Source organism: Brevundimonas sp., from assembly GCF_013912065.1.
In the GTDB taxonomy this organism is placed as follows: domain Bacteria; phylum Pseudomonadota; class Alphaproteobacteria; order Caulobacterales; family Caulobacteraceae; genus Brevundimonas.
Genome location: NZ_JACESA010000001.1, coordinates 57,672 through 114,186 on the forward strand (window position 1 = coordinate 57,672; position 56,515 = coordinate 114,186).

Annotated in this window: 53 protein-coding genes and 4 tRNA genes (2 of these 57 only partly in view); 41 read left to right on the forward strand and 16 right to left on the reverse strand. The window is 66.7% G+C overall.

Annotated features, from left to right (window positions below):
* Positions 1-753: the 5' portion of an MFS transporter gene (locus tag H2037_RS00225; protein ID WP_292116122.1), read on the reverse strand. Its footprint begins 600 nt before the window's first position; the window shows 753 of its 1,353 coding nt (coding positions 1-753); its start codon is at positions 751-753; its stop codon lies beyond the left edge, outside the window.
* Positions 754-965: 212 nt separating this feature from the next.
* Here H2037_RS00225 and cyoA point away from each other — a divergent pair, with 212 nt between their 5' ends.
* The 7 genes from cyoA (at position 966) to H2037_RS00260 (ending at position 7,844) form a co-directional block, all read left to right on the forward strand.
* The gene (gene cyoA / locus H2037_RS00230; protein ID WP_292116125.1) at positions 966-2,177 is read left to right on the forward strand and encodes a ubiquinol oxidase subunit II; all 1,212 of its coding nucleotides are present in this window, start codon (positions 966-968) and stop codon (positions 2,175-2,177) included.
* A gap of 13 nt (positions 2,178-2,190) precedes the next feature.
* The gene (cyoB, locus tag H2037_RS00235; protein WP_292116127.1) at positions 2,191-4,194 is read left to right on the forward strand and encodes a cytochrome o ubiquinol oxidase subunit I; all 2,004 of its coding nucleotides are present in this window, start codon (positions 2,191-2,193) and stop codon (positions 4,192-4,194) included.
* Positions 4,195-4,197: 3 nt separating this feature from the next.
* Positions 4,198-4,824: a cytochrome o ubiquinol oxidase subunit III gene (cyoC, locus tag H2037_RS00240; protein WP_292116130.1), complete on the forward strand. Its 627-nt coding sequence runs from the start codon at positions 4,198-4,200 to the stop codon at positions 4,822-4,824.
* On the forward strand, positions 4,821-5,216 hold the full coding sequence (gene cyoD, locus H2037_RS00245) for a cytochrome o ubiquinol oxidase subunit IV (RefSeq protein WP_292116134.1): 396 nt from the start codon (positions 4,821-4,823) through the stop codon (positions 5,214-5,216). The genes cyoC and cyoD overlap by 4 nt, the downstream gene beginning before the upstream one ends.
* Before the next feature lie 93 nt (positions 5,217-5,309).
* Positions 5,310-5,987: an SURF1 family protein gene (locus H2037_RS00250; protein ID WP_365832785.1), complete on the forward strand. Its 678-nt coding sequence runs from the start codon at positions 5,310-5,312 to the stop codon at positions 5,985-5,987.
* Entirely contained in the window at positions 5,984-7,318 is a 1,335-nt protein-coding gene (locus H2037_RS00255) for an ATP-binding protein (protein ID WP_292116137.1), read from the forward strand. Before H2037_RS00250 ends, H2037_RS00255 begins: the two co-directional genes overlap by 4 nt.
* Entirely contained in the window at positions 7,308-7,844 is a 537-nt protein-coding gene (locus tag H2037_RS00260; protein WP_292116139.1) for a response regulator transcription factor, read from the forward strand. The genes H2037_RS00255 and H2037_RS00260 overlap by 11 nt, the downstream gene beginning before the upstream one ends.
* A gap of 9 nt (positions 7,845-7,853) precedes the next feature.
* On the opposite strand, the gene H2037_RS00265 is transcribed toward H2037_RS00260, so the two are convergent.
* Together H2037_RS00265 and H2037_RS00270 are read right to left on the reverse strand one after the other, a co-directional pair.
* Complete coding sequence (locus H2037_RS00265; protein WP_292116141.1) at positions 7,854-8,054, reverse strand: DUF2842 domain-containing protein; 201 nt, start codon at positions 8,052-8,054, stop codon at positions 7,854-7,856.
* Positions 8,054-8,305 carry a transglycosylase gene (locus tag H2037_RS00270; protein ID WP_292116144.1) on the reverse strand — a complete coding sequence of 84 codons (252 nt, stop codon included), beginning with the start codon at positions 8,303-8,305 and terminating at the stop codon, positions 8,054-8,056. The genes H2037_RS00265 and H2037_RS00270 overlap by 1 nt, the downstream gene beginning before the upstream one ends.
* 161 nt (positions 8,306-8,466) lie before the next feature.
* On the opposite strand from H2037_RS00270, the gene H2037_RS00275 reads away from it, so the two are divergent.
* The gene (locus H2037_RS00275) at positions 8,467-9,567 is read left to right on the forward strand and encodes a COX15/CtaA family protein (RefSeq protein ID WP_292116146.1); all 1,101 of its coding nucleotides are present in this window, start codon (positions 8,467-8,469) and stop codon (positions 9,565-9,567) included.
* Here the strand turns inward: H2037_RS00275 and H2037_RS00280 are convergent.
* Complete coding sequence (locus H2037_RS00280) at positions 9,536-10,921, reverse strand: alkaline phosphatase PhoX (RefSeq protein WP_292116149.1); 1,386 nt, start codon at positions 10,919-10,921, stop codon at positions 9,536-9,538. The genes H2037_RS00275 and H2037_RS00280 overlap by 32 nt on opposite strands.
* A gap of 264 nt (positions 10,922-11,185) precedes the next feature.
* Here H2037_RS00280 and rplM point away from each other — a divergent pair, with 264 nt between their 5' ends.
* The 4 genes from rplM to msrB all read left to right on the forward strand — a co-directional run bounded on the left by rplM (position 11,186) and on the right by msrB (position 13,745).
* Complete coding sequence (gene rplM / locus H2037_RS00285) at positions 11,186-11,659, forward strand: 50S ribosomal protein L13 (protein WP_183196355.1); 474 nt, start codon at positions 11,186-11,188, stop codon at positions 11,657-11,659.
* Between the two features lie 2 nt (positions 11,660-11,661).
* Positions 11,662-12,153: a 30S ribosomal protein S9 gene (rpsI, locus tag H2037_RS00290; RefSeq protein ID WP_292116151.1), complete on the forward strand. Its 492-nt coding sequence runs from the start codon at positions 11,662-11,664 to the stop codon at positions 12,151-12,153.
* 101 nt (positions 12,154-12,254) lie between these two features.
* Positions 12,255-13,190 carry an N-acetyl-gamma-glutamyl-phosphate reductase gene (gene argC, locus H2037_RS00295; protein ID WP_292116153.1) on the forward strand — a complete coding sequence of 312 codons (936 nt, stop codon included), beginning with the start codon at positions 12,255-12,257 and terminating at the stop codon, positions 13,188-13,190.
* A gap of 51 nt (positions 13,191-13,241) precedes the next feature.
* Positions 13,242-13,745 (forward strand): peptide-methionine (R)-S-oxide reductase MsrB, encoded by a 504-nt coding sequence (gene msrB / locus H2037_RS00300; protein WP_292116156.1) that lies wholly within the window; start codon positions 13,242-13,244, stop codon positions 13,743-13,745.
* Here msrB and H2037_RS00305 read toward each other — a convergent pair.
* Entirely contained in the window at positions 13,742-14,119 is a 378-nt protein-coding gene (locus H2037_RS00305) for a hypothetical protein (protein WP_292116158.1), read from the reverse strand. The genes msrB and H2037_RS00305 overlap by 4 nt on opposite strands.
* On the reverse strand, positions 14,116-16,104 hold the full coding sequence (phaC, locus tag H2037_RS00310; protein ID WP_292116160.1) for a class I poly(R)-hydroxyalkanoic acid synthase: 1,989 nt from the start codon (positions 16,102-16,104) through the stop codon (positions 14,116-14,118). Before phaC ends, H2037_RS00305 begins: the two co-directional genes overlap by 4 nt.
* 89 nt (positions 16,105-16,193) lie before the next feature.
* On the opposite strand from phaC, the gene H2037_RS00315 reads away from it, so the two are divergent.
* The 9 genes from H2037_RS00315 (at position 16,194) to H2037_RS00355 (ending at position 21,542) form a co-directional block, all read left to right on the forward strand.
* On the forward strand, positions 16,194-16,655 hold the full coding sequence (locus tag H2037_RS00315; RefSeq protein ID WP_292116163.1) for a hypothetical protein: 462 nt from the start codon (positions 16,194-16,196) through the stop codon (positions 16,653-16,655).
* Between the two features lie 40 nt (positions 16,656-16,695).
* Positions 16,696-18,507 (forward strand): single-stranded-DNA-specific exonuclease RecJ, encoded by a 1,812-nt coding sequence (recJ, locus tag H2037_RS00320; RefSeq protein ID WP_292116165.1) that lies wholly within the window; start codon positions 16,696-16,698, stop codon positions 18,505-18,507.
* A gap of 97 nt (positions 18,508-18,604) precedes the next feature.
* Positions 18,605-18,679, forward strand: a tRNA-Glu gene (locus tag H2037_RS00325).
* A 249-nt stretch (positions 18,680-18,928) separates the two neighbouring features.
* Positions 18,929-19,453 carry a cold shock protein gene (locus tag H2037_RS00330; protein ID WP_292116946.1) on the forward strand — a complete coding sequence of 175 codons (525 nt, stop codon included), beginning with the start codon at positions 18,929-18,931 and terminating at the stop codon, positions 19,451-19,453.
* Positions 19,454-19,477: 24 nt separating this feature from the next.
* Positions 19,478-19,957, forward strand: a complete 480-nt coding sequence (locus tag H2037_RS00335; RefSeq protein ID WP_292116167.1) for a DUF192 domain-containing protein — start codon at positions 19,478-19,480, stop codon at positions 19,955-19,957.
* Positions 19,958-20,002: 45 nt separating this feature from the next.
* Positions 20,003-20,079: transfer RNA gene (locus tag H2037_RS00340), tRNA-Pro, on the forward strand.
* 77 nt (positions 20,080-20,156) lie between these two features.
* Positions 20,157-20,462, forward strand: coding sequence for an ETC complex I subunit (locus H2037_RS00345; RefSeq protein ID WP_292116170.1), 306 nt, complete (start codon positions 20,157-20,159; stop codon positions 20,460-20,462).
* An 18-nt stretch (positions 20,463-20,480) separates the two neighbouring features.
* A tRNA-Arg gene (locus tag H2037_RS00350) sits at positions 20,481-20,557 on the forward strand.
* A 28-nt stretch (positions 20,558-20,585) separates the two neighbouring features.
* Positions 20,586-21,542, forward strand: a complete 957-nt coding sequence (locus tag H2037_RS00355; RefSeq protein WP_292116171.1) for a rhodanese-related sulfurtransferase — start codon at positions 20,586-20,588, stop codon at positions 21,540-21,542.
* 11 nt (positions 21,543-21,553) lie between these two features.
* On the opposite strand, the gene H2037_RS00360 is transcribed toward H2037_RS00355, so the two are convergent.
* Positions 21,554-21,640: transfer RNA gene (locus tag H2037_RS00360), tRNA-Ser, on the reverse strand.
* A 128-nt stretch (positions 21,641-21,768) separates the two neighbouring features.
* Between H2037_RS00360 and H2037_RS00365 the strand changes: the two genes are divergently transcribed.
* Genes H2037_RS00365 through H2037_RS00385 form a run of 5 tightly spaced genes read left to right on the forward strand, consistent with a single transcriptional unit; the run spans position 21,769 to position 25,792 of the window.
* Positions 21,769-22,560, forward strand: coding sequence for a septal ring lytic transglycosylase RlpA family protein (locus H2037_RS00365; protein WP_292116175.1), 792 nt, complete (start codon positions 21,769-21,771; stop codon positions 22,558-22,560).
* Positions 22,561-22,597: 37 nt separating this feature from the next.
* The gene (tmk, locus tag H2037_RS00370) at positions 22,598-23,230 is read left to right on the forward strand and encodes a dTMP kinase (protein ID WP_292116177.1); all 633 of its coding nucleotides are present in this window, start codon (positions 22,598-22,600) and stop codon (positions 23,228-23,230) included.
* The gene (locus tag H2037_RS00375) at positions 23,227-24,219 is read left to right on the forward strand and encodes a DNA polymerase III subunit delta' (protein WP_292116178.1); all 993 of its coding nucleotides are present in this window, start codon (positions 23,227-23,229) and stop codon (positions 24,217-24,219) included. The genes tmk and H2037_RS00375 overlap by 4 nt, the downstream gene beginning before the upstream one ends.
* A complete protein-coding gene (locus H2037_RS00380; RefSeq protein ID WP_292116181.1) occupies positions 24,219-25,001 on the forward strand; it encodes a TatD family hydrolase in 783 nt (260 codons plus the stop codon). The genes H2037_RS00375 and H2037_RS00380 overlap by 1 nt, the downstream gene beginning before the upstream one ends.
* Entirely contained in the window at positions 24,998-25,792 is a 795-nt protein-coding gene (locus tag H2037_RS00385) for an MBL fold metallo-hydrolase (protein WP_292116184.1), read from the forward strand. Before H2037_RS00380 ends, H2037_RS00385 begins: the two co-directional genes overlap by 4 nt.
* A gap of 1,081 nt (positions 25,793-26,873) precedes the next feature.
* Here H2037_RS00385 and H2037_RS00390 read toward each other — a convergent pair.
* Together H2037_RS00390 and recG are read right to left on the reverse strand one after the other, a co-directional pair.
* Positions 26,874-27,908: a serine hydrolase domain-containing protein gene (locus H2037_RS00390; protein WP_365832624.1), complete on the reverse strand. Its 1,035-nt coding sequence runs from the start codon at positions 27,906-27,908 to the stop codon at positions 26,874-26,876.
* A gap of 453 nt (positions 27,909-28,361) precedes the next feature.
* Positions 28,362-30,449, reverse strand: coding sequence for an ATP-dependent DNA helicase RecG (recG, locus tag H2037_RS00395; protein WP_292116189.1), 2,088 nt, complete (start codon positions 30,447-30,449; stop codon positions 28,362-28,364).
* A gap of 131 nt (positions 30,450-30,580) precedes the next feature.
* On the opposite strand from recG, the gene H2037_RS00400 reads away from it, so the two are divergent.
* The 3 genes from H2037_RS00400 to H2037_RS00410 all read left to right on the forward strand — a co-directional run bounded on the left by H2037_RS00400 (position 30,581) and on the right by H2037_RS00410 (position 35,633).
* A complete protein-coding gene (locus H2037_RS00400) occupies positions 30,581-30,874 on the forward strand; it encodes a succinate dehydrogenase assembly factor 2 (RefSeq protein ID WP_292116191.1) in 294 nt (97 codons plus the stop codon).
* On the forward strand, positions 30,874-34,329 hold the full coding sequence (gene mfd, locus H2037_RS00405; RefSeq protein WP_292116193.1) for a transcription-repair coupling factor: 3,456 nt from the start codon (positions 30,874-30,876) through the stop codon (positions 34,327-34,329). The genes H2037_RS00400 and mfd overlap by 1 nt, the downstream gene beginning before the upstream one ends.
* 668 nt (positions 34,330-34,997) lie before the next feature.
* A complete protein-coding gene (locus H2037_RS00410) occupies positions 34,998-35,633 on the forward strand; it encodes a hypothetical protein (RefSeq protein WP_292116194.1) in 636 nt (211 codons plus the stop codon).
* A gap of 115 nt (positions 35,634-35,748) precedes the next feature.
* On the opposite strand, the gene H2037_RS00415 is transcribed toward H2037_RS00410, so the two are convergent.
* Complete coding sequence (locus tag H2037_RS00415) at positions 35,749-37,056, reverse strand: diguanylate cyclase (protein WP_292116197.1); 1,308 nt, start codon at positions 37,054-37,056, stop codon at positions 35,749-35,751.
* Between the two features lie 193 nt (positions 37,057-37,249).
* Here H2037_RS00415 and H2037_RS00420 point away from each other — a divergent pair, with 193 nt between their 5' ends.
* The gene (locus H2037_RS00420) at positions 37,250-38,203 is read left to right on the forward strand and encodes a YihY/virulence factor BrkB family protein (RefSeq protein ID WP_292116201.1); all 954 of its coding nucleotides are present in this window, start codon (positions 37,250-37,252) and stop codon (positions 38,201-38,203) included.
* Positions 38,204-38,226: 23 nt separating this feature from the next.
* Here H2037_RS00420 and H2037_RS00425 read toward each other — a convergent pair whose 3' ends face one another.
* Entirely contained in the window at positions 38,227-38,454 is a 228-nt protein-coding gene (locus tag H2037_RS00425; protein WP_292116205.1) for a sulfurtransferase TusA family protein, read from the reverse strand.
* Positions 38,451-38,942: a CinA family protein gene (locus tag H2037_RS00430; protein WP_292116208.1), complete on the reverse strand. Its 492-nt coding sequence runs from the start codon at positions 38,940-38,942 to the stop codon at positions 38,451-38,453. The genes H2037_RS00425 and H2037_RS00430 overlap by 4 nt, the downstream gene beginning before the upstream one ends.
* Positions 38,943-38,981: 39 nt before the next feature.
* Between H2037_RS00430 and H2037_RS00435 the strand changes: the two genes are divergently transcribed.
* Complete coding sequence (locus H2037_RS00435) at positions 38,982-41,270, forward strand: fused MFS/spermidine synthase (protein WP_292116210.1); 2,289 nt, start codon at positions 38,982-38,984, stop codon at positions 41,268-41,270.
* 18 nt (positions 41,271-41,288) lie between these two features.
* On the opposite strand, the gene H2037_RS00440 is transcribed toward H2037_RS00435, so the two are convergent.
* On the reverse strand, positions 41,289-42,443 hold the full coding sequence (locus H2037_RS00440; RefSeq protein WP_292116214.1) for a bifunctional 2-C-methyl-D-erythritol 4-phosphate cytidylyltransferase/2-C-methyl-D-erythritol 2,4-cyclodiphosphate synthase: 1,155 nt from the start codon (positions 42,441-42,443) through the stop codon (positions 41,289-41,291).
* Between the two features lie 94 nt (positions 42,444-42,537).
* Between H2037_RS00440 and dusB the strand changes: the two genes are divergently transcribed.
* The 7 genes from dusB to H2037_RS00475 all read left to right on the forward strand — a co-directional run bounded on the left by dusB (position 42,538) and on the right by H2037_RS00475 (position 51,445).
* A complete protein-coding gene (gene dusB / locus H2037_RS00445) occupies positions 42,538-43,593 on the forward strand; it encodes a tRNA dihydrouridine synthase DusB (protein ID WP_292116949.1) in 1,056 nt (351 codons plus the stop codon).
* Positions 43,594-43,610: 17 nt separating this feature from the next.
* Positions 43,611-45,857, forward strand: coding sequence for a PAS domain-containing sensor histidine kinase (locus H2037_RS00450; RefSeq protein ID WP_292116217.1), 2,247 nt, complete (start codon positions 43,611-43,613; stop codon positions 45,855-45,857).
* Between the two features lie 10 nt (positions 45,858-45,867).
* Complete coding sequence (locus H2037_RS00455) at positions 45,868-47,274, forward strand: sigma-54 dependent transcriptional regulator (protein WP_292116220.1); 1,407 nt, start codon at positions 45,868-45,870, stop codon at positions 47,272-47,274.
* Positions 47,274-48,137 (forward strand): D-amino-acid transaminase, encoded by an 864-nt coding sequence (locus tag H2037_RS00460; RefSeq protein ID WP_292116222.1) that lies wholly within the window; start codon positions 47,274-47,276, stop codon positions 48,135-48,137. Before H2037_RS00455 ends, H2037_RS00460 begins: the two co-directional genes overlap by 1 nt.
* Positions 48,138-48,243: 106 nt before the next feature.
* The gene (hfq, locus tag H2037_RS00465; RefSeq protein WP_003164861.1) at positions 48,244-48,489 is read left to right on the forward strand and encodes an RNA chaperone Hfq; all 246 of its coding nucleotides are present in this window, start codon (positions 48,244-48,246) and stop codon (positions 48,487-48,489) included.
* Entirely contained in the window at positions 48,490-49,803 is a 1,314-nt protein-coding gene (gene hflX / locus H2037_RS00470) for a GTPase HflX (protein WP_292116225.1), read from the forward strand.
* Positions 49,804-49,807: 4 nt separating this feature from the next.
* Entirely contained in the window at positions 49,808-51,445 is a 1,638-nt protein-coding gene (locus H2037_RS00475; protein WP_292116953.1) for a Na+/H+ antiporter, read from the forward strand.
* 3 nt (positions 51,446-51,448) lie between these two features.
* Here the strand turns inward: H2037_RS00475 and H2037_RS00480 are convergent, their stop codons facing one another.
* The 3 genes from H2037_RS00480 to H2037_RS00490 are packed head-to-tail and all read right to left on the reverse strand — an operon-like array spanning position 51,449 to position 54,272.
* Complete coding sequence (locus H2037_RS00480) at positions 51,449-52,120, reverse strand: HAD-IA family hydrolase (protein ID WP_292116227.1); 672 nt, start codon at positions 52,118-52,120, stop codon at positions 51,449-51,451.
* Positions 52,117-52,911 (reverse strand): nucleoside triphosphate pyrophosphohydrolase, encoded by a 795-nt coding sequence (gene mazG, locus H2037_RS00485; RefSeq protein WP_292116229.1) that lies wholly within the window; start codon positions 52,909-52,911, stop codon positions 52,117-52,119. The genes H2037_RS00480 and mazG overlap by 4 nt, the downstream gene beginning before the upstream one ends.
* Positions 52,908-54,272, reverse strand: a complete 1,365-nt coding sequence (locus H2037_RS00490; protein ID WP_292116231.1) for an MFS transporter — start codon at positions 54,270-54,272, stop codon at positions 52,908-52,910. Before H2037_RS00490 ends, mazG begins: the two co-directional genes overlap by 4 nt.
* Positions 54,273-54,381: 109 nt before the next feature.
* Between H2037_RS00490 and H2037_RS00495 the strand changes: the two genes are divergently transcribed.
* The 3 genes from H2037_RS00495 to ygiD all read left to right on the forward strand — a co-directional run.
* The gene (locus H2037_RS00495) at positions 54,382-55,251 is read left to right on the forward strand and encodes a D-alanyl-D-alanine carboxypeptidase family protein (RefSeq protein ID WP_292116232.1); all 870 of its coding nucleotides are present in this window, start codon (positions 54,382-54,384) and stop codon (positions 55,249-55,251) included.
* Positions 55,252-55,388: 137 nt separating this feature from the next.
* A complete protein-coding gene (gene wrbA / locus H2037_RS00500) occupies positions 55,389-55,991 on the forward strand; it encodes an NAD(P)H:quinone oxidoreductase (RefSeq protein WP_292116235.1) in 603 nt (200 codons plus the stop codon).
* A 4-nt stretch (positions 55,992-55,995) separates the two neighbouring features.
* Positions 55,996-56,515: the 5' portion of a 4,5-DOPA dioxygenase extradiol gene (gene ygiD / locus H2037_RS00505; RefSeq protein WP_292116238.1), read on the forward strand. 239 nt of this gene lie beyond the right edge of the window; the window shows 520 of its 759 coding nt (coding positions 1-520); its start codon is at positions 55,996-55,998; the stop codon falls past the right edge of the window.

Genomic DNA, 56,515 nt, shown 5'->3' on the forward strand with positions numbered 1-56,515 from the left:
GATGGCGGTGTGAACCGGGGTCGGCTGCAGTTCGCGGGTTTCAAACAGATTCTGGAAGCTGGGCGTCACCACGATGCGCAGGCGGGCGAACAGGGCCACGACATTGATGGCGAAGGCGACGAAGAACGGATAGCGCCAGCCCCAGTCGAGGAAGTCGGCCGCCGACAGGGTGTTCAGGAAGAAGGCGAACAGGGCCGAGGCGACGATCAGGCCGATGGGCGCGCCCAGTTGTGGGATCATGGCGTACCAGCCGCGACGATTCTCCGGCGCGTTCAGGGCCAGCAGCGAGGCCAATCCGTCCCAGGCGCCGCCCAGGGCGACGCCCTGGCCGATGCGGAAGATGGCCAGGAGCACCGCGGCGGCGATGCCGATCGTCTCATAGCCGGGCAGGAAGGCGACCGCGACGGTCGAGGTGCCCAACAGGAACAGGGCGATGGTCAGCTTGGCGCCGCGACCGAATTTCTGGTCGATGGCGATGAACAGGGCCGTGCCCAGCGGACGGGCCAGGAAGGCCAGGGCGAAGACGCCGAAGGAGAGCAGGGTGCCGCCGATAGGCCCGGCGAACGGGAAGACCAACTGCGGGAAAACCACGACCGAGGCGATGGCGTAGACAAAGAAGTCGAAGAACTCGGAGGTGCGACCGATGATCACGCCGATGGCGATCTCGCCGGCGTCCACCTTGCCGTGGTGGGCGTGGAGAGCCGTGGCGTCGCGTTCCAGCGACTCTGACGAAGGGGTCGTCGAGGCGGACATGGGCTGGGATCGCTCCGTGAAACTGAGGGAATTTGAGGCTACGGCTGTGATGCCGCATTATGACCGCGCGCCCTTTGCGATGAAAGTCGCCGTAAGAGGATAGGACAGATTGTCCAATGTCGTTCCTAATCGAAGCTGATTATCCGGCGCAACTCGAACGCCCACCGTCGCGACTCCTCCCCCTTGTCCGACGTTTTCCGATTGGAGCTCCCTTGCGCCGTCTGCGCCTACTCCTGCTCGTGCCCATGTTGGGGCTTCTGTCGGCCTGTAACCTGGTCGTCCTGAAACCCGCCGGCGACATCGCCCAACAACAGGGCGATCTGCTGGTCGTGACCACGCTGCTGATGCTGATCATCATCATTCCCGTGATGGCGCTGATCGTCTTCTTCGCCTGGAAATATCGCGCCTCGAACACAGAGGCCGACTATCAGCCCGACTGGGATCACTCGACCCACCTCGAAGTCGTGATCTGGGCGACGCCGCTGCTGATCATCATCTGTATCGGCGCACTGACCTGGGCCGGAACCCACCTGCTGGATCCCTATCGTCCCATCGACCGGATCAAGCCGGGCCAGGCCGTGGCCGAAAACGTCGAGCCGCTGCAGGTCAATGTGGTCGCGCTCGATTGGAAATGGCTGTTCATCTATCCGCAGTACGGCGTCGCCACCGTCAATGAGATGGCCGCGCCGGTGGATCGTCCCATCCGTTTCCACATCACCTCATCCTCGGTGATGAACTCCTTCTATGTTCCCGCCCTGGCCGGCCAGATCTACGCCATGCCGGGCATGGAGACGAAGCTTCACGCGGTGATCAACGAGACGGGCGTATATGACGGCTTCTCCGCCAACTACTCTGGCGACGGCTTCTCGCATATGCGGTTCAAGTTCCACGGGCTTGATCCGGCGGGCTTCGACGGCTGGATCGCCGGCGTGCGCCAGAGCGGCCAGGCGCTGGATCGCGATCGTTATCTCGAGTTGGAAAAGCCGAGCGAGAAGGTTCCGCCGATGCGCTTCTCCACCGTCGACGGCGGCCTGTGGGACGCCATCCTCAACATGTGCGTCGAGCCGGGCAAGATGTGCATGGGCGAGATGATGGAGATCGACCGCAAGGGCGGTCTGACCATGGCCTCGATCCGCAACACCATGCCGCTGGTCTATGACAAATACGCCGGTCGCGGGAAGAACGCCGCCATCTTCGGTTCGAACGACAGCTATGTCATGACCATCTGCACGCCGCTGCAGGCCGAAGCCGCCGCCGCCGACCGGATCCGCCGCGCGGAACTGGACGCCGTAAGCGCGCCGATCAGCCTGGCGCCCCTGACCGGTCAAGGCCTGTCTCAGGGCGTGCCCATGGCGTCGCTCTCTCCCAAATCCCAGTTGACGGGGGCGGTTTCGACCGACGTCCGTTCCGCCCCCAACGCCTGAGCGAACACAGTCGATGAACGCTGACACCCTCATTCCCCTCATCTTCGGGCGGTTGACGCCCGAGGCCCTGCCGCTGCACGAGCCGATCCTGGTCGTGACCATGATCGTGGTCGCACTGGGCGGCGTCGCGCTGGTGGGTGCCCTGACCTATTTCAAGCTCTGGAGCTATCTCTGGAAGGAGTGGTTCACGACGGTGGACCACAAGAAGATCGGGATCATGTACATGATCCTGGGTCTGATCATGTTCTGCCGCGGCTTCGCCGACGCCATCATGATGCGCCTGCAGCAGGCCATGGCCTTCGGCGGGTCGGAGGGTTATCTGAACGCCCACCACTATGATCAGGTCTTCACCGCCCACGGCGTGATCATGATCTTCTTCGTCGCCATGCCGATGGTGACGGGCATCATGAACTATGTGGTGCCGCTGCAGATCGGGGCGCGCGACGTCTCCTTCCCCTTCCTGAACAACTTCAGCTTCTGGATGACCACGGCCGGCGCCATCATCGTTATGGCCTCGCTGTTCGTCGGCGAGTTCGCGCGTACCGGCTGGCTGGCCTATCCGCCGCTGTCGGGCATCGGCTACAGCCCGGGCGTCGGGGTCGACTATTATATCTGGGCGCTGCAGATCGCGGGGGTCGGGACCACCCTGTCCGGCATCAACCTGATCGCGACCATCGTGAAGATGCGCGCGCCGGGCATGGGCATGATGAAGATGCCGGTCTTCACCTGGACCTCGCTGTGCACCAACGTCCTGATCGTGGCGTCCTTCCCTGTCCTGACCGCCGTCCTGGCCCTGCTGACGCTGGACCGCTACGTCGGCACCAACTTCTTCACGAACGACTTCGGCGGCAACCCGATGATGTACGTGAACCTGATCTGGATCTGGGGTCACCCGGAAGTCTACATCCTGATCCTGCCCCTGTTCGGCGTCTTCTCCGAGGTCGCCTCGACCTTCTCGGGCAAGAAGCTGTTCGGCTATACCTCCATGGTCTACGCCACGGTCGTGATCACGATCCTGTCGTACCTGGTGTGGCTGCACCACTTCTTCACCATGGGCTCGGGCGCGTCGGTGAACTCCTTCTTCGGCATCACCACGATGATCATCTCGATCCCGACGGGGGCGAAGATCTTCAACTGGCTGTTCACGATGTATCGTGGCCGCATCCGGTTCGAGCTGCCGATGATGTGGCTGATCGCCTTCATGCTGACCTTCGTCATCGGCGGCATGACCGGCGTCATGCTGGCGGTGCCCCCCGCCGACTTCGTCCTGCACAACTCGCTGTTCCTGATCGCTCACTTCCACAATGTGATCATCGGCGGCGTGCTGTTCGGCCTGTTCGCGGCCATCAACTTCTGGTGGCCCAAGGCCTTCGGCTTCAAGCTGGACAAGTTCTGGGGCCTGGTCAGCTTCTGGTGCTGGGTGCCCGGCTTCTGGCTGGCCTTCGCGCCCCTGTATGTCCTGGGACTGATGGGCGTGACGCGCCGCATGCGGGTGTTCGACGATCCGTCGCTTCAGATCTGGTTCGTCATCGCCGCCATCGGCGCCGGCGTGATCGCCCTGGGCATCGCGGCCATGTTCGTCCAGTTCGCCGTCTCGATCATCAATCGCGACAAGCTGCGCGACACCACGGGCGATCCGTGGGGCGGCCGAACCCTGGAATGGGCGACGTCGTCGCCTCCGCCGGACTACAACTTCGCCTCCACGCCGATCGTCCACGATTCCGACGCCTGGTGGGACATGAAGAAGCGCGGCTACAAGCGTCCGCTGTCGGGCTATCGCGCCATCCACATGCCCTCGAACACCGGAACCGGCGTCATCATCTCGGGCCTGTGCCTGGTGATGGGTCTGGCCCTGGTCTGGTACATCTGGTGGCTGGCGGCCCTGACCTTCATCGGCGTGCTGGTCGTCTCGATCGCCCACACCTTCAACTACAAGCGCGACTACTACATCCCCGAGGATGAGGTTCGCCAAACTGAAGAGGCGCGCACGCGCGCCCTGGCCGGAACGGAGGCCTGATCCATGAGCGCGACCGCGATCAAGATCGACGACCCGAACGTCTTCCACCTGGAAGAGGAGCCCCATCACGAGGAGGGCGCCAGCACCGCACTGGGCTTCTGGCTCTATCTGATGAGCGACTGCCTCATCTTCGCGATGCTGTTCGCCGTGTTCGGCGTCCTGGGCGGCAACTACGCCGCCGGGCCGGGGCCGAAGGAGCTGTTCGACCTGGAGCTGGTGGCGGTCAACACCGCCATGCTGCTGTTCTCGTCGATCACCTACGGGTTCGCCATGCTGGCGATGGTCAAGAACAACAAGTCCCAGACCCTGATCTGGCTAGCCGTCACCGGCCTGTTCGGCCTCGCCTTCCTTGGGATCGAACTCTACGAGTTCGCCCATCTGATCCATGAGGGCGCGACGCCGCAGCGCAGCGCCTTCCTGTCGGCCTTCTTCACCCTGGTCGGCACCCACGGCCTGCACGTGACCTTCGGCATCATCTGGCTGGTGACGCTGATGGTTCAGGTCAGCTGGAAAGGTCTGATCCCCGCCAACAAGCGCCGCCTGATGTGCCTGTCGATGTTCTGGCACTTCCTGGACGTCATCTGGATCGGCGTCTTCACCTTCGTCTATCTGATGGGCATGCTGCGATGAGCGCTGACAACCATTCGTCCGAGGCCCACGACGCGCACCACGACGCCGATCATGGCGCGCACGACGGGCACGACCACGGGTCGTTCAAGACCTATATGATCGGGTTCGTGCTGTCGGTCATCCTGACGGCCATCCCGTTCGGCCTGGTCATGACCGGCGTCCTGCCGACCCAGGCGACGGCCCTGATCGTGATGGGCCTGGCCGTGGTGCAGATCGTGGTTCACATGATCTACTTCCTGCACATGAACACCAAGTCCGAAGGCGGCTGGACCATGCTGGCCCTGATCTTCACCATCATCGTGGTGGTCATCGCCCTGTCCGGTTCGCTGTGGGTCATGTACCACCTGAATACAAACATGATGCCCACCCACGAGATGAGCGGGATGGGCTAGGGCCCAGGTCGGGAGACAGCCATCAAGCGCGAAGGTCATAAAGCGCCGCGTTCGTCTTCGGTCCTGATCTGGGCCGGGGTCGGCGCGGCGCTGCTGTTCGCGGGCTTCGTCGCCCTGGGCGGCTGGCAGGTGCAGCGGCTGGCCTGGAAGACCGAACTGATCGCTCAGGTCGAGGCGCGGATTAACGCCACGCCCCAGCCGGCGCCCGGTCCCGACGCCTGGCCCTCGATGTCGCGCGACAAGGACCAGTATCGTCGCGTCACGGTTCGTGGCGTCTTTCTGCACGACCAGGAAGCCCTGGTTCAGGCCGTAACCGACTATGGCCCCGGTTTTTGGGTGATGACGCCGCTGCGGGCCGATGCGGGCTTCACTGTTTTGGTCAATCGCGGGTTCGTCTCGCCTGAGCGCCGCCTGGCGTCGGATCGGGCCACAGGTCAGGTCGCGGGAGACCAGACCGTCACCGGCCTGGTGCGAATGACCGAGCCCAAGGGCGGCTTCCTGCGCGCCAACGATCCGGCGGGCGACCGCTGGTACTCGCGGGACGTGGCGGCTATCGCGGCCTCCCGCGATCTGTCGCAGGTCGCGCCCTATTTCATCGACGCGGACGCGACGCCCAATCCGGACGGCTGGCCCAAGGGCGGGCTGACGGTCGTGCGTTTCGCCAACAGTCATCTGGTCTATGCCCTGACCTGGTTCGGCATGGCCCTGCTGACCCTGGTCGGCTACGGGGTCCTGGTGCGCGAGGTCCGGCGTCGGCGACGTTCGCCATGACCTCGACCCTGCAGCGCCTGCTGGGGTTCGGAGCCTGGCGCGAGACGGCCGTGTCGCAGGAGGCGGCCAACCGGCGCAATCTGCGGCTTCTGGTTCAACTGCGCTGGCTGGCCGTCGTTGGTCAGCTGCTCACCATAGTGATCGTTCATTTCGGCCTGGGCATCCGGTTGCCGCTGATTTGGCTGCTGATCGCGCCCGTCAGCCTGGCTCTGGTCAATCTGGTCAGCCTGCCTCTGACCCAGAGGCGCGACGCCATTTCGGACCACGAACTGATGCTGGCCCTGCTCGCCGACGTCGTGGCTCTGACCGGGCAACTCTTCCTGACCGGCGGGGCGACCAATCCGTTCGTCGGGCTTTATCTGCTGCAGGTGGTCCTGGGGGCGGTGCTGTTGAGGCCCACCTACGCCTGGTCCCTTATTGCGATCACCAGCGTCTGTTTCGTCTGTCTGGGCGTATTCCACCTGCCGCTCGACCTGCCACCGTACCAAGAGGGGGGGCTGCTGAGCCTCTATATGATGGGGGGGCTGATCTGTTTTCTGCTGATGGCCGTGCTGCTGGTGCTGTTCATGACGCGGATCAACGACAACCTGCGCGCTCGCGACGCATATGTCGCCGACATGCGTCAGCAGGCCACGGAGCAGGATCACATCGTCCGCATGGGACTGCTGGCCTCGGGCGCGGCCCATGAACTGGGGACGCCGCTGGCCTCGCTGTCGGTCATCCTGAGCGACTGGCGGCGGATGCCGGTCCTGCAGAGCGACGCCGACCTGAACCAGGACATGGACGTGATGCAGGCCGAGGTGGAACGTTGCAAGGCCATCGTCACCGGCATTCTGATGTCGGCGGGGGAGGCGCGGGGCCAGGCGCCGTCCCGCACCACACTGGCACGTTTCCTGACCGAGGTGGTTGAGGGTTGGACGGCGCACGACGTGCGGGTCCGGGTCGATGTGACCCCCTGGATCGGGCCGGACCCCCACATCATCGCCGATCCCGCTCTGCGCCAGGTGTTGGGCGTCCTGTTCGACAACGCCGTCGAGGCGGGGGCGCGTCGCATCGTCGTCTCGCCGACCGTCAGCGACGGCCTATTGTCGATCGTGGTGCGCGACAATGGTCCCGGTTTTCCCGCCACGGTGCTGGAAAGGCTGGGAAAACCCTATAATTCCACGAAAGACCGGCCCGGCGCCGGCCTGGGCCTGTTCCTGCTGGCCAATGTGATGCGGTCGCTGGGCGGATCGGTCGAGGCTTGCAATCCCCCCGGCGGTGGCGGCGAGGTGACGTTGAGCCTGCCGATCGACGTCCTGGCCCCCGAGGAGACAGCCGATGACCGATGACGCCCCCGTTCTGCTGATCGTCGAAGACGACGAGTCCTTTTCCCGCACCCTGCGAAAGTCGTTCGAGCGGCGCGGCTATGTGGTGGTCAGCGCCGAAGGGCCGGACCAGATGGCCGAGGTGCTGAAAGTCCACCGGCCGGGCTTCGCCGTGGTCGATCTGAAGCTGGGCGGAGCTTCGGGTCTGGGCTGCGTTTCGACCCTGCATGGGTTCGACCCGGACATGAACATCGTCGTCCTGACCGGCTTCGCCAGCATCGCCACGGCTGTGGAGGCGATCAAGCTGGGGGCGCGTCACTATCTGGCCAAGCCCGCCAGCACCGATGATATCGAGGCGGCCTTCGGCAAGGCATCGGGAGACGCCGCGACGCCCCTGACCTCGCGTCCGACCTCGATCAAGACCCTGGAATGGGAACGGATCCACGAAACCCTGGTCGAGACCGAGTTCAACATATCCGAGGCGGCGCGGCGCCTGGGCATGCATCGCCGAACCCTGGCGCGGAAGCTGGAGAAGCGACGCGTCACCTGACGGTCGATCTCAGGAAGGCGGGCGTTCGGCCCATTTCAGCAGGGGAATAAGCGGCAGTCCCCAGGCCGTGCCGCCGACGCCGAAGAATAAAAAGTCGATCCAGGCCGAGGCCGGCAGCAGGCCGCGCAGGGCGATCAGGCCCCAGACCCAGAAGATCAGAAAGACCACCACGCCGATCGCGGCGACGAATCGGCGCGCCCGGGGGGGCATCAGCGCTTGTTCCGGAACAGGAAGAAGGTCACCAGGCAAACCCCCGAACCGACCAGGGCCCAGGGAAGCCAGACCCAGCTGTCCATGGTGCTGACGGCGAAGACCCGGACCGCAAGGAACCAGCCGCAGGCGAGGCCCACGCCCGACACCAGGGCGGTTCCGCCCAGGCCGCGACGGCCGGTCAGAAGGTCCGCGATCCAGGCCAGCAGAAGTCCGCCCAGAACGGCGGCGGCGATGTCGGCGTATTGCAACCCAGATCTCCCTGTCGGCCCCGATGGCCCCCCTAGCGACCCGAAGGTCGTTATTGCCTCAATCCGACTCGATCTTGAGGCCGGGGCGAGTCATACCGCCACGGTCGCGATTTGGTCACGGTCGAGAGCGACAGCATATCCGGGTCAGTGTCGGGCGTCGAATGAACCGTTTCGGAAATCCAGATCACAACCGCGCCGTCGCCGTGTGGCTGTTCGCCACGGCGGCCGTCGTCTTCCTGATGGTGGTGGTCGGAGGCATAACCCGACTGACCGGATCGGGTCTGTCCATCACCGAATGGCAGCCGATCATGGGGGCGATCCCGCCGCTGAACGACGCGCAGTGGGCCGAGGCCTTCGATAAATACAAGCAGATCCCGCAATACGCCCAGGTCAACGCCGGGATGAGCCTGGGCGAGTTCCAGGGCATCTTCTGGTGGGAATGGCTGCATCGGCTGATCGGGCGCGGGGTGGGCCTGGTCTTCGGTCTGCCTCTGATCTTCTTCCTGGCCTGTCGGATCACGCCCGCGCGTTCGATCTTCCGCCAGTGGGCCATGCCCGACCGGCTGATCTGGCGCTGTCTGGTGCTGCTGGTCTTGGGCGGGCTGCAGGGGCTGGTCGGCTGGTGGATGGTGTCGAGCGGCCTGTCCGAGCGGGTCAGTGTCGCGCCCGAACGTCTGGCGACCCATCTGGGTCTGGCCTTCATCCTTTTCGCCGCCCTGATCTGGACCGGGCTGGAGGCCTGGAACGGCGAGGATCGCGGCCGTCCGCCGGCGGGCTGGGCGCGGGGCGCCGGGTTTCTGCTGGGCCTCGTCTTCATCCAGTGTCTGCTGGGCGCCCTGGTCGCGGGCGGGCATGCGGGACTGGTCTATACCGACTGGCCGCTGATGAACGGCGCGGTCCTGCCGCCGGCCGACTGGAGCCTGGGGGCAGGGGCCTTCCTGCACGACCAGGCCCTGACGCAGTTCAATCACCGGCTCGTGGCCTATGGGCTGCTGATCGCGGTCAGCATCTACGCCTTCCAGGCCTGGCGCTGGCGCGTGGCCGAGGGCATGGGGCTGGCGGCCTTCGTTCTGGCCGGCCTCGTCTGGATCCAGGCCTTGCTGGGAATCGTCACCCTGGTGCACGCCGTGCCGGTCTGGTTGGGCGTGCTGCATCAGGCGGGGGCCGCCGTCGTGCTGGGCGCGACGACGGCGAACCTGTGGCTGGTGCTGAGGTGTCAGCCCCGGATCTTCATGTCCGGACCGAGGTCCATGGGCCTCTGATCGCCAGGGTCATGCCCGGATACATGATGTTGACGAACAGCACCTCGCCATCCGGCGAGAAGCAGGCGCCGGCGAATTCGGAATTGCCGGTGAAGACGTTGCGTCCGATCGTATAGACCTTGCCGTCCGGCGTGACGCCCTTCAGGTGGTTGCGGACCTCGGTGGAATAGTTGTCCTCGCACAGGATCAGATGGCCCCACGGCGCGATGGTAATGTTGTCGGCCATGTTCATCGTCTTGATGTCCGCGCTCTCGACGAACAACTGCAGGCGGTCGGCGGCGCCGTTCAGGCCGGGAACCAGCCGCATGACCTGGCCGCGCCGGATCGGTCCGCCCGAGGTTGCGGTGAAGTACATCTCGTCGTCGCCCCACCAGACGCCTTCGCCTCGCGCGACCAGGGCCGCGCCGGCGGCGTGGCCGCGCTTGGCGAGGTCGCCGTTCGGAGATTCGACGTCGTCCAGATCGATCCACTCGATTTCGCGCCAGTCGCCGACCTCCCACGCGCGGCTGTCGTGGTTGCGGGTGTCCGCGGCGGGCGCGCCTTTCCACGCCATCGCCTGAAGCTTGCCGCCGTCAATCAGCTTGTCGGGCGTATTCGGGATGAAACGATAGAAGAGGCCGGTGTGATCGTCCTCGGTCAGATAGACCATGCCTGTTCGTGGATCGATGCAGACGGCCTCGTGATCGAAACGACCCATGGCTTTCAGCGGCGTCGGATCGACCAGGCCCCGCGCTGTGGCCGGCACTTCGAACACCCAGCCGTGGCTCTTGGCCACGTCCGCGTCCGTCGGCGTCTCCAAGGTTTCCTCGCAGCTCAGCCAACTGCCCCACGGGGTTGGGCCGCCGCAGCAGTTGGTCGAGGTGCCGGCCAGGGTCAGATGCTGGCTGACCTTCTGGCGGGTCTGAAGATCATAGACGATGGTGGAGCAGCCGCCGGGCAGGGGACGGCCGTCCTTGTAGGTGTCATAGGCCTTGGCGGCGTCCAGCAGGCCGAGGCGTTCCTCACGCAGACCGCCGGGGCCCAGGTTGCGGTGCAGGCCCGAAGAGCCCTTTAGTTCGTGATTGAGCACCAGGGCGACCTTGGAGCCCTCCAGCGGGAAACAGGCCATGCCGTCGGGCTGTCCAGGAGCGAACAGGCCGTCGTCCATCGTGTCGCCGCTCTGGGCGATGACCTGGTACGAGAAGCCCTCGGGCAGATCGAGCAGCCGGTTGGAATCGGGGACCAAGGGGCCGTAGCCGTGCACCTCGTTGGCATAGGTCTCTTCGCCATCGGCCTGGGCGGCGGCGTGGCGGGCAAGTCCGGCGAAGGCGAGAGCGGCGCTCGAGGCGATGATGCCGCGACGATGAAGATTCATGGGAGGCTCCGGAGGTTTGACCTTCCGATGACCCGTTATGGCTATGGTTTGATGACAAATGCCGTTATCTTGTAACGATAACGACGCCTGGTTTACCGGGTATTTTAATACCGCATATACAAATCCGTTAGAAATCAAGCAGATGAATGAGGTGTCGCGTTTTTGTGCGCGTTGACGCGGTCGGTAGCCTGCTGTATCAGCGCGCCTTCATTCGGTTCCCTCGGGGGCCGGACCCGATTTTCGTCTCCAGGAACCCCCTCAATGCTGAAGAGCACCACGGCTTCGTTGAAGCCGGCCGAGGTCGAGAAGAAGTGGATCCACATCGACGCCGAAGGCGTCGTGGTGGGCCGTCTCGCGACCTTCATCGCCAACCGTCTGCGCGGCAAGCACCGCGGCGACTACACCCCGCACGTCGATTGCGGCGACTATGTCGTCGTCACCAACGTCGACAAGGTGGTGTTCACCGGCAAGAAGTCGACCGACAAGGTTTACTATCGCCACACCGGCCACCCGGGCGGCGTCAAGTCGACGACCCCGGAGAAGGTCTTGGGCGGCCGCTTCCCCGAGCGCGTGCTCGAGAAGGCCGTCGAGCGCATGCTGCCGAAGGAAAGCCCTCTGGCCCGCAAGCAGATGACGCACCTGCGCCTGTTCGCAGGCGGCGCGCACGAGCATGAAGCCCAGCAACCGGAAACGATCGACTTCAAGTCGGCGTCGCCCAAGAACACCCGGAGCGTCTGAGCATGACGGACGTGACCAACGAAACCGCCACCGGCTTTGACGCCCTGAAGGGCCTGTCGGCCTCGGTCGAGAATGAAGCCCCGGTCTATGTCCAGAAGCTGGACGCCCAGGGCCGCGCCTATTCGACCGGCAAGCGCAAGAACGCGATCGCTCGCGTCTGGGTCAAGCCCGGCACCGGCAAGATCACCATCAACGGCAAGGACCAGGAGCAGTATTTCGCTCGTCCCGTGCTGCGCATGATGATCGCCCAGCCGCTGACCGTCTCGGACCGCGCCACCCAGTATGACGTCGTCTGCACCGTCGAAGGTTCGGGCCTGTCGGGCCAGGCCGGCGCCATCCGCCACGGCCTGTCGCACGCCCTGACGCATTTCGAACCGGAACTGCGCAAGGTCCTGAAGCCGCACGGCTTCCTGACCCGCGACAGCCGCGTCGTCGAGCGCAAGAAGTACGGCCGCGCCAAGGCTCGCCGCAGCTTCCAGTTCTCGAAGCGCTAATCGCGTTCACGCGGTTTGGATTTGGGGCGCTTCGGGGAGACCCGGAGCGCCCTTTTTCTTGTCGTTCTTCTCCCGCAAGGGAGGAGGGTCAGGAGTAGCCTATGACCCACACCCTCTTCATCGACGGCGAAGCCGGAACCACGGGCCTCGAGATCCGCGAGCGGCTGGAGGCCCGCACCGATCTGGAGCTGATCCTGCTGGGCGATCGTCGACGTGATCCGGAGGCGCGACGGGAGGCGCTGAACGACGCCGATGCCGTGATCCTGTGCCTGCCCGACGATGCGGCGCGCGAGGCGGTGGCGATGGTGGAGAACCCGTCGGTCAAGCTGATCGACGCCTCGACCGCCTATCGGGTCGCGCCGGGCTGGGCCTATGGGTTTCCCGAGATGGACGCGGGGCAGCGCGAACTGATCGCGCGGTCGCGGTTCGTGTCGAACCCCGGCTGCTATCCCACCGGCTTCATCGGCCTGATGCGGCCCCTGGTGAAGGCGGGACTGGTTCCGGCCAGCCATCCGGTCACGGTCAACGCCGTCTCGGGCTATTCCGGCGGCGGCAAGACCATGATCGCCGAGTTCGAGGGGCCGGACGCCGCGACCGCCTATCGGGCCTATGGCCTGTCGCTGAGGCACAAACATGTGCCTGAGATGACGCGGCACGCGGGGCTGAGCCGCGAGGTGCTGTTCACGCCGGCGGTCGGCAACTATCGCCAGGGAATGCTGGTCGAGGTTCCGCTGCATCTGGCGACCCTGCCGGAAACCCCCTCGGTCGAACGGATTCACGGCGCTTTGGTCGAGGCCTATCACGGTCAGACCTTCGTCGAGGTCGTCGATCTGGACGAGACGGAGGCGATGACGGGCCTGGAGCCCGAGGGGCTGAACGGCACCAACCGCCTGCGCCTTCATGTCTTCGGCGACCGATCCGGGGAACAGGCGCGGCTGGTGGCCCTGCTCGACAATCTTGGCAAGGGGGCGTCCGGCGCCGCGGTGCAGAACCTGAACATCATGCTGGGCCTCGACGAGACGACCGGCCTGATCTGATACAGAAGCGCGCCGAGAAACCTTTTCGCGCGCGCCGTCGTACTGGGTTGCATGACCCAGTCCCTGATCCTCAATCGCCGGGGCCTTCTGACGGGCGCCGGCGCGCTCGCTCTATCCGCCTGTTCTCCCGAGCCCGTCGAGGCCGGAGAGGCGCAGTACGCCGCCTCGCCCTATCGCCGCCTGTCCGAAGCCGAATGGCGTCGGCGGCTGGGCGACGCCGCCTGGAGCGTCCTGCGGCGCGAGGGTACAGAGCGGCCATACACCAGCCCCCTGAACGACGAACATCGACGCGGAACCTTCGTCTGCAAGGGCTGTGACCTGCCGCTGTTCCGCTCGAGCTGGAAGTTCGATTCCCGCACCGGCTGGCCCAGCTTCTATGACGTCATGGCCGCCAATATCGGGCGCAAGCGCGACTTCGCCATCGGGATTCCGCGCACCGAATACCACTGCGCCCGCTGCCTGGGGCACCAGGGGCATGTGTTCCCGGACGGCCCACGGCCGACCGGCTTGCGCTATTGCAACAATGGCGTCGCTTTGAAGTTCGTCCCGGCCTAGCGGCGGTTGGCCCGCACGGCGGAATCGACCGTTCCGCCGAACAGGACCGAGGCGATGATGACCAGCAGTCCATAGTCGTGACCGGACGCGAACACGGGCGCGACGGCGGCGGCCATGACCAGCAGGGGAAACAGGCCGGCCCAGACGGCGGTATCGGGCGACGTCGGATTGATCATCGGCTGGGGCGTCGGCCGCTTCATCAACCGGGCCAGCCATCCGTTCAGGGCGACGAACAGGATGGTGCAGATGGCGGCGCTGAGCACATATTTGAGCATATTGCCCGGCTCGCCGAAGGTGGAGGCGGTCACGATCAGCAGGATCAGGGCCACGCCGGTGCTGACGGCCAGCAGGATATTGGGTTCAAGACGGTTCAAGACGTGACTTTCACATAGCTGCCGGGGGCGGGCTCAAGCGGCTTGAGCGGACCGGCCGCAGGATCCCGCGAGGGGATGGGATCACCTGAGCGGGCGCGCAGCCATTTGGCCCAGTGCTCCCACCAACTGCCCGGATTCTCTACCGCGCCGGCCTGCCATTCGGCCAGGGTCGCGGGCAGGGCGGTGTTGGTCCAGTGCTGGTATTTCTTCGCCGTCGGGGCGTTGATGACCCCGGCGATATGGCCCGAGCCGGCCAGGGTGAAGGTGACGTCCTTGCCGCCGAACAGCTTGGCGGAGCGATAGACCGAGTTCATCGGGGCGATATGGTCCTCGCGGCTGGCCTGGAAATAGAGGGGGATCTTCACCTTCGACAGATCGGCGGTGAGGCCGCCGATCTGGAAGGCGCCGCGCGCCAGCGCGTTGGCGCCGTACATCTGGCGCAGATAGGCCAGATGCAGGGTCTTGGGCATCCGGGTCTGGTCGGCGTTCCAGAACAGCAGGTCGAAGGCCGGCGGATCCTTGCCCAGCAGATAGTTGCTGATGAAGAAGGACCAGATCAGGTCGTTGGAGCGCAGGGCGTTGAAGGTGTCGGCCATGGCCGCACCGGGCAGGACGCCGCCGGCGGCGTCCATCTGACGCTCGATCTCGGCGATCCAGTGTTCGTCGGTGAACAGCAGCAGATCACCGGCCTCGGCGAAGTCGTGCTGGGCGGCGAAGAAGGTGGCGGCGGCGATCCGCTTGTCACCTTTGGCCGCCATATGAGCCAGGCCCGCGCCCAGAAGGGTGCCGCCGATACAGTAGCCGACCGCGTTCAGTCGGTCGGTTCCCGCCTGTTCCAGCGTCTTCTCGACGGCGCGATAGACGCCCTTCTCCAGATAGTCGTCGAAGCCGTAGCCGGCCTTGTCGAGATCCGGATTGATCCAGGAACAGACGAAGACGGTGAAACCCTGTTCCGACAGCCAGCGGATCAGCGAATTGGCCGGTTGAAGGTCCAGAATGTAGAATTTGTTGATCCAGGGCGGGAAGATCAGCAGCGGGATCGCGTGCTGGGTCTCGGTGACGGGCGCGTACTGGATCAGCTCGAACAGGTCGTCGCGCCAGACGACCTGGCCCGGGGTGGTGGCGACGTTCTGGCCCACGATGAACTTGCCATAGTCGGCCTGACTGATGCGCAGCGACCCGGCGCCGCGTTCCAGGTCCGCGGCGAAATTCTGCATGCCCTTGACCAGGGATTCGCCGCTGGTCTCGGCCAGGGCCTTAAGGGCGACCGGGTTGGAGGCGAGGAAGTTGGAGGGCGAGAAGGCGTCGGTCAGCAGGCGTGTGAAGAACTGGGCGCGGCGTTTCACCGCCGGGTCTACGTCCTCGACCCCCGCGATCAGGCCGTTCATCCAGTCCGACGTCAGCAGATAGGAGCGACGCATCATGTCGAACATCGGATTGTCCGACCAGGCGGGGTCCTTGAACCGCTTGTCTGCGGGCGGCGGCGCCATGGGCTCTCCGGCGGCCTGACGCGCCGTGCCGGTCCACAGGTCCATGTAGCGGCTGAACAGGTCGGCCTGGGCCTGGAACAGTTTTTCGGGGCGCGAGGCCAGACTGCTCATGACCGAGGTCATGGCGGGGCCGACCTTGAAAGGATCGGGCGACAGGGCGGCGGGGCGGTCGGCCTGCGACAGGGCCGCCTCGGCGATGGCGCTCTGGGCCATCATGGCCGCCTTGGCCAGATTCATCGACAGGGTTTCGAGAAGCTGGGCCTGATCGACGCCGGGGAAGGGGGGCGCCACGGGTTCGGAGGAGGCGGGCGACGATTCGGGCTCGGGTTTAGACGCCTCGGCCTTGATCGTGGCGGGCTTCTTCGCCCTCGGAGGGCGAGGTTTGGCGGAGGTCGGGCGGCCGGCCTTTCGCGGGGTCTTCGCTGCCGGGGCGTCAGCCACGACGGAGGCCGCGACGGTGTCCGGCGGGGTCCTGTCCTTCGGAGGTTTGGCCATGGATATTCCTCGCGTTCCTGGGCGCCGAGCGCCGGTTCGACGCCATCCTCTTCCGCAGAGGGGGATGATGGCATAAGACCGACCCCGACATGAACGCGCACTTTTCGAAAAAGACTAGGCTTTGGGCCTTGATCGCCTGTCTGGCGCCTCTGATGGGGGTGTTGGCGGCATGCGCGGGATCATTCGCCCCCAGAACCGACCCGACCTCGCCCATAGCGCCGCGGGTCCAGGCTCTGGTCGACGCCAATCGCCACTATCCCAGCTGGGAGAATTTCCCCGCCGCCCCGACCGATCTGCCGGCGGCGACCCAGGTCGCGGCCCAGGTCGGAACCCTAGAGGACCGAGGCGAGGCTCTGGGCGGCGAAGTGGCGCGAATCGAATGGAAACTGGGCGACGCCGAAACCCTGGCGGCCGAGACACGCGCCCAGGTCGAGGCCGTGCCGGTTTCGCCGGATTCCCTACGCACCCAGGCCGAGATCGACGCCTTCGCCCAGGGCCTACGCGACCGGGCCAAGGCGCCCCCGCCGGTCGATCGGCGTCGGGTTGAATGAGCCTGTCGCCGGGGGACGAGAATCCCCGGATGATACGACGATGGCGGACGACGGCGGCTTCAAGATCAATAGTGCATTCCTGGGGGTGGTTCAGTCCCTGTCCGGTCGGACCTGGCGCGAGCGCCCCGCCGAAGCCGCGACGATCCGCGCCCTGATCCAGGGGCTGGATCTGGAGGAGCCGCTGGCCCGGGCGTTAGCTTCGCGTGGGGTGGGCGCCGACCAGGCCGTCGATTTTCTGAGCCCCACCCTGCGGGCCCTGTTCCCCGATCCGTCCAGTTTCATGGATATGGACGCCGCCGCCACAGCCATCGTCGACGCCTTGCAAGCGCAGGCGCGGATTCATGTCTTCGCTGACTATGATGTGGACGGCGCTTCCAGCGCCGCCCTGCTGGTGCGCTGGTTCCGGGCGATGGGGGCGGAGCTTCCCATCTATGTTCCCGACCGTCTGACCGAGGGCTATGGCCCCAGCGCCCAGGCCTTCGACAAGCTGAAGTCGGTCGGCGCCGATCTGGTAGTGACGGTCGATTGCGGGGCGGCGGCGAACGAGGCCCTGGCCCATGCGGCGGCCATCGACCTGAAGGTCGTGGTCATCGACCACCATCTGATGCGCAGCGAGCCGCCCAAGGCCCTGGCGGTTGTCAATCCGAACCGGCCGGGCTGCGCTTCGGGGCAGGGCAATCTGGCGGCGGCGGGGGTAGTCTTCGTCCTGTTGGCGGCGCTGAATCGTGAGGCGCGGCGACGCGGCCTGTTCGCCGACCGGCCCGAGCCGGACATTCGCCAATGGCTGGATCTCGCGGCCCTGGGGGCCATCTGCGACGTCACCGGCCTGACTGGTTTCAACCGCGCCCTGACTAGCCTAGGGCTGAAGGTGATGAGCGACTGGAAAAATCCGGGTCTGCGCGCCCTATTGGAGGCGGCCGGGGCTGAGCAGGGACCGGCCAAGAGCAATCACGCGGGCTTCATCCTGGGGCCCCGCATCAACGCCGGCGGGCGGATCGGTCGGTCCGATCTGGGCGCGCGCCTGCTGTCGACCGACGATCCCGTCGAGGCCCAGGCGCTGGCGATGGAACTGGACGCGCTGAACCTGTCGCGTCGCGAGGTCGAGCGCGCGGTCACTGAGGCCGCCGTCCGCCGGGTCGAGGCGACCGGCGCCCATGCCGACGATACGGCTCTGGTGGTGGTGGCGGGCGAGGACTGGCACCCCGGCGTCGTGGGCATCGTCGCCGGCCGTCTGCGCGAACGCTGGCGCAAGCCGGTCGTCGTCGTCGGGATCGATCCAGTCACCGGTCTGGGCAAGGGATCGGGCCGGTCGCAGCCCGGCATGAACCTGGGCCGGGCCATTCAGGCGGCCTGGGAGGACGGCTTGCTGCTGGCCGGCGGCGGTCACGCCATGGCGGCGGGTCTGACCATGGAAGGCGCGCGGCTGGAGGAACTGACCCGCTTCCTGAACGACCGCCTCGCTGACGAACGGGTCGAGGCGGTCGCTATGGACGCGCTGGAGATCGACGCCCTGATCGACCCCGGTGCGGCCACTCGGGCCCTGTTCGAATCGTTCGAGCGGCTGGCGCCCTTCGGTCCCGCCAATCCCGAGCCGGTCTTCGCCCTGAGCGGGGTTCAGGCCCGGGAGCCGATACAGATGAACGGAGGCCATGTCCGCTGTCGGCTGGTCGGACCCGACGGCGCCTCGGTGCGGGCCGTGGCCTGGCGCTGCGCCGACCTGCCGACCGGGCAGGCGCTGCTGAGCGGGCAGGGGGGGCTGAATATCGTGGGTCGTCTGAAGGCGGACGACTGGAACGGCCGTAGGGGCGTGCAGTTCGAGATCGAGGACGTCGCCGATCCCCGCATGGTCTGACGCCGGTTTGGCGCTGCGCCAGGCGTCGCAAAAAACTCGAAATCCGCGCTTGCACCCATCCAAGGGCGCGGCTATATCGCCGGCTCTCCCGCGCAGCGGTCCCTTCGTCTATCGGTTAGGACGTCAGGTTTTCAACCTGAAAAGAGGGGTTCGACTCCCCTAGGGACTGCCACGCGGGATGATATCGGGCCGAGCCTACAGGCCGCCCGGAGCTTTTTACCTCTCAACGTCGGGCGCGCGAAGAAGTCGTCCCAGGTGGTGTCTTTCAGGCGACACAACTGGAACGTTTCTACTAACTGGGGCAAGTTTCAGGCCCCACTCCCCATTTTTGACCTTTCCAAAGATTCACGGAACAGTGTTAAACGTAATCTGTCCGTAAGAGGAGCGGACGGGGGTTTCGAATTTGTCTGATTACGATGGGATGGAAACGGCGGAGACCGTTCGTGTCGTCGGGCGCGTGAAGTGGTTTGATCCGGCGAAGGGCTACGGCTTTATCGTGCCGGATGACCCGACGTTGACCGAGCTGCGGGATGTGCTGCTGCACATCACCAGCCTGCGCGACACTGGCCGGGAAACGGCCGACGAAGGCGCGTCCATAATCTGCGATTGCGTCAAGCGATCCAAGGGGTGGCAGGCGATCGAGATTCACGATCTGGGGGCCGGCGATCCCAGCGTCGTCGTGCGCCGTCCGACGCCCGCTGCCGAGACTGGCGCGCCCCTGCTCGATGTCGGCGACGCCCTGGAGCGGGCGGTGGTGAAATGGTTCAATCGCACCAAGGGTTACGGATTCGTCGTGCGTGAGCGTGCGCCCGGCGATATCTTCGTCCATGTCGAAACCCTTCGGCGGTGCGGCCTTGACGACCTGGCGCCGGGGGATGTGGTGCAGGTGCGGTTCGCCAGCGGTCCCAAGGGACTGGTGGTCGCCGAAATCAGAACGGGCGACTGATCCGGTCGGCCCAGGGATGGGCGTATGATCGAGGCGACGAGACGTTTTCTGATGGCCGGGCTGGCGGCGATCGCCTTGGCGGGCTGCGCTGCGAAGGTTCCTGAAGGTCCGAACGGCGAACCCTTGCAGCGGCTGGCCGTGGTCACGGCGTCCGGCGAACACGCCTTCTGGGTCGAGATCGCCGACGAGGAGCCTGAGCGCCAGCGCGGCCTGATGTTCCGCCCGCCCCTGGAGGCCGACCGGGGCATGTTGTTCCAGTGGCCAGGTGAGGCGCCGCGCGAACAGAGCTTCTGGATGCGCAACACGCCCAGTTCGCTGGACATCCTCTATATCGATCCAAAGGGGCGGATCGTCTCCATCGCCTCTCACGCGACGCCCTTCTCACAAGCCCCGATCCCCTCGAACGGGGCGGCGAACGGCGTGCTGGAACTGCGGGCGGGCCGAGCCCAGGAAATCGGCGCCCAGCCCGGCGACAAGGTTTTGCATCCTTATTTCAAGCCTTGATTGCGGATCGCGTCGCGAAGTGCCAATAGAGCGCTCCGTTCGGTCCGGGGTGTAGCGCAGCCTGGTAGCGCATCTGGTTTGGGACCAGAGGGTCGGAGGTTCGAATCCTCTCGCCCCGACCAATGGACGGCCGCTGGATTCCGTGTCCGGCGCGCGTTATGGCAGGTCGCAGGACCTGCCGATCACTAGGGATTTCGCCATGCTCGCCCGCATCTACCGCCCAGCCAAGACCGCTATGCAGTCCGGCAAGGCCAAGAGCCGCGACTGGCGCCTCGAGTTCGAACCGGCGTCGGCACGCACCCTCGATCCGCTGATGGGCTGGACCAGCTCGTCGGACATGAACGGTCAGGTGCGCCTGGCCTTCGATTCGAAGGAAGAGGCCATCGCCTACGCCGAACGTCATGGCATTCCGTTCCGGCTGCACGAGCCGCACGAAGCCCCGACGATCATCAAGGCCTATGCCGACAATTTCGCCACCAATCGCAAACAGCCCTGGACGCACTGACGCCCGGCTCGTTGCCGAGCGCCCTTAGCTCAACCGGATAGAGCACCCGCCTTCTAAGCGGACGGTTGCAGGTTCGAGTCCTGCAGGGCGCGCCACGTTCAAGGCGGCGCTGAAAGCCACGCCATGACAGACCCTGTTTCCTCCAGCCCCCGCCAGATCCGCGTCGCCGCCCTCTATCGCTTCGCTGTGATCGCCGACGTCGAGGCGGTGCGGGATCGACTGCACGCCGCCTGCGAGGCCAACACGGTCAAGGGGACGTTGCTGGTCGCGACCGAGGGGCTGAACGGGACCATCGCCGGCCCTGAATCAGGCGTCGAGGCGGTCCTGACCGAGATCAGGGCCGTTCCCGGGTTCGAGGAACTCGAGGTCAAATACGCCTGGACCCGCGACATGCCCTTCCTGCGGCTGAAGGTGCGGATCAAGCGCGAGATCGTCACCATGGGGCAGCCGGATCTGGATCCGGCGCGGCAGGCGGGGGTCTATGTCCCGCCAGAGGACTGGAACGCCCTGATCGCCGATCCGACCACATTGGTGATCGACACCCGCAACGATTACGAGGGCGAGATCGGCGCTTTCGACGGGGCGGTGCAGCCGAACACCCACAGCTTCCGCAACTTCCCCGACTGGTTCCGCACCGAGGGCCGCGCCCTGCTGGAGGAGCGCAAGCCCCGGCGGGTGGCCATGTACTGCACCGGCGGCATCCGCTGCGAGAAGTCGACGGCCTTCCTGAAGGCCGAGGGGGTGGAGAACGTCCATCACCTGGAAGGCGGCATTCTGCGTTATCTTGAGGAGGTCGAGCCGGCCGACAGCCTTTGGCGCGGCGACTGTTTCGTCTTCGACGAGCGGGTCTCGGTCGGCCATGGCCTGGTCCAGGGCGACCATGTCCTGTGTCGGGGATGCCGCATGCCCGTCGACGCCGAGGGCCGCGCCTCGCCTCATTTCATCGAAGGCGTCTGCTGCGACCGCTGCCGCGACACCCGCGACGACGCCCAGCGCCTGCGCTACGCCGAGCGGCAGAGACAGATCGAGCTGGCCCGGCAGCGCGGCCTCGATCACCTGGGGCGGCGGGACGACGGCTGACGGGGCGCCGGCGGAAGCGGTGGGATTCGAACCCACGGACGGCTCTCACCGTCGCTGGTTTTCAAGACCAGTGCCTTAAACCACTCGGCCACACTTCCTTGCCGGATCGCCCGGTCGGGCGGACGCCATAGCAGGCGAAGGCCTCATTAACCAAAGCGGAAATGTCTTCGGTCATCCTGTTTTTACAGTGAAGACGAAGGCGAGGCTGATGACGGCTGGACGATGGATGAGACGCGCCCTGGCGATGGGGCTGTTCTCGCTGCTGGCGGCCTGTTCGACGTTCGGCGGCGGACGGGGCGGGGGCGGGATCCCGGTGGTCAAGGATCCGGCGCCGATCGTGTCGGGGACGATGCGGCCCTATCAGGTGCGCGGACGCTGGTACACGCCCAAGGAACAGCCGAACTATGACGAGGTTGGAATGGCCTCCTGGTACGGCGACGCCTTCAATGGGCGGCCGACCTCGACCGGCGAACGGTTCGACATGCATGAGCTGACGGCGGCCCATAAGACCCTGCCGTTGCCCGGTCTGGTCGAGGTTACCAATCTGACGAACGGGCGGCGGATCGTCGTGCGGGTCAATGATCGCGGGCCGTTCGTGGACGGGCGGATCATCGACCTGTCGCGGGAGGCGGCGGACGAACTGGACATGCGGCGTCAGGGCGTGGCGCGGGTGCGGGTCCGCTATCTGGGCCGGGCGCCCCGGCTGGGCGGCGGGACGGTGCTGCGGGCAGAGGCGGCGCAACCGGCTCAGGCGGCGGTGGCGACGGCTACCGCGGCGACGCCGGTCGCCGTGACCACCGGCCGTTCCTTCTGGGTCCAGGCCGGGGCGTTCTCGGACCAGAGGTCGGCGCAGCGAATCGCCGAGCGTCTGGGCGCACGCGCGACGGTGGCGGCCAATGACACAGGCGGATGGCGCGTTCTGGTCGGGCCCTGGGTCGACGCCAATTCGGCCGAGACCGCCCGTCAGGCGGTCGTGGCGCGCGGATATGCGGACGCCCTGTTGATATCCGGCGGCTAAGGCTTGCCTCCCGCGCCGCGGTCGCCATTGTGCGCCCGTGACCCGTGGACAGTTCATCAGCTTCGAGGGCGGCGAGGGCGCCGGCAAGTCGACCCAGGTCGCGCGGCTGGTCGCACGGCTGGAGCCTCTATTGGAAGGCCGAAAAGTGGTGCGCACGCGCGAACCGGGCGGCTCGAAAGGGGCGGAGGCGATCCGCAACCTGGTCGTGGCGACCGAGGCCGAGCCCTGGTCGGCGATGACCGAGACCCTGCTGATGTACGCCTCGCGCTCCGACCATCTTGAGCGGACCATCCGCCCGGCGCTGGAGGCCGGCGACTGGGTGGTGTGCGACCGGTTCGCCGATTCGAGCCGCGCCTATCAGGGCGCCGGGGGCGGGGTGGCCCAGAGCTTTATCGAACAGATCGACGCGGCCGTGGTCGGCGCCGACCAGCCGGACCTGACCCTGGTGTTCGACCTGCCGGTCGAGGTGGGGCTGGAGCGGGCGTTTGGGCGCGGCCAGCTGGAGACGCGGTTCGAATCCAAGGGGCTGGAGTTCCATCAGCGGCTGCGTGAGGGGTTCTTGCGCATCGTCGAGACCCATCCCGAACGGTGCGTGCGGATCGACGCCACCGGGTCGCTGGACGAGGTCGAGGCGCGGGTGTGGCGGGCGGTCCAGGATCGGCTGCTGTGAGCGACGACCATCCGCGCGACCGGTTCGACCTGGTCCCCGATGCGGCGGCGGAGGCGGCCTTTCTGGACGCCTGGGAGCGGGGTCGTCTGCACCATGCCTGGCTGTTGTGCGGGGTCGAAGGCGCGGGGAAGGCGACCTTCGCCTATCGCGCGGCGCGACGACTGCTGGGGGCGGCTGCCGATCCGGCGCGCGGTCCGCTAGGGACGCGTCGCGACGATCCCGTCAGCCGGCTGATCTCGGCCCAGTCCCATCCCGATCTGCTGGTGCTGGAACGGCTGATCGAGGGCGGCAAGATCAAGAAGTCGATCTCGGTCGATCAGTCGCGCGACCTGCCCGAGTTCTTTTCCAAGAGCCCGTCACAGGCCCAGCATCGGGTGGCCATCATCGACGCCGCCGACGACCTGAACCTGAACGCCGCCAACGCCTTGCTGAAGGTTCTGGAAGAGCCGCCGGAGCGAGGGGTTCTGTTTCTGGTGACCCATGCGCCGGGGCGGCTGCTGGCCACCATCCGGTCGCGTTGCCGGCGGCTGAGCTTTCCGATCTGGACGCCCGAGCGGCTGGAAACCCTGGTGCGCGACCGGACCGGGGCCGAGCGGGAGGAGGCCGAGCATGCGGCGGCCATGGCGGGGGGATCGCCGGGCGCGGCCCTGGCCCTGGCGTCCGGCGCGACCTTCGAGATGGACCAGCTGGCGCGCCGCTGGGTCGAGGGCGACGTTGACCGGGCCGAGGCATTGGCCGTCGCCGACAAGTTCCGGGGGGCCGAGGGGCAGGAGCGGTTCGACATACTGATGGATCGGCTGATCGCCGCGGTGCGGATGCGGGCCTTGGCGAGCGGGCCGGGCGCGGCCAATCGTTGGGCCGAGCTGTGGGAGCGGTTGCAGCCGCTGCCGGAACGGGCGGCGGGGCTGAACCTGGACCGGGCCGACGTGCTGGCCGGGGCTCTGGCCGACCTGAAGCGGGTTCAGGCGCAACACGAACGGATGGGCTGATGCTGATCGACAGCCATGTGAACCTGCACGCCCCCCAGTTCGACGAGGATCGCGACGCAGTCATCGAACGGGCGCGGGCGGCCGGGGTCGGGCTGATGGTCGAGATCTCGGACCGGCTGACGACCTTCGAGGCGACCCACGGGTTGGCCATGGCGCATGACGACATCTGGTGCACGGTCGGGGTCCATCCGCATGAGGCCAAGGACGCGGCCGATCTGGCGGCGACGACCCTGGTCGAACTGGCCCAGCGGCCCAAGGTGGTCGGGATCGGCGAATGCGGCCTGGACTTCCACTATGACCTGAGCCCGCGCGAGGTTCAGGCGGCGGTGTTCCGCCAGCATGCGGCGGCGTCGCGGGAGACCGGCCTGCCGCTGGTGATCCATACGCGCGAGGCGGACGCGGTCATGGGGGCGATCCTGAGGGAAGAGCAGGCCGCCGGGCCGTTCAAGATGCTGATGCACTGCTACACCAGCGGGGCCGAACTGGCTGGAATCGCAGCGGAACTGGGGGCCTGGTTCTCGGTTTCGGGTATCGCCACCTTCAAGGCGGCGGAAGATGTGCGGGCGGTGATCCGGGACATGCCCGCCGACCGTATAATCGTCGAGACCGACTGCCCCTATCTGGCGCCCATCCCGCATCGGGGGCGGCGCAACGAGCCGGCCTATGTGGGCCATGTGCTGGACAAGCTGGCCGAGATCCGGGGCTGGAGCGCCGAGGAGGCGGACCAGAGGACCACCGAGGCCTTCTTCGGCCTGTTTGATCGGATACCGAGGCCCGTATGAGTTTCGAAGTCGTCATCCTGGGCAGCGGATCGTCGGGCGGGGTGCCGCGTGGCGACGGCGACTGGGGCGTCTGCGACCCGGCCGAGCCGAGGAACCGGCGGATGCGCTGCTCGATGCTGGCGCGCAAGACCGGGCCGGACGGCGTCACAAACATCCTGATCGACACCTCGCCGGACCTGCGCGAACAGATGCTGGCCAGCGGGACCCGGCATATAGACGCGGTCCTCTATACCCACGACCACGCCGACCAGACCCATGGGATCGACGATCTGCGGACCTTCGCCACCCGGGCGCGCAAGCGGATTCCGGCCTGGATGGACGCGGCGACCCTGACGTCTCTGTCGCACCGGTTCGACTATATCTTCGAGAGCAAGTTCGGCTATCCGCCGCTGCTGGACGCCCAGGTCATTCCGCCGCACGGGACGGCCTGGTCGGTGGAGGGGCCCGGGGGCGCGATCCCGGTGGTCACCTTCGATCAGGGGCACGGCCCGATCCGGTCGGTCGGCTATCGGCTGGGCGACATGGCCTATTCCAGCGACGTGTCGGACCTGGACGAGGCGGCGACCCGGGCCGTGGCCGGTTGCCAGATCTGGATCGTCGACGCCCTGCGCTACACCCCCCATCCGACCCATGCCCATCTGGACAGGACCCTGGAGTGGATTGCGGCGGCGGATGTGGAGCGGGCCGTGCTGACGAACCTGCATATCGACATGGATTACAAGGAACTGTCGGCGATCGTTCCGGCGAATGTCGAGGTCGGGTTCGACGGCTGGAGCCGGGTGATCGGCTGAGATTTGGCAGGTTTGGCATAAAAGCAGGGTGACAAACCTGCCAAAGCGCCAAATGCGCCAGGGCGCGCAGGCTGCGGTGTCAGGATCGGCTGAGGCCGGTCGTTTGGCGCGAAAACAGGGCGCCAAAGGCGTCAAAGACGCCAAACGCGCCAGGGAGCGTCTGCTGTGGCGTTGATGGAGGGCGGACGTCGCAGGGGACTGCGGCGCGAGCCCGATTTCAAAGACCGGAAGACGAGGCTAACACAGTCTGGATGCGTGTTGGGCCCATGGCGGTTTGGGCGTGTTAGGGCGTTGAAAGGATTGGTCTCGGTTCGGGAAATTAGGGGAGGTGACCTTCGTTGGTCTTCCTTGCTTCATCTATACGACCTCTCTCCTCATACTGGCATTCAACAGGGTCGTGCTGGAAAGCCGACGTGTCGAACGTCTGCTCGGGGTGGGATGCGGACTTTGAGTGAACACCGTGCGCCTGCTAACGTGTGGGCATGCGCATCATAATTACGCTAATCTGTGCTACCGCATCGGCGCTGATCGCCGGAGTGGCGTGGGCATGCTCTTGCCCCAACTGGAGAAGCGCCGACGATCAACTCGGCTTCGCCGACGTCGCGTTCGTAGGAAAGGCAACGTCCTCTGTAACGGGGCGCGACGGCTACGTAATCACCGAGTTTGCTGTCTTCCGCACGCTGAAGGGAACTCACCAAGACGTTCAGCGGATCGCGCATGCACCCGGCTCTTGGGGGGCTACGTGCGGCATAGATTTCGATCAGTCACGAGACGTTCTCGTTCTCGCTAAGAGGCAGGGCGGCAAAATGTCCACGAGCGCCTGCGCCACACCTCGCTTTGGCCTGGGCGACTTCGAGCGGGCTGCCGCGCACTGAGCTCTCAGGGAGCTGACGTCCGCAAAGGGTCGAAAGCGGTCACGGCCTTCCTGGCGGAAAGCAGACGTTCGGTCCAACGCCCTGAAGCTGACCCATCGAGGGAAGGCTATGGGTTGTTAGCAGACGTTGGACGCCTCCCATCTTCAGCAACGACCGCTGCTCGGTTGTAGGCCCTCACCAACCCAACTGATCTGGGCTCCATCCAATCAGCCAGGAGCACCGCAGACTGCGGCCCGGATCAAATCGATCGACAGACCCTCGCCACGCCAGACTTCACCAAAGTTCGTACGGTGATCATTGGAGTAGATCACGAGCGCGATTTCGAGATCGGGCATTAGAAAGTTCCGCACCTGAACCCCGCCGATTTCGCCGTAGCGTTCGACCAATCGGGTTTTGCCTATGCAGCTTTTAAGGTCGGGCGAATAGGACCAGACGCTGAGCGCCGCATAGCCTGACGCAGGGTCGCCAGTCAGCATGGTTGCCAGCGAGGTCGCGGAAATCAGCCGACCCTCGATCAGGGCGACATTGACCTTCAGCAGATCCTCGACCGTGCCGTATAGTCCGCCGGCTGGCCCGTAGGCCGACGGCCAGGCGGGTTGCTCAACGGTGCCGTCCTCCATAGTTGCCTCAACGCGAGGCTCGTCCGGCAGAGCCACGACGAAACCAAGCAGCGCCCCGATGCGCTGGTTGACCTGCGTCAGATACGGCTCGCCAACGACCGCCTCAAGCACCTTGCCCAGAACGATGGTGTCGCAGTTGTTGTAGAGGAAGGTGGAGCCGGGATCGGCAGCGGTCGCCTGACAATACTGGAGTAGGTCGCCGGGCGGGCCAGCGGGCGTATCGGCCTGCCCTGCTAAACCCGAGCGATGGGCCAGAAGGTGCCGGATCGTGGTGCGGTCGGCGTTCGGTATCGGAGCGTCCGGAAGGTACGCCTTGACCGTCGCATCCAGCGCAATGTGTCCCTCATCGACCTGTTGGAAGATCAGGATGGCCGTGATCATTTTGGACACCGAAGCCCAACGGAACACCTCTCCGGTCTCATGCGGCTGACCAGATCGCACATCTCCCAAGGCCGCGATCGAGAGTGACGACCCGTGAGCGACCCCGAAGACGCCTGCGTAGCCAACTTCGCTTTCCAAGCGAGATCGCATTGCAGCGACCCCTGCGTCAGAGTTCTGTGCCGCAGCGGGCAAAGGCAAAAGTGGGAGACAGAGCGCAAATATCCGCGAGATGAGCCGCATCGTCTGAGTTCCCCACGACCCATCCGGGCGTCCAGCGAAGTTAGACAGGCTTCGAAGCCGCCGCAAACCAAATGCACTTCCTGGCGCCACTGGACTCAACGTCCGAGAAGGGTCGAAGACGGAATCCAGCGTTTCGACCCAGAGCCGACATTTGGAACATCAGCAGACTTGGCGGGGCAGGTCTGATCACCGTCATCCTAGGCCTTGTGCCTAGGATCCATACGCCCGGTGTGTCGCGTGGGGCGCGGGCGGCGGATGTGCGGTCGCTTCTGACGTCTGAGTCTATGGATCCTAGGCACAAGGCCTAGGATGACGGGCGTGGGGTGTGGGGTGTCGGCCTCGAGGATGGGCTGCTGCTGGCACTGTGCCGGTTCGGATAGGGGCTGGCGCTGGGGCTTCGGCGAGGGCGTGGGGTCTGGGCCCGGGTATGGTGCGTGGGCATGGCCGCACCGCTCAATCCGTCCCCGCCTTGTGCCCCTTCCAGTCGAACAGCTCCTCCAGCACCTGCACCGCCTGGCCGCGTTCGGACGCCAGGTCGGGGTCGCGGTTGAGGATCAGGCGGGCGTCGTCGGCGGCGGCCAGCATCAGGGATCGGTGGCGGATCGGGTCGGCGAAACGGTAGGCGGGGAAGCCGCTCTGTTTCAGGCCCAGGGGGTCGCCGCCGCCGCGCAGGCGGAAGTCCTCCTCGGCGATGACGAAGCCGTCCTCGGTGCGGCGCAGGGTTTCGAGACGTTCTTTCGCCGTCTCACCGAGGGCGCCGTCCTGGCCGCCGTACAGCAGGATGCAGGAACTGGCCTTTGAGCCCCGGCCGACGCGGCCGCGCAGCTGGTGCAGTTGGGCCAGGCCGAAGCGGTCGGCGTGTTCGATGACCATGATGGAGGCGTTGGGCACATCCACCCCGACCTCGACCACCGTGGTGGCGACCAGCAGGGGGATGCGGCCGTCGGCGAAGTCGGCCATGACGGCCTCGCGTTCGGCGCCCGGCATCTGGCCGTGGGCCAGGCCGACCTCGACCCCCAGCAGGCGGCGCAGGTCGTCGGCGCGGTCGACGGCGGCGGCGAGGTCTATGGCCTCGGATTCGGCGACCAGGGGGCAGATCCAATAGGCCTGGGCGCCGGCGTCCAGGGCGGTCTTCAGCCGGGCGGCGACCTCGCCGATGCGGGCCAGGGGGACGACGGCGGTGGTGACGGGAGTGCGGCCCGGCGGTTTCTCCATCAGGCGGCTGACTTCCAGCTCGCCGTACTGGGTCAGTTCCAGGGTGCGGGGGATGGGGGTGGCCGACATGGTCAGCAGGTGGACGGCGCCGATGCGCGGATCACCCTTGGCCTGAAGCCGCTGGCGCTCGCTGACGCCGAACCGGTGCTGTTCGTCGATGACGGCCAGGGCCAGGCGGTCGAAGCGGACGGCGTCCTGGAACAGGGCGTGGGTGCCGATGGCGACCTGGGCCTGACCGGACGCCAGGGCGGCCAATTTCTCGCGCCTCTGGCCGTTGGTGTCGCGGCCGGTCAGCAGGACGGAGGTGACGCCGGCCGCCTCCAGCAGCGGCCCGAGCTTTTCGTAATGCTGGCGGGCCAGGATCTCGGTCGGCGCCATCAGGGCGGACTGGAAGCCGCTGGAGGCCGCGTCGGCCAGGGCCAGGGCGGCGACGGCGGTCTTGCCCGAGCCGACGTCGCCTTGAAGCAGCCGCCCCATCTGTTTGCCGGACGCCAGGTCGCGGCGGATTTCGGCGACGGCCTGGGCCTGGGCGTTGGTCAGGGTGAAGGGCAGGGCCTGGAGCAGGTGGTCGGAGGCGGCGCCGGGGGTGATGACGGGCGACGGCTTGATCTCTCGGGCACGGCGGCGGCGGGCCAGGGCCAGCTGATGGGCCAGGAATTCGTCATAGGCCAGGCGCTGGCGGGCGGGTGCGTCGGGCGACAGGTCAGGCTCGCCAGTCGGGGCGTGCAGGGCCTCGATGGCGGCGCGCCAGCCCAGCCAGTTCTGCTTCTTCAGCCAGGCGGGATCCTGCCATTCGGCCAGGTCGGGGGCGGCGGGCAGGGCGGCCTGGACCAGTTTGCGCAGCTGGCGCGACGTCAGGCCTTGGGTCGCCGGATAGACGGGTTCGGATGCCGGGATGTCGGCCGCCTTGTCCAGGGTGACGATGTCCGGATGGACGATCTGGACCTCGCCGTTGAACCGCTCGACCTTGCCCGAGACCAGACGGGTCTCGCCGCGGGGCAGCAGCCGGTCGATATGCTGGGGCGAGCCGCCGAACCAGACCAGGTGGACGAAGCCGGTCGGGTCGCTGGCGCGAACCTTCAGCGGGGCGCCAGGGCGGCTGGGGACGAACAGGCGGTCGATGACGATTTCGAAAATCCCGACCTCGCCGTCCACGGCGGTCGCCGCCTCCATCGGGCGGCGCACGACGACGCCCGAGGGGCTGAGGAAGACCAGATCGCGCACCAGCGGACCCGCGACCTTCTGCACCAGGGGCAGGACGCGGGGGCCCACGCCCTTAAGGCTGGAGACCTCGGCGAACAGGGGAAAGAGAATCTGCGGACGCATCGCCGGGAACATAGCGTGACCATGACGGGTGGCGAAGTGCTCGCAGGAACGCTATTTGACCCGACCTGTTTGAAAGTCTGGACCGGGCAAGGATCCTTGTGGCCGAAATCGACGCGCGTCTCGAAAATGAAATGACCCCTGAACGCAAGCAGCGGCTGGGCCGCATCCAGTTCCGGTCCTGGCGGCGGGGCTTCCGCGAGGCCGACATGGTGCTGGGTCCGTTCTCGGACCAGGTGGCGCCGACCCTGACGGACGCCGAGCTGGATCTGTTCGAGCTGCTGATCGACGAGGAGGACCAGTGGCTCTACGGCTGGATCATCGAGCGTGATCCGACGCCGCCCGAGTTCGAGACGCCTGTCATGGCCAAGGTCCGCGCCTTCATGCGCGAGCATGTGGCGGCCGAGGTCGGCAAGGGCATCGGCTGATGGATCAGCAGGTCACTGTGCAGCACCGGAGCGACGCCGATCTGGGCGGGGCGCCGGAGGGGCTGGACGCCCTGGTCGTCGCCGAGCGGATCAAGGCGAGCGGCGGGGTCGGGGTCTTCGTGGCGCGCGACTATCAGCGGTCGGGCGGTTTCGTTCAGGCGTTCCGATTTTTCTCGCAAGATATAGAAATTCTGGAATATCCCGCCTGGGACTGCCTGCCCTATGACCGGCTGAGCCCGACGGCGGGGATCGCCGCCCAGCGGATGGCGACCCTGACCAGGCTGGCCCTGCGCAAGCCGGGCGACGCGCCGGTCCTGGTGGTCACGACCGTCGGCGCGGCCATGCAGAGGACGCCGCCCAAGTCGGTGACGACCCAGGCGGGGTTTGAAACCAAAGTCGGGCGCGACCTGGATATCCAGGCGCTGGAGCGGTATTTCGCCGCCAACGGCTATGTCCGGGCCTCGACTGTCTCTGAGCGCGGCGAGTTCGCGGTGCGGGGCGGGGTGGTGGACGTCTATCCGCCGGGCTTCGAGGAGCCGGTGCGGCTGGACATGTTCGGGTCCGAGCTGGAATCGATCCGCACCTTCGACCCCGAGACCCAGAGATCGACGGGCCAGATGACGGCGGTGTCGCTGGCGCCCGTGTCGGAGGCCCTGCTGGACGCGGACGCCATTTCGCGGTTCCGCACCGGCTATCTGAAACTGTTCGGGGCGCCGGGCGATGATCCGCTGTACGCCACCATCAGCGAGGGGGCGCGGCGTCAGGGCATGGAGCAGTGGCTACCGCTGTTCTACGAGACGCTGGACAGTCTGTTCGACTATCTGCCGGATCAGGCTCAGATATTCCTGGACAATCAGGTCGAGACGGCGCGAGGCGAACGCTGGGACCTGATCGAGGACGCCTATGAGGCGCGTGCCGAGGCCGCCAAGGCCAAGGGGCACGCCGCCGCCAATCGCGCCCTGTCGCCCCGGTCGCTGTATCTGGACGCCGGAGACTGGAACCAGGCTCTGGCCGGGCGGTCGGTGCGTCGGTTCACGCCCTTTTCCGGGGGCGGGGAAGACGCCGGCGGACGGCTGGGGCGGACCTTCGCGGCCGAACGGTCGCAGGACAGCGTCAATCTGTTCGAGGCCGTCGCGGCCCATGCTGCGGCGCTGAAGGCGGAGGGCAAGCGGGTGCTGTTCGCCTCGTGGACCGAGGGCTCCTCCGAACGTCTGGCGACCATGCTGGCGGATCACGGCCTGGATCATATCGTCGCCGTGCGCGACTGGTCCGATGTTCAGGCGGCGCCGAAGGACCTGTATCTGCGCGGCGTCCTGCCGGTCGAGCACGGCTTCGTCACCGACGAAGTCGCGGTCATTTCCGAGACTGACATCCTGGGCGACCGTCTGGCGCGACCGCGCAAGAAGCGGCGGGCGTCGAACTTCCTGGCCGAGGCCTCGGCCCTGACGACCGGGGATCTGGTCGTTCACCTGGATCACGGCATCGGCCGTTATGAGGGGCTGAAGACGCTGGACATCCAGGAGGCGCCGCATGACTGCCTGGAGCTGTTGTACGCTGGTGACAGCAAACTCTATCTGCCGGTTGAAAATATTGATCTTCTGACCCGTTACGGCACGGACGCCGACGGGGTTCAGCTGGACAAGCTGGGCGGGGCGGCCTGGCAGGGGCGCAAGGCCAAGGCCAAGGAGCGGCTGCGCGCCATGGCCGAGGGGCTGATCGCCCTGGCCGCCAAACGGGCGCTGCGCGAGACGGACGCCGTCACGCCGCCGCCGGGCCTGTTCGCCGAATTCTGCGCCCGCTTCCCCTATGAGGAGACGGACGACCAGCTGAACGCCATCGGCGACGTGCTGGAGGATCTGGGCAAGGGCACGCCTATGGATCGGCTGATCTGCGGCGACGTCGGCTTCGGCAAGACCGAGGTGGCGCTGCGCGCCGCCTTCGTGGTGGCCATGACGGGCCAGCAGGTGGCCATCGTAGCCCCGACCACCCTGCTGGCGCGGCAACACTACAAGACCTTCACCGAGCGGTTCGCCGGCTGGCCGGTCAAGGTGCGGCAACTGTCGCGGATGGTGGGATCGAAGGAGGCGGCGGAGACGCGGGCGGGGCTGAAGGACGGCTCGGTCGAGATCGTCGTCGGCACCCATGCGGTGCTTTCCGAACAGGTCGGGTTCCGCGACCTGGGCTTGGTCATCGTCGACGAGGAGCAGCATTTCGGCGTCAAGCACAAGGAGAAGCTGAAGACGTTGCGCGCCGACGTCCACCTGCTGACCCTGACCGCGACGCCGATTCCGCGCACCCTGCAGATGGCCCTGTCGGGCATTCGCGAGATGTCGATCATCGCCACCCCGCCGGTCGATCGGCTGGCGGTGCGGACCTATGTGACGCCGTGGGATCCGGTGCTGGTGCGCGAGGCCCTGCTGCGCGAGAAATATCGCGGCGGTCAGGCCTATTATGTCGCGCCGCGTCTGAAGGACCTGCCGGCCATCGAGAAATTCCTGCGCGAGCAGGCGCCCGAGATCAAGTTCGTGGTCGGTCACGGCCAGATGAGCGCGACCCAGTTGGAGGAGGTAATGAGCGCCTTCTACGACGGGGAATATGACGTGCTGGTCTCGACCACCATCGTCGAAAGCGGGCTGGATATTCCGACGGCCAACACCCTGGTGGTGCACCGTGCCGACATGTTCGGTCTGGCGCAGCTGTATCAGATCCGGGGTCGGGTCGGCCGGTCCAAGGCGCGGGCCTTCGCCTATCTGACCACTGACGCGGTCAAGCCGATGACCCTGTCGGCCGAGCGGCGCCTGCAGGTGCTGCAGTCGCTGGACAATCTGGGCGCCGGCTTCCAGCTGGCCAGCCACGACCTGGATCAGCGCGGCGGCGGCAATCTGCTGGGCGATGAGCAGTCGGGCCATATCCGCGAGGTGGGCGTCGAACTGTACCAGCAGATGCTGGAGGACGCGGTCGCCGAGTTGCGCGAAAAGGGCGAGGGCGCGGCCGTGGATCGCGGCTGGTCGCCGTCGATCAATGTCGGGGCTTCCGTCCTGATTCCAGAGGAATACGTCCCGGACCTGAACGTCCGTCTGAGCCTGTATCGCCGCCTGTCCGACGCCGAACAGGCCGAAGATCGCGAAGCCCTGGCCGCCGAACTGATCGACCGGTTCGGGCCCCTCCCGGACGAGGCGCAGCAACTGCTGAAGATCGTCGGGATCAAGTCCAACTGTCGCCGGGCCTGTATCGAGAAGATCGACATCGGGCCGCGCGGCGCGGTGCTGACCCTGCGCGACAACAGCTTCCCCAATCCCATTGGATTGGTTGGGCTGATCCAGAAGAACCAGGCCTTCTGGAAGATCCGGCCGGATCAGAAGATCGTGGTGACGGGCGATTGGCCGACGGCGGAGGACCGGCTGAAGGTTGCGGAGCGGATCACCGCCGATCTGGCGCGGGTGGCGGGGGCGTAAGGTCGCGTCGCCTTGGCCCAAGGCTGGCCACCGCCATAGAGCTGCGGCGACGGCCGGTCAGAAGCTGGCCAACATTGCTGGATCGACATTCATGACGGTGTGGGACAGCACCACGAGCCATATCGCCAACGGTGCCGAGCAAGGTGCTGGATTGGGGCTCAGCATAGTCGCGGTCGCAGCCAGACTTACACGGGTTTCCGTGGAGCTGTCGGACAATGCCTGGGGCTGGTAGTTACAGGCGTGTTCCCGAGAACAGGGGGACGAAGCCACCACCTGACCTCTGGCGTTCGGGTGACAGCCTTGGGCATATGACGCTTAGGTCTCATGGTCGCCCCAGTCGGCCGACGGGAGACGACGCCCATTCCGCGACCGGTCATTTACCGGAGACCAAAGTGGTTCCCTGTTGAAGATCACGACGGCGGTGACGTCGATCTCGCGACCACGTCTCGCCGCTGTCGAAGACTTCGCATACGGACAAGCTGTCCCCGTTAATCGGCCGGCGTTGCGTTTGAGGATCAACCTTGGATAAAATATTCCTCAAAAGAATTTGATTTCGCCTCAATGAACAATCTCATAATTCGAAAGTTGGTTGGGCATCGGTTGATAAATCTACCGATAGATAATGGTCAATATCACTACTCATTGGCCTCCAGCATATGGAGATTACCATGAAAAATAGAATGATGATTATGTCAGCAGTTGCTGCACTGACCGTGGCTGGTGCAAATAGTTCTTCTGCGCAGACATCTACCCTGATGACGAAGGACGACGGTGAATGGATCACGGTCACCGGGAACATCAGCAATGTCACGCCTCAGGGATTCCGGATCGACTATGGAACGGGTGTGCTGCCCGTCGAGATGGACGGGTTCTTGCCGACGTCCACCGAGGGATTGCGCAATGGGGACTGGGTTACGGTCAGCGGCCGGATTGACGACGCCCTCTGGGAGCGCCGTTCAATTGAGGCCTCCTCGGTCTACAGTTCACGGATGCAGGAGCGGCTATGGGCCAACGCCATGGACGAGGAGGGGGACATGTTGATCACGCCCATCGACCTTCCTGACCAGGGGGACTGGGTTGGCGTGACAGGACGCGTCATATCCATTGATATTATGGAAGATGAAATGGTCGTAGACGTCGGACCGCAAACCCTGCAGGTCGACGCCAGCGGTCTTGGTCAGCCGATGACAGCCACGCGCGGTGACCTCGTGTCGGTCTATGGTCGTCTTGACGATGCCGACCTGTGGGACGGCCGTGAAATCGATGCTTCCTCGGTCGTCATCCTGAGGCAGAGCTCCATCTGACGTTTGTTGTCGCGACCGTCTCCGGCTGGCTCGGCGACGGTCGCGCGCGGGGCCTGCCTCGCGCAATCTTCAGTCTCGCAGCGCCCACCTGACGGACGCGGGTGATGATTTCTCCCTAGCGCGTCTTGTCGAACAGGTCGGCGGAGGCGCGTTCCAGCAGGGCGCCAGCGGATTCGCCCGGGCGCATTTCGGCGGCGCCGACATCGAATTCGGCGACGAAGGGAGAGCGGTCGGGGCCGGCGTCGAAGGCCGTGCAGCCGATGACGGCGGCGATCCGTTCGGCCGCCAGGCGCGCGGCCTCCACCTGGGTCGCGGGCAGGGCCAGGGCGAACACCTCCTTGGCCAGGCGGGCGGGCGTGTCCTCGACCCGGACCAGGCGCGAGACCATGGCGCCGATCTGGGGCATGGCGCGATCCAGCCAGCCACCCTGGCGCGCCCAGACGACGGGATCGGTTTCGCGGACCCGCAGCACGCAGACGGACAGGGCGCGCTTGCGAGCACGCGACGCCTCGGCGACGCGGCCCAGATGGGCGGCGAACAGTTCCGGCGTGAACAGACCGGTGGAGGAATCCATCAGTTCGAGGTTGCGCACGGAATCCAGCGCCTTGCGGATGATCAGGTGACGGCGGTGCGCCCCCGCCATGGCGAGGACCCGTTCGGCCGTCTCGTCTTCCGGCGTGTCGATGGAGGCGACGTCGGCGAAGCCGCGGTTGAACAGTTCGTCGAGACTGATCTCGGCTCCGCCTCGCAGATAGAGCATCAGGGGGATGTGATAGAGGCGGGTGTTGCGCTTCATGCCCGAGGCGATCGACAGGGCGGGCGCATGGTCCTTCGCCCCCCACAGGATGGCGGCGTCGAACGGGCTTTCGTGAAGATAGTCGAAGGCGGTGTAAGGGGTCGGCGCAGCGACCACCTCGACCCCGGCGGCGACGAGGGCGTTCGACAGGGCCAGGAAGCGGCGGTCCGCGACCCCGGCGGCCAGAACCCGCAAGGGTGTGGCGGCGTCCGCGCGGACGTCCAGATCGACGCCCCGCGCGGCGAATGTGGCGGAGCGGAGGTGGAATTCCTCCTCGGCTATGGCGGCGCGCCCCAGCTGTTCGAGACGGAGGGCCGCCTGGGCCGGATGCGGCGGGACCGACATGGCGATGTCCGCTCCCTCGACCGAATCGGGCTTGGCGCCGACGACCATGATCGGCAGGCGACGGGGTTCCGCCGCGGCGCGCAGACGCAGCGGCGCGTCGGGTGTCAGCGAATCAAAATCGACCACGGCGGCTTCCAACGGGAAGTCCTGGAGCGTCGCCTCGGCCGAGGCGATGTCGCGCGCCGTGACCGTGGTCCATCCCAGGGCGTCCAGTCCAGCGACGAGCGGACCGATCCTATCGTCCTGGGCCGCCAGGATCAGTACGCGCGCGTCGAAAGCCAAGTGATCGTCTCCGTGTGACGCCCGGCGTCAAAGCCTCCCCCGGAGGCGGCTGGACCATAGCGACGCGCCCCTTAATGAAGCAATGTCTCGAAGCCCACGGGCGTGCGGAAAGACCGGTTCACGCGGATGGGACTTCCCCCGCACACGAAATCCTCTAGGTTCCGCCGCCTGTGCAACGGTTGCGAGAACCGGTTTGAGTGACGACCTGACCCGATCGGTTCTGAGGGCGCCCGGATTCTGGGGCGGGTTGGCGGTGCGCGCCTTCACCCGAAGCTGGGGACGGGACGTGATGCTCTACACGGGCGGGGTGTCCTTCTTCGCCCTGTTGGCGGTTTTCCCCGCCATCGCGATCCTGATCGGCTTCTACAAGCTGGGACTGTCGATCGGAGAAGTCAGCGCCCAGGCGGCGGCGCTGTCGGACCTGCTGCCCCGCGCGGCGCAGACGATCTTCCGCGACGAGATCACCCGATTGACCAATGCCTCCGCGCGTACGGTCTCGACCCAGAGCGTCTTCGCCCTGATTGTCGGCGCCTATGCGGCGCATCGTGGATTCAAAGCCTTGTTGGCGGGTCTTAATCTCATTCATGACGAAACCGAGCCGCACGGCTTCTTCAAATTCAACCTGCTGGCCTTCTTCGTGGCGGTAGTGGCCTTCGGGCTGTTCACCGTGGTGTCGGGCGCCGTGGTGACCGCCCGAATTCTGGCGCACACGGCGTCGTCAGCAGCCGACGCAGGCGAAGCGGGGATCTTGCCGCTGGACGCCTTCCTGCCGGCGCTTGGGCTCGTGGTCGGCCTGACCCTGCTCTATCGCTACGCCATGAGCCACACCTCGCCGGTCGCCTGGCTGCCGGCGCTCACGGGGGGGCTGGTGGCGACCCTGATGTCGGTGATCTCGTCCTGGCTCTGCGCCATCTATGTCGAGCAGATCGCGCCCCTGGGGGCGACCTATGGTTCGGTCGGTGCGGTGGTCGTGTTGCTGATCTGGTTGTCCTGGAACGTCAACGCCATCTTCTACGGCGGGGCCTTCGCGACCGAAATGGAGATGGCGGCCGAGATCGACGCCCGCGAGAGAGCCCTGGCGAAGACCGCTTCGGCCGATGTGGTCGACCTGTCGGCGCGCCGGGCCAGCCACAGGACGCGGCCCTAGAGCCGGCTGCGGTTCGGCTGGAGCTAGCCGATCTCGACGGTCAGGCGGAGCAGGCCGGCGGTCTCTTCGACCGCGATCATCCGGCCCTGCTTCTGTCGCATCAGAAACGGCACGTCGATCCGCGCCATGGGGTCGGTGGCCAGCAGGACGAAGCGTGTCCCCGCCGCCGCTCCATCCATCGCCTTCATCAGCATCAGGCTGGGGGTCGGACAGCGATGACCGCGCGCATCGACGATCCGCGGCTCGGTCACGAGGCCAGACGATCGGCCAGCAGCGCCAGGGCCACGCGCACGGCGGCCATCCGGATCGCGTCCCGGCCGAGGTCGCCGAACGCCTCGCGGTGATGGATCAGGCCGTCGGGTCCCTGGGCCGCGAAATGGACCAGGCCGACCGGCTTGTCGGGCGAACCGCCGCCTGGTCCCGCTATGCCGGTGACGGCGACGCTGACCACGGCGAGAGAATGCGCCACCGCACCCTGGGCCATGGCGCGGGCGGTCGGTTCGGACACGGCGCCATGGGCGATCAGCGTAACCTCGGGCACGCCCAGCATCTGTTGCTTGGCCGGGTTGCTGTAGGTGACGAAGCCACGGTCCAGAGCGGCGGACGAGCCGGGGATGGCGGTAAGGGCGGCGGCCACCAGGCCGCCGGTGCAGCTTTCGGCCGTCGCCAGCATCAGGCCCCGCGCGGCGGCGGTTGCGACGATCTGCTGCGCCTGGCGCTGGATGTCTTGCGGGAACATGATCTTTCCATAGGCCGCCGGACCCGCTCTAACCAGTGCATGACCGACGTCGCCGAACCCCAGATCGCCGTCAAATCGAACTCCGGGCGTATGACCCCGATCCTGTTCGCCGTCGCCGTCTTCACCTCGGCCTGTCTGGTCTTCGTGGTGCAGCCGATGGCGACCAAGCTGATCCTGCCGACGCTGGGCGGATCCCCGTCGGTGTGGAACGCGGCCATGGTCTTCTTCCAGACCGCCCTGCTGGCCGGCTACGGCTACGCCCACCTCCTGCAACGGATCGGGTCGATGCGGATCCAGGTGACGGCGCATCTCGGACTGCTGCTGGCCGCCGCCCTGTTCCTGCCGCTGAGGATCAGCGGCCTGTTCGGCGATCCCGATCCGGCGGCGCCGACGGCGTGGCTGTTGGCCACCCTTGCCCTGTCGATAGGCGCGCCGTTCGCGGTGCTGTCGGCCACCGCGCCGCTGTTGCAGGCCTGGTACGCCCGGGTGCGCGCCGGTCATGCCGACGGGCGCAATCCCTATGTCCTCTATGCGGCGTCCAACCTGGGCAGTTTTCTGGCGCTGCTGTCCTATCCGGTCCTGATCGAGCCCCTGGCCAGTCTGTCGGGCCAGCGCTGGGGGTGGAGCGGCGGCTATGGGCTGTTCGTCCTGATGATCGCCGGTCTGGGGCTGCTGGCCTGGCGCCGCCGCGACGCGGCCGATCCCGAACCGGCGCCTCTGCCCGTCGGGGCGGCGATCGCCTGGCGTGAGAAGGGGTTGCTGGTCCTGCTGGCCGCCGCCCCGTCCAGCCTGATGCTGGGGGTGACGGCGCACCTGTCGACCGACGTGGCCTCGGCGCCCTTCCTGTGGGTCATCCCTCTGGCCCTCTACCTGCTGACCTTCGTCATCGCCTTCCAGGCGCGGCCGGTCATTCCCCTGTATCTGACCCTGACGATCCAGGCCGGGGTGCTGGCCGCCTGCGCCGCCCTGGCGGCCTTTCGCACGACCGAGTGGTTGTTCATCTTCGGGGTCAATCTGACGGCCTTCTTCTTCACCGCCCTGATGTGCCACCAGCTGATGGCCGAGCGCCGGCCGGCGCCGGGGCGGCTGACGGAATTCTATCTGCTGCTGTCGCTGGGCGGGGTGCTGGGCGGGGTGTTCAACGCCCTGATCGCACCGGTCGTGTTCAACATGGTGTGGGAGTATCCGCTGGTCCTGGTCGCTGTCGGCTTGCTGCGGCCGGGGCGAGGGGGGGAGGTGCGCTCATGGGAGATCATCTGCTGCGTCGTCGGCGTGCTGGTCGCCCTGGCGGGGCCGCTGGGACTGGCGCTGGTCCGATACGCCCCCGACATCCGCGACGCCGTGCCGGATCGCGATCTGGTGCGGATCGCCCAGGCTGTATTGGGGATGGCGGCTCTATTCGCCTTCCTGTTGCGACACCGGCCGGTGATGTTCACGGTCGTCGTGGGGGCCATGGTCTGGTCCGGCTATACAGTCGCGCGCGGCTATGACTGGGCCCTGACGGAGCGGAGCTTCTTCGGCGTGATGCGGGTGGCCAGCACGCCGATCGAGGGGCTGGACGGCCCCGTCCACGTCCTGATGCACGGCACGACCCTGCACGGCGCCCAGGCGCAGTCGGCGCGGTACCGGTGCCTGCCGACCCTCTATTACGCCACCACCACCCCCCTGGGTCAGGCCGCGCTCATGACCCATGCCAAGCAGCCGGGCGGGGCCCATATCGGCGTCGTGGGACAGGGGTCGGGGGCCATGGCAGCCTACAAGCGCGCTCAGGACCGGATGAGCTTCTTCGAGATCGATCCGATGGTGGACCGGATGTCGCGAGATCCGCGCTGGTTCAGCTTCATCAATGGTTGCGCCGAGGGGCCTGTGCGGACGGTTCTGGGCGACGCGCGGCTGACGATGGCGCGGGAGCCCGCTGGAACCTACGACCTGTTGATCATCGACGCCTTCAGCTCGGACGCCGTGCCCACCCATCTGCTGACGGTCGAGGCGATCGCCGGTTATCTGCGGCTGCTGAAGCCCGAGGGGGTGGTGGTGCTGCACCTGTCGAACCGGAATCTGGAGATCACCCTGCCGGCCGAGGCCGCCGCCGCCGCGCTGAAGGCGCCGGCCCTGCATCAGATCTATGCCGAGCGGCGGGAGGCGGCGCAGATGTCCGAATCCTCGACCGAGGCGCTGATCATCGGCAAAAGCGAGGCGGCCCTTGCGCCCTATCGCGCCGATCCGCGCTGGCGCACCCTGGCGGCGACAGAGGTGCGGCCCTGGACCGACGACTATGTCAATCTGTTCGGCGCCCTGGTCCGGCAGATGCAGCATGCCGCCCGCTGAAGCGGGCGAGGAGAGGTCTCAGGCCGAAACGGGGATTTCCACCGTCGCAACGGCCTGGGCGGCGAGGCCTTCGCCTCGACCCGTGAAGCCCAGGCCCTCGGTTGTGGTGGCCTTGACGCTGACAGCGTCCAGCGGCAGCGCCAGCAGACCGGCGATCCGCTCGCGCATGGCCTGGCGGTGCGGCTTCACCTTCGGTCGTTCGCAAATCAGCGTCACGTCAACATTGACGATCCGACCGCCCCGCTCGGCGACGAGGCCGGCGGCGTGGAGCAGGAACTGGTCGGAGGCGGCCCCCTTCCATTTCGGATCGGTGGGCGGGAAGTGATCGCCGATGTCGCCCATGGCCATGGCGCCCAGCAGGGCGTCGGTCAGGGCGTGCAGGCCGGCGTCCGCGTCGGAATGGCCGATCAGGGTCTGGTCGTGCGGCACCTCGATCCCGCACAGCCAGACCGAGCCGCCGGGCCCCCAGCGATGCACGTCGTAACCGGAGCCGACGCGGGTCTGGTAGCGGGTCGGTTGCGACAGCAGGGCCTCGGCCATGGCGAAATCCTCGGGATAGGTCAGTTTCATCAGACGGGCGTCGCCGGGGACCAGCGCCACGCGGCCGCCGTGGCGTTCGACGACGACGGCGTCGTCGGTGGGCGTCTCAGCATCGTCCCAGGCGGCGTAGGCGGCCTCTATGGCGTTACGCCGGAAGGTCTGGGGAGTCTGAGCGCGCCACAGGCCGTCGCGCTCGACCACCCCGGCCATGACGCCGTCCTGGCCGCGACGCAGGCTGTCGGCGACCGGCAGGACGGGCAGGGCGCCGTCGGCCTCGGACAGGGCGGCGATCAGCCGTTCGATGACGGCGCGGTTCAGCAGGGGGCGGGCGGCGTCATGGATCAACACCGGCTGATCCGGAGCGCAGGCGAGGGCGGCCAGGCCCGCTCGGACCGACTCGGCGCGGTGCGCGCCGCCCACAACCGCGCGCCAGTTCGACAGACCCGCCAGAGCCTCGGTCGCGCGGGTCTCGGCGCCGGGGGCGATGACGACGGCCAGTTCGTCGGCGCCGGCCTCCAGCAGGGCCTCGGCCGACCAGCGCAGCACGGGTTTGCCGCCCAGGACGCGCCACTGTTTGTCGCCGCCGGCGCGCGAGCCCGAACCGGCCGCGACGATGATGCCCGAAAAACTCATGACGGCCTTCTAGAGCGCGTCGCAACCGGACGAAACCATCAAACCGCCGCCGTCATGCTTGACGAGGGGGCGGTGAATGCTGCGAAAGGCGGAGATGGCCAAGACCCTACAGATCGGCGACGTGACCGTGCCCGGCCGAGTGCTGATGGCGCCGATGACCGGCGTCACCGATCTGCCGTTCCGCATTCTGGCCTCGAAACTGGGCGCCGCCTATGTGGCGACCGAGATGGTGGCGGCCAAGGAACTGGCGCGGGCGCGGCCCGACGTGGTGCGGCGCGCGGCTGTGGGCGCCGGTCTGCCCCTGACGGTGATCCAGCTGGTCGGGCGTGATCCGGGGCAGATGGCCGAGGGCGCGCGGATGGCCGAAAAGGCCGGGGCGGACATCGTCGATCTGAATTTCGGCTGCCCGGCCAAGGAGGTCACGGGATCCGCCGCCGGATCGGCCCTGATGCGGACCCCGGACCTGGCCTGCCGGATCATGGAGGCGGCGGTCGGGGCGACCACGCGGCCGGTGACGGTGAAGATGCGGCTGGGCTGGGACGACGACAGCCGCAACGCCGCCGAACTGGCGAAACGGGCGCAGGATATCGGGGTCAAGGCGGTGACGGTGCATGGCCGGACCCGCAAGCAGTTCTATACCGGCCACGCCGACTGGGAGGCGGTGGGGGCGGTCAAGGCGGCGGTCGGCATTCCGGTGATCGTCAACGGCGATATCCTGACGGCGGATGATGCGCGCGAGGCCCTGGCGAAGTCAGGGGCGGACGGTCTGATGCTGGGCCGCGGCGTCTATGGGCGGCCCTGGCTGGCGGCGCATCTGGAGCGAGCCTTGATCGACGGCGTCGCGCTGGACGAGCCGGGGCCGGAGGCGCGGCTTACGATCGTGATCGAACATATGCGGGCCTCGGTCGATTTCTATGGTCTGCCCCTGGGGCTGCGCATGTTCCGCAAACACCTGGGCTGGTATATCGAACAGGCGCCTTGGCCGGCCGATCCGCAACACAGGCGCGCGGCGAAGGCAAGAATTTGCCGGCTGGAGGAGCCCGAGGCCGTCGAGGTGGAAATGACCCGGCTTTGGCGGGGAAATTTGCCAAGGACGACCAACTCGGTTGTTGAAATCGAGCCACAGTTGGTCGACACTGCTGTGGCATGACGGATACGCCCTCAGCCGTGACCCCTCGGACCGACCCCGCGTCGGACGATGAGTCGTTCTGGGGGCGGTTCGACGTTGAAAAGGCGCGGGCCGGGTTCGGGATCGGCTATTTCATCGCCGTGGCGATCACGGCGGCGGCGGTCTGGCTGGTGGCGGTGGCGCCGGGCGCCAACGCCGGCGCCGCGCGGGGCGCGACCAGCCAGGCGGTGCTGTTCGTCCTTCTGGCCAATCTGGCCCTTATCGCCGGCCTGGCCTTCATCGTCGGCCGCCGGGTGCTGGCCCTGGCGCGCAGCACGAGCGAGGCCGGGTCGCGGCTGCACCTGCGGTTCGTGACCCTGTTCTCGATGGTGGCCGTGATCCCGGCGGTGCTGATCGCCCTGGTGTTCGGCATGCTGGTCACGCGAGGCGTCGATCAGTGGTTCAGCCAGAACGTCCAGGCCTCGGTCGAGAACGGCGCCGTCGTCGGTCGCGCCTATGTCCAGGACGTCGCCTCGTCCGTGGACACGGACCTGGTGACCATTTCGGAACAGCTTAACAGCGCCAGAGGCCTGTTCGACGACCGCATCCAGTTCAACGACGCCCTGGCCCAGGTCGGGGAGATCTTCGGCTATCCGGCCATCTATATCCTGAACGGCGACGGTCAGGTGCTGGCGCGGGCGGAAAGACCCGATGCGCCGCCCTATCTGGCGCCGCCGCGCACCTATCTCGAGGACGCCGCCGAAGGGGGCAAGCCGCCCACCGATGTGACGCAGAACCCGGATGCGGTGCGGTCGATCATCGCCCTGCCGGCCTATGGGGACGCCTATCTGTATCTGGTGCGACCGCTGCAGGACGGATTGGTCGCGCGGATGAATGCCTCGATCCAGTCGATCCAAGCCTATCGCGAAGCCAGCGAGAGCCGGGCGCGAATCCAGTCGGCCTTCATCCTCAGCTATCTGGAGACGGCCCTGCTGGTGCTGGTCGGAGCGGTCTGGCTGGGCATGTCGGCCGCCAACAGTATTTCGGCGCCCATCGGCCGATTGGTGAAGGCGGCGGGACAGGTGGCGGGCGGAGAGTTCAACGTCCGGGTGGAGAGCGACGGCGCCCCGGCCGAGATCGCCCTTTTGTCCGACGCCTTCAACCGGATGACCGGGGAGCTGCAGGCGCAACAGACCGCGCTGAAGGCCGCCAGCGACGAAGCCCAGGATCGAAGCAAATTCATCGAAACGGTGTTGTCGGGCGTCAGCGCCGGTGTGATCGGTCTGGATCGGCGCGGCCGGGTTTCGGCCATCAACGACAGCGCTCTGCAACTGTTGCACCTCGTCGAGGACGAGGTGGTGGGCCATGAACTGGCGGCCCTTTCGCCGGAGCTGAGCGACTTGGTCGGGCGGGTCGAGGCCCATATCGAAGAGGATATCGACATAAGCCGGGACGGGGAGACCCTGCGTCTGCGCGTCCGGATCGAGGGGGGGCAGGGCGGCGAAATGGTGCTGACCTTCGACGATATCACCCGGCTGGTGACGGCACAGCGCAACGCCGCCTGGCGCGACGTGGCCCGCCGCATCGCTCATGAGATCAAGAATCCGCTGACGCCGATCCAGCTGTCGGCCGAGCGATTGAAGCGGAAATACCGCGACAAGGTCGACGAGGTCGAAATCTTCGACCGGTGCACCGACACCATCATCCGCCAGGTCGGCGACATCGGCCGGATGGTTGACGAATTTTCGTCCTTCGCCCGTATGCCCGCGCCGCGCTTCGGTACGGCCAATCCCGCCGAAATGCTGCGCGAGGCCGTGTTCGCACAGAGGGTCGCGGCCGCCGATATCGCGGTCGACATGCAGGAGCCCCTGCCCAAGGCGACGTTGCGCTGCGACGCCCGGATGGTGGGACAGGCCCTGATCAACATCCTGAAGAACGCCGGCGAATCCGTCGCCGCCCGACGTCTGGCGGACGGAGAGGTTGCGGCGTCCGACGATACGGGGATCATCGCATCGCTGATCGTGGAGAACGGCCTGGCGACCTTCGTGGTCGAGGACGACGGGGTCGGCCTGCCGGCCAAGGATCGCGATCGGCTGACCGAACCCTATGTCACGACGCGCGAGAAGGGCACCGGCCTGGGCCTGGCGATCGTCAAACGCATCTGCGAGGACCATGGCGGCGAGTTGAAGCTCGCGGACGCCGAGACCCTGCGCGGCGCGCGCGTGTGCCTGATCTTCCCCCTGAAACCCCACGGCAAGACCGGCGACGCGACGGAGCGCAAGCTCCAAACCGTCGTCGCCGAATAAGCGAGGCAAGATGCGACCTACCGGTTCCGACATTCTGGTCGTCGACGACGAGGCGGACATCCGCGATCTGGTCTCGGGCCTGCTCGAGGACGAGGGGCACGCCGTGCGCGTGGCCGCCAACTCCGACGAGGCCCTAGCCGCGATCCGCGCGAGGAAGCCGTCGCTGGCGATCCTGGACATCTGGATGCAAGGCGGCGGTCTGGACGGGCTGGAGCTGCTGGAGGTGGTCAAGGAGATCGACCCCGACCTGCCGGTGGTGATGATCTCGGGCCACGGCAATATCGAGACGGCGGTGACGGCGTTGAAGCGCGGCGCCTATGACTTCATCGAGAAGCCGTTCAAGTCCGATAGGCTGGTGGTGGTGGTCGAACGCGCCATAGAGGCGGCGACCCTGAGGCGGGAAAACCGTCGTCTGCGGGTCCAGACCATGACGCCGTCCGGCCTGATCGGCCGGTCTCAGGCGGCCCAGGCCCTGCGCGGCACCATAGCCAAGGTGGCCCAGGCCAACAGCCGCGTCCTGATCGCCGGTCCGGCCGGTTCGGGCAAGGAGTTGGTGGCGCGCCAGATCCACGAGGCCAGCCCCCGCGCCCGCGCCGAGTTCGTGGCCATTTCCGCCGCCGGGATGACGCCCGAGCGGCTGGACGTCGAACTGTTTGGCGAAGAGGGTCAGGACGGCAGGCCGCGCAAGATCGGCGTGTTCGAGCGGGCCCACAACGGCACCCTCTATCTGGACGAGATCAGCGACATGCCGCGCGAGAGCCAGAGCCGCATCCTGCGCGTCCTGGTCGACCAGAGGTTCCGCCGCGTCGGCGGCGAGCAGGACGTTCAGGTCGATGTGCGGGTCGTCACCTCGACCTCGCGCGACCTCAAGACCGAGATCGCCGAGGGGCGGTTCCGCGAGGACCTGTTCCATCGGCTGAACGTCGTGCCGATCCGGGTGCCGGCCCTGTCCGAGCGGCGCGAGGACATTTCCGAACTGGTGGAGTATTTCGTCGAGACCATCAGCGCCTCGCAGGGCCTGCCCCGGCGGATCGTCGGCGAGGACGCCGTGGCTGTGCTTCAGGTCCATCCGTGGCCCGGTAATATCCGCCAGTTGCGCAACAATATCGAACGGCTGCTGATCCTGGCGACCGGCGATCCGAACGAGCCGATCACGTCCGACATGCTGCCGCAGGAGGTCGCCACCTCTAACGGATCCTCGTCCAGCCTGGGCGCCGAGCGCACCATCGCTCTGCCGCTGCGCGAGGCGCGCGAGGTGTTCGAACGCGAATATCTGGCGGCGCAAATCATGCGGTTCGGCGGCAATATCTCGCGCACCGCCGCCTTCATCGGCATGGAGCGATCGGCCCTGCACAGAAAGCTCAAGTCGCTGGGCGTCTCGCCGGCCCGGGGCGGAGAAGAGGAAGACGTCGCCTGATGTCCCGTGTCGCCTATGTCAACGGAACCTACAGCCCGCATGGCGAGGCCGTGGTCCATATCGAGGATCGGGGCTTCCAGTTCGCCGACGGCGTCTATGAGGTCTGGTCGGTGTTCGACGGCCGTCTGGCGGATTTCGACGGCCATATGAAGCGGCTGCACCGCAGCCTGGACGAACTGCGCATCGATATCCCCATGTCGGCGGCCTCGCTGACACGGGTGCTGCGCGAGACGATCCGGCGCAACAGAGTCAGGAACGGGATCGTCTATCTGCAGGTCACGCGCGGCACGGCGCGGCGCGATCACCCCTTTCCGGAGCCCGGCACCCCGCCCAGCGTCATCGTCACGGCCAAGTCGATCTCGCCGGCGCGCGGCGAGGCCCAGGCGAAGAAGGGGGTCGCCGTCCTGACGCAGCCGGATATCCGTTGGGGCCGATGCGACATCAAGACGGTCGGGCTTCTGCCGAACATCCTGGCCAAACAGGCGGCGCGCGAGGCCGGCGCCTATGAGGCCTGGCTGGTGGACGACATGGGGCTGGTGACCGAGGGTTCGTCGACCAACGCCTGGATCGTGGACGAGCACGGCAAGCTGCGTACGCGCGACACCCAGGCCAACATCCTGAAGGGCTGCACCCGCACCACGCTGATGGCCCTGATCAAGGAACATGGGGTCGAATTGGACGAGCGCCCCTTCAGCGTGGAGGAGGCCAAGCGCGCCCGTGAAGCCTTCTTCACCGCCGCCGGCGCCTTCGTCACGCCCGCGATCTCGATCGACGGAACGCGGATCGGCGACGGAACGCCGGGGCCCATAACCCTGAAGCTGCGTCAGCTCTATCTTGATCAGGCGCGTCGAGACGCCATTTAGGGCGTTGCCGGAGCATGGAGGCGGCGTTTAAGGTCGCCGCCGGCCGCCTTTCGGCCCCGCCGCCGCTCCCCCGGCGACGAACAACCAAGAACAGGAAAAACCTGCCATGTCGCAAGACAAACGTCAGAACCTTCAGGACACCTTCCTCAACTCGGTCCGCAAGACCAAGACGCCGCTGACCATCTTCCTGGTCAACGGGGTCAAGCTGCAGGGCATCGTGACCTGGTTCGACAACTTCTGTGTGCTGCTGCGCCGCGATGGCCAGTCCCAACTGGTGTACAAGCACGCCATTTCCACCATCATGCCGTCCGCGCCCGTGCAACTGTACGAGCCCGACGCCGAAGAAGATTGATTGACCCAAAAACTGATTGATCACGCCGCCCCCGTTCAGCGGGCGGTCGTCATCCACCCCGACGGACGATCCGAGTCGCCAAGGCTGGCTGAAGAGCGTCTCGAGGAGGCGTCCGGCCTGGCCCGAGCTCTGGACCTCGATATCCGGGGCGAGGAGATCGTGCGTATCCGAAAGGTCGCGCCGGCCACCCTGTTCGGCTCCGGCAAGGTCGAGGAACTGGCCGCCCTGATGCGGGCGGCCGAGGCCGACGTGGCCATCATCGACGATGCTCTGACCCCAGTGCAGCAACGCAATCTGGAAAAGGAATGGGAGGTGAAGGTCATCGACCGCACCGGCCTGATCCTGGAAATCTTCGGCCGCCGGGCGCGGACCAAGGAGGGGCGGCTGCAGGTCGAGCTGGCGCGGCTCGACTATGAGCGGTCGCGGCTGGTGCGCACCTGGACCCACCTTGAACGCCAGCGCGGCGGCACCGGCTCGACCGGCGGTCCAGGCGAAACCCAGATCGAGCTGGACCGTCGCCTGATCGCCGATCGGATCGTGCGGCTGAAGGCCGAGCTGGAAGAGGTGCGTCGGACGCGCGGCCTGCACCGCAAACAACGCCAGAAGGTTCCGTTCCCGACCATCGCCCTGGTCGGCTACACCAACGCCGGCAAATCGACCCTGTTCAACCGGCTGACGGGATCCGAGGTCTTCGCCAAGGACCTGTTGTTCGCCACCCTGGATACGACCCAGCGCACCATTCGCCTGCCGCAGGGCCGGCCGGCCATCGTCGCGGACACCGTCGGCTTCATCTCCGACCTGCCGCATGAACTGGTCGAGAGCTTCCGCGCCACATTGGAAGAAGTGGGCGAGGCCGATCTGATCCTGCACGTCCGCGACATCGCCTCGGCCGACAGCGACGCCCAGGCCAAGGACGTCGAGACGGTGCTGAAACAGATCGAGACGCCCGAGGGCAAGACCCGCCGGGTACTGGAAGTCTGGAACAAGATCGACCTGCTGGACGACGAGGCGCGGGAAGCCGTGCTGGGCCAGGCCGAGCGTCTGGCGAAGGACGGCGAAGCGGTCGCCGTCTCGGCCTGGACCGGGGAGGGGATTGAGCCCCTGCGCGAAACCATCGCCGGCCTGATCGACGACGACCCGGAAACCCGGATGACCATCGCGCCCGAACAGGGTGAGGCTCTGGCCTGGCTGTACGAGCATGGCCGGGTGACGTTCCGCGATACGGACGGCGAGGGCCGTACTCATGTCGCGGTTCGGCTGCACCCTGCGGCGCTGGGGCGTTTCGAACGCCTGTACCCAGACCTGGCGGGCTGACACCATGCATCTGATCGAGACCGTGCTGCTGCTGCTTCTGGCCGTCGTGGTTTCGGGCTCGATCGCACGCATCACCCGGATCGCCCTGCCGTTGGTGCAAATCGGTCTGGGGGCGGCCATTGTTCTGATCACCGGCAAGACGGTGGATCTCGAGCCGGACATCTTCTTCCTGCTGTTCCTGCCGCCGCTGCTGTTTCTCGACGGCTGGCGCATTCCGAAGGAGCACCTGTTTCGCGACCGGGCGGTGATCCTGGAATTAGCCCTTGGCCTGGTGCTGTTCACCGTCATCGGCCTGGGCTTCATGATCTGGTGGATGATCCCGGAAATGCCGCTGCCGGTGGCCTTCGCCCTGGCCGCCATCCTGTCGCCCACCGATCCCATCGCGGTCCAGGCCATCGCCTCGCGGTCGCCGATCCCCAAGCGGCTGATGCATATCCTGGAGGGCGAGTCGCTGCTGAACGACGCGACCGGCCTGACCTGTATGCGGATCGCCGTGATCGCCGCGACGACCGGCGTCTTCTCCATCGGGCATGCGGTCGGGACCTTTGCGTGGCTGGCCCTGGCGGGGGTGTCGGTCGGGATTCTTGTCACCCTGGCCATCAGCGCCGCCAAGGGGTTCGTCAGCCGTCGATGGGGCGAGGATACGGGCGCCCAGATCCTGGTCAGCCTGCTGATCCCCTTCGCCGCCTATCTGGTGGCGGAAGAGCTGCGCGCCTCGGGCATATTGGCGGCCGTCGCCGCCGGCATCACCATGAGCTTCACCGAGCGGAACGGCGGCAACGGCCAGTCTCTGGCCATGACGCGCATCCGGCGCGCCGTGGTCTGGGACACCGTCCAGTTCGTCGCCAACGGCATCATCTTCGTCATCCTGGGCGAGCAGATGCCGTCCATTATGGCGCGCGCCGCCGAAGTGGTGCGGGGGACCAGCCGACCCGAGATCTGGTGGCTGGCGGTCTATGTCTTCGCCATCGTCGCGGCCCTTGCCGCGCTGAGGTTCGTGTGGGTGTGGACCTCGCTGAAACTGACCCTGTTCCGCCGCCGCGAGCGGGGACCGCCCGCCAAGGTGGGGCTGCGCCTGACAATGGTCATGTCGTTGGCGGGCGTGCGTGGAGCCATCACCCTGGCCGGCATCCTGACCGTGCCGTTCGTCCTGGCCGACGGGTCGCCGATGCCGTCGCGCAATCTGGCGATCTTCCTGGCCGCGGGGGTGATCATCGTCTCACTGTTGCTGGCGACCTTCGCCCTGCCGCGGCTGCTGAAAAATGTCGAGCTGCCGCCCGAGCCGTCGCAACAGCAGGAAGAGGATCACAGCCGGATCGCCGCCGCCACGGCTGCGCTACGGGCCATCGAGGACGTGTCCCACGACATGGCGGAGGGCAAGCCCAACCCCGACCTCTATTCCGACATCGCCAGCCGGTTGATGGAGCTTTACCGCCACAGGATCGAGAGCCGCACCCGAACCGACGAGGACGATGTCGAGGCCGCGCGCCAGATGGACGAGATCGAGCGTCAGCTGCGTCTGGCCGGGCTCGCCGCTGAGCGGGAGGAATTCACCCGGCTAGGCCGGTCGCGCCAGATCGACGAGGAGACGGCGAAACGTCTGATCCGCGAAGTGGACCTGCAGGAGCTGCGGTATCTGTAGCGGTCAGCGGTCCATGAAGGCGGTGACGCCGGCATAGGAATCAGCGATGTGGTGGGCGCCGCGCGCGATCAGCCGGTCGGCGTGGCCGTCGCGGATGTGGCCGCCAGCGGTCAGGCCGATGACGGTCATGCCGGCGGCGACCCCCGCGGTGACCCCCGCCTCGCTATCCTCGATGACCAGGACCCGCGACGGATCGACGCCCATGTTCCGGGCCGCGTGCAGGAAGATGTCGGGATGGGGCTTGCCCCGCTCGACCACCAGGCCGGTGAAGACGGCGCCGTCGAAATGGTCGGTCAGGCCGAACAGGTCCAGGCCGACGCCGATCCAGTCTGGGCCACTGGATGAGGCGATGCAGCGGGCCTCGTCCCGGCCGGAAACGAAGTCGAGCAGACCGGGCACAGGTTTGAGATGCAGGGGCGCGCGGGCGCGGCAGGTCGCGAACCAGGTGGTGTGGAAGTCCTCGGGGCAGGGGCGGCCAAGGGCCGCCTCGACCACGGGGCGGTTGTCGCGCCAGCGCTTGCCCGTATAGGCGGCCAGCACGTCATCCAGACTGGTGGGCAGGCCTATGGCGGTCAGCTGTTCGGCCATGACGGTGCTGTTCAGCACCTCGCTGTCGGCGACGACGCCGTCGTAGTCGAAGATGATCAGGTCGTAGGTCACGCGGGCCTTGCTCAATCCTTGGAGGCGGTCTTCTCGGCGACCTTTGCGGCGTCCCAGAGGCGGTCCATTTCTTCCAGCGTCGACTGGTCGGGCGTGCGGCCGTCCTTGGCCAGCTCGGCCTCGATGAAGCCGAAGCGGCGCACGAATTTGGCGTTTGTGGCGCGCAGGGCGTCTTCAGGCTCGACGTCCAGCTTGCGGGCCAGGTTGGCGACGACGAACAGCAGGTCGCCCAGTTCCTCGCGCGCCTTGGCCTTGTCGCCGGCGGCGATTTCGACGCGCAACTCCTCGACTTCCTCGGCCAGCTTGTCGAACACCTCGTCGGTCGAGGGCCAGTCGAAGCCGACGCGGCCGGCGCGTTTAGTCAGTTTGGCGGCGCGGGTCAGGGCGGGCAGGCCGACCGGCACGTCGTCCAGCACGCCGGGCTTCTTGCGGTCCTTGCGCTCGGCGGCCTTGATGGCTTCCCAGGCGACGGTCTGCTCCTTCGACGACCGTTGCGCCTCGTCGCCGAAGACGTGGGGGTGTCGGCGTTCCAGCTTGTCGGCGATGGCCGTCACTACGTCGTCGAAGGCGAACAGCCCCTGTTCCTCGGCCATGCGGGAGTGGAAGACGACCTGGAACAGCAGGTCGCCCAGTTCGCCCTTCAGCTCGTTCAGATCGTTGCGCTCGATGGCGTCGGCGACCTCATAAGCTTCTTCGATGGTGTAGGGGGCGATGGTGGCGAAGGTCTGCTCCACGTCCCAGGGGCAGCCGCCGTCGGGGTCGCGCAGCCGCTCCATGACGCCGAGAAGTCGGTCGATAGGCGTCACGCCTTGGCTCCAGCATCGCGCGCTTCCAGCGCCAGACGGATTTCGTCATGGCGTTTGGGTGTGAGGGGGTAGCCCTTCAGCACCCAGGCGGCGGCGGCCAGCAGCAGGCCCGGAACCAGGATAAACAGCACTTGCAGCGTCAGCAGCGAAAAGGCGCTGTTGCCGCCCGCTGCGGGGATCGCCTTGAAGCCCACCCATTGTAGGATCAGGTAGGGGATCAGGGCCACGACGTGACCAATCTTGGTGGTCGCCGACAGGATGGAGAACATCAGGCCGGTGCGGTCCACGCCGGTCTCCAGCCGCACCTCGTCGCCCGCATCCGCCATCATGGCCCGCAGCAGGAAGAGGCCGGCGGCATAGGGCAGGCCGGCGATGAACATGGCCGCCGCCGTCAGGATGAAGTTGCCGCCGGGAACCAGGGTGGCGGCGATATAGAGGCCGGCGAAGATCAGGCTGGCGACCGCCAGGGCCTTATCCTTGCCGATCCGCGTCGCCAGCCAGGCCCAGATCGGGGCGCCGCACAGACCGGCGATGAAATAGAACAACATGAACAGGCCGGCCTGGCTGTGGTCGTAGCCTTTGATCTGGCCGAAGAAGAAGAACAGCAACGAGCCGGTGATGCCGGGCGCGACGCCGAGCAGCAGGTCGGCGATCAGCAGTTTGCGCACCGTCGGCATCTTCAGCAGGGCCAGATAGGCGCCGGCGCCGCCATGGGGTTGATCCCCGGCGTTGACCGGTTCCGGCACGGCGACCATGGCCAGGCCGATGGTCAGGGGTAGGGCGATCAGTATGGCCCAGCCCATGATGCGCACGCCGTCGGCGTAGGTTCCGATACCGGTCTGGATCACGACCGTCGGCAGAACCAGGATCAGGATGACGCCGATGATGTTGAACACCTGCCACCAGCCGTAGACGCGGCTGCGCTGGTCATATTGCGGGGCGAGGACGGCGGCCCAGCCTAGCTGGCCCAGAGTGCCGATCGAGAAGCCGAGGTAGAGGACCAGCAGCCAGCCGAACAGATAGGCGGGCGGTGCGCCGGGCTGGACCACCACGAACATCATGAAGGCCGACAACATCAGAATCGGCGTCGAGATCGCCATCCAGGGGCGATAGCGCCCGAGGCGGGTCTTGGTCTTGTCCATGCCCCAGCCGATGAAGGGATCGAAGACGATGTCGATCAGGCGCACCGCCATGAAGACGGCGGCGACCACGCCGAGCTCCAACCCCACGTGGGTTGCATAGAACTCGGGCAGGGTGACAGGAAGGGCCACGCCGAACGCCGCCAGGGGCAGGCAGGGGCCCGAGAAGGCGGCGAGCACCGCGTTCGAGCGGCGGGGCGTGGTCGTCGCGGCGGTGGCCATGCGTCGGTCCGGAAGATTCGGCGCGAGTCGGCCGCGCGTCACCATGCCAGCGATCCTCGGCGCATGCACTGACGACATCGGACACTTGCCGGATCAATCGGCTTGAGGCTTGCTGCGCTACATGTGGCGAAGTCTGATCGCGTTCCTGTTCCTGGCCTTCGCCCTGGCCTTCGCCGGCGGCGCTCGCGCGGCCGGGCCATGTCACACCAACGCCGACGTCTGGGGCGGGCAGGCCTTGGCCAACGCCGCCTCGGCCTACGGGATGGAGTGGGCGCCGTTCGGGGCGACGGAGTACGGCTGGATGACCTATGTCCCGCTGATCCAGCGGGATCTGCATACGGGGTGCGGCCCGGGCACGCCGGTCTTCGCTTCGCAGCTGGCGGGCTTCCAGCAGACTCATGGTCTCGCGCCGACCGGCCTGTTCGACTCCGCCGCATTTCAGGTCTTCCGGGGTATCTGGCAGGAGCGCCGGCCGTTCGTCATGGCGCGGACCCGCCAGGAATGCCCTGATCCCCCACCCATCAATCAACTGGGCTATCTGGTGGCGTCGGAGGAACACGCGGACCGGCTGACGCGACTGCTTCGACGCGACGTTCTGGACGCCTATCGACGGCTGGTCGCGGCCGCGCGCGCCGAGGCGCCCGAGGTGGCGGCCAATCCGGAACTGCTGCAGATATTCTCCGGTTTCCGCGATCCGGAAGCCGACGCCGCGCGCTGCGCCCAGCAGGGCAATTGCGACGGCCTGCGTCGCGCCGTCTGCTCGCCCCATCGAACAGGCACGGCGGTCGATCTCTATGTCGGACAGGCGCCGGGCCTGGGTGTCGATTCCACGGCTCCGATGAGCCGGGAACATATGGCGCGGACAGCGACCTATCGCTGGCTGGTGCTCAATGCCGAGCGGTTCGGCTTCGTGCCCTACGTCTATGAGCCCTGGCATTGGGAATATGTCCGGCCATGGGATCCGGCTTTCACACCGTGACTTGAGGCGGCCGGTTCTGCAGGTCTTTGCGGCGGAAACTGAATAGGGGGGACTTGCATGGAGAGCCGTGGAGGGCCACGTTAGCAACGGTTGCTGTTGCGAATGGCGACCGCCGTCATTAGCAGTGGAGCCTCCCCATGCCGAAAATCCTCGTCCTCTATCATTCGACCTATGGCCACATCGAAGCCATGGCCGAGGCCATCGCCGAAGGCGCGCGCGAAGTCGAAGGCGCGGTCGTCGACATCAAGCGCGTGCCGGAGACCGTGCCGGAAGAACTGGCCAAGTCATCGGGCTACAAGCTGGATCAGAAGGCGCCGATCGCGGTGATCGACGATCTGAAGGACTACGACGCCATTATTCTGGGCGCGGGCACCCGCTTTGGTTCGGCCGCGTCGCAGATGCGCGCCTTCCTCGATCAGGCCGGCGGCCTGTGGTTCACCGGCGCCCTGCTGGGCAAGGTGGGCGGGGCCTTCACCGCCAGCGCGACGCAACACGGCGGTCAGGAAACCACCTTCCAGGGTCTGCACAACTTCTTCATGCACCACGGCATGCCGGTCGTGGGCCTGCCCTACGCCTATCAGGCCATGATGACGCTGGACACGGTCGAAGGTGGTTCGCCCTATGGCGCCACGACCATCACCGGCGGCGACGGCTCGCGCATGCCCAGCGAGATCGAACTGGGCGGCGCCAAGTTCCAGGGCCGGCATATCGCCCAGATCGCCAAAAAGCTGCACGGCTGATCCGATGCGCCAGCCCGCCGTCTTCTTCGGTCACGGCTCGCCGATGAACGCTCTGGGCGGTCCCTTCGGGGCCGCCTGGCGCGAACTGGGCGAGGCCGTCGGCAAACCCCGTGGCGTGGTGATGATCTCTGCCCACTGGGAGACGCGCGGGCTGGGCGTCACCGCGCAGGACCGGCCCGAAACCATCCATGATTTCGGCAACTTCCCGCGCGAACTTCGGGAGTTCCAGTATCCGGCGCCCGGCTCGCCCGAACTGGCGGCCCGGGTCGCGGAACTGACGGGCGCGGTCCAGACCGAGCAGTGGGGTCTGGATCACGGGACGTGGTCGGTGCTGACCCATGTCTGGCCCGAGGCCGACGTGCCGGTGGTGCAGTTGTCGCTGAACCGCGACCTGACGGCGCGCCAGCACTATGAACTGGCCAAGACTCTGCGGCCTTTGCGGGATGAGGGAATACTGATCGCCGGCTCGGGCGACTTCGTCCACAATCTGCGGACCTGGAAGCGCGAGGCCGGCGCCGAACCCT

Bases quoted from the DNA above. Each gene is read 5' to 3' on its own strand.
- cyoB (WP_292116127.1), top strand. From the start codon at position 2,191: ATGAACGCTGACACCCTCATTCCCCTCATCTTCGGGCGGTTGACGCCC.
- cyoC (WP_292116130.1), top strand. From the start codon at position 4,198: ATGAGCGCGACCGCGATCAAGATCGACGACCCGAACGTCTTCCACCTG.
- cyoD (WP_292116134.1), top strand. From the start codon at position 4,821: ATGAGCGCTGACAACCATTCGTCCGAGGCCCACGACGCGCACCACGAC.
- H2037_RS00255 (WP_292116137.1), top strand. From the start codon at position 5,984: ATGACCTCGACCCTGCAGCGCCTGCTGGGGTTCGGAGCCTGGCGCGAG.
- H2037_RS00260 (WP_292116139.1), top strand. From the start codon at position 7,308: ATGACCGATGACGCCCCCGTTCTGCTGATCGTCGAAGACGACGAGTCC.
- H2037_RS00265 (WP_292116141.1), bottom strand. From the start codon at position 8,054: ATGCCCCCCCGGGCGCGCCGATTCGTCGCCGCGATCGGCGTGGTGGTC.
- H2037_RS00275 (WP_292116146.1), top strand. From the start codon at position 8,467: ATGAACCGTTTCGGAAATCCAGATCACAACCGCGCCGTCGCCGTGTGG.
- H2037_RS00280 (WP_292116149.1), bottom strand. From the start codon at position 10,921: ATGAATCTTCATCGTCGCGGCATCATCGCCTCGAGCGCCGCTCTCGCC.
- rpsI (WP_292116151.1), top strand. From the start codon at position 11,662: ATGACGGACGTGACCAACGAAACCGCCACCGGCTTTGACGCCCTGAAG.
- argC (WP_292116153.1), top strand. From the start codon at position 12,255: ATGACCCACACCCTCTTCATCGACGGCGAAGCCGGAACCACGGGCCTC.
- msrB (WP_292116156.1), top strand. From the start codon at position 13,242: ATGACCCAGTCCCTGATCCTCAATCGCCGGGGCCTTCTGACGGGCGCC.
- phaC (WP_292116160.1), bottom strand. From the start codon at position 16,104: ATGGCCAAACCTCCGAAGGACAGGACCCCGCCGGACACCGTCGCGGCC.
- H2037_RS00315 (WP_292116163.1), top strand. From the start codon at position 16,194: ATGAACGCGCACTTTTCGAAAAAGACTAGGCTTTGGGCCTTGATCGCC.
- recJ (WP_292116165.1), top strand. From the start codon at position 16,696: ATGGCGGACGACGGCGGCTTCAAGATCAATAGTGCATTCCTGGGGGTG.
- H2037_RS00330 (WP_292116946.1), top strand. From the start codon at position 18,929: ATGGAAACGGCGGAGACCGTTCGTGTCGTCGGGCGCGTGAAGTGGTTT.
- H2037_RS00335 (WP_292116167.1), top strand. From the start codon at position 19,478: ATGATCGAGGCGACGAGACGTTTTCTGATGGCCGGGCTGGCGGCGATC.
- H2037_RS00345 (WP_292116170.1), top strand. From the start codon at position 20,157: ATGCTCGCCCGCATCTACCGCCCAGCCAAGACCGCTATGCAGTCCGGC.
- H2037_RS00355 (WP_292116171.1), top strand. From the start codon at position 20,586: ATGACAGACCCTGTTTCCTCCAGCCCCCGCCAGATCCGCGTCGCCGCC.
- H2037_RS00365 (WP_292116175.1), top strand. From the start codon at position 21,769: ATGAGACGCGCCCTGGCGATGGGGCTGTTCTCGCTGCTGGCGGCCTGT.
- H2037_RS00380 (WP_292116181.1), top strand. From the start codon at position 24,219: ATGCTGATCGACAGCCATGTGAACCTGCACGCCCCCCAGTTCGACGAG.
- H2037_RS00385 (WP_292116184.1), top strand. From the start codon at position 24,998: ATGAGTTTCGAAGTCGTCATCCTGGGCAGCGGATCGTCGGGCGGGGTG.
- H2037_RS00390 (WP_365832624.1), bottom strand. From the start codon at position 27,908: ATGCGGCTCATCTCGCGGATATTTGCGCTCTGTCTCCCACTTTTGCCT.
- recG (WP_292116189.1), bottom strand. From the start codon at position 30,449: ATGCGTCCGCAGATTCTCTTTCCCCTGTTCGCCGAGGTCTCCAGCCTT.
- H2037_RS00400 (WP_292116191.1), top strand. From the start codon at position 30,581: ATGACCCCTGAACGCAAGCAGCGGCTGGGCCGCATCCAGTTCCGGTCC.
- mfd (WP_292116193.1), top strand. From the start codon at position 30,874: ATGGATCAGCAGGTCACTGTGCAGCACCGGAGCGACGCCGATCTGGGC.
- H2037_RS00410 (WP_292116194.1), top strand. From the start codon at position 34,998: ATGAAAAATAGAATGATGATTATGTCAGCAGTTGCTGCACTGACCGTG.
- H2037_RS00430 (WP_292116208.1), bottom strand. From the start codon at position 38,942: ATGTTCCCGCAAGACATCCAGCGCCAGGCGCAGCAGATCGTCGCAACC.
- H2037_RS00435 (WP_292116210.1), top strand. From the start codon at position 38,982: ATGACCGACGTCGCCGAACCCCAGATCGCCGTCAAATCGAACTCCGGG.
- H2037_RS00440 (WP_292116214.1), bottom strand. From the start codon at position 42,443: ATGAGTTTTTCGGGCATCATCGTCGCGGCCGGTTCGGGCTCGCGCGCC.
- dusB (WP_292116949.1), top strand. From the start codon at position 42,538: ATGGCCAAGACCCTACAGATCGGCGACGTGACCGTGCCCGGCCGAGTG.
- H2037_RS00455 (WP_292116220.1), top strand. From the start codon at position 45,868: ATGCGACCTACCGGTTCCGACATTCTGGTCGTCGACGACGAGGCGGAC.
- H2037_RS00460 (WP_292116222.1), top strand. From the start codon at position 47,274: ATGTCCCGTGTCGCCTATGTCAACGGAACCTACAGCCCGCATGGCGAG.
- hfq (WP_003164861.1), top strand. From the start codon at position 48,244: ATGTCGCAAGACAAACGTCAGAACCTTCAGGACACCTTCCTCAACTCG.
- H2037_RS00475 (WP_292116953.1), top strand. From the start codon at position 49,808: ATGCATCTGATCGAGACCGTGCTGCTGCTGCTTCTGGCCGTCGTGGTT.
- H2037_RS00490 (WP_292116231.1), bottom strand. From the start codon at position 54,272: ATGGCCACCGCCGCGACGACCACGCCCCGCCGCTCGAACGCGGTGCTC.
- wrbA (WP_292116235.1), top strand. From the start codon at position 55,389: ATGCCGAAAATCCTCGTCCTCTATCATTCGACCTATGGCCACATCGAA.